We start from the raw sequence: 56,954 nt of genomic DNA on the forward strand, positions 1-56,954 counted from the left end.
CCCATCCGCAGCGAGATTTAGCATTACGAAAATGTAATTATTTTGTAATGTTACAGTCTGATTGTTTCCGCCAAGTCCACAATCCCCTCCGTCATACGCCGGCTTTAGAGCGCTGAATTTCCTGGCAAGCAGCCTGCACCCCCGCAGATACATGATTTATGATGATGTATATCAGTATGTTGCAAGCTTTTTTGCGCCTGGCTTCCGTTTGGTACGGTGCTTGTAATAACAGGAGTCATACACCATGGATCATGCAAACCACATTTGAAGCAATAGGCCTCGAAAAGAAATCATCTGTCAACCAACTACTCTTTACAGAGTAACCCGCCGTCAGGCGGGAACAAACACAGGAGGAAGCACATGAAGACCAAGATTGCAGTACTCGCAGCAGCAGCGCTTCTGATCAGCGCACCGGCAGCATTCGCGTTCCACTCCGGCGGTGTCGCCGAGTGCGAAGGGTGCCACTCGATGCACAACTCGTTCGAAGGTTCCGCCAACGTCACCGGCATGGCCCAGTACCAGTCCGGCCCGTACCTGTTGAAAGCCCAGGATCAGTCCGGTGCCTGCCTGAACTGCCACAACTCCGCTGACACCACCGGTTCCGGCTACCACATCTCCACCGCCAACGTTACCCCCAACGACAGCACCCGCGCCGTTGAAGGCACCCCGGGCGGCGACTTTGCCTGGCTGAAAAAAACCATGGTCTACAGCATCCGCGGCGCAGCTACTACCATGGACGGCGACCGCCACGGCCACAACATCGTTGCTGTTGACTACGGCTACAGCGCTGACAAGACCCTGACCGCAGCCCCTGGCGGCACCTACCCGGCAGCCAACTTGGCCTGCTCCTCCTGCCACGATCCCCACGGCAAATACCGTCGCTTTGCTGACGGCACCAAGGCAACCACCGGCCTGCCGATCTTCGCTTCCGGTTCCTACACCTCCAGCGCCGCCCCGATCTCCGGCGTGTCCGCAGTCGGCGTCTACCGCCTGCTGGCCGGCAAAGGTTACCAGCCTAAATCCCTGTCCGGCTCCTACGCCTTCGTCAACGATTCCCCTGACGCAGTTGCCAAGTCCACCTACAACGGTGTATCCGCCGACCTGACTGCTGCAAACTCGAAAGACCTGGTTGCCTACGGCCAGGGCATGTCCGAGTACTGCGCCAACTGCCACACCGCCATGCTTGAAAACAGCTACACCTCCGGCATGAAAGGCCTTGTCCACCCGGCCGGCAACGCTGCCAAACTGACCGCAGCAATCGCTGGCAACTACAATGCCTATGTATCCTCCGGCATCATGACCGGCACCGTCGGCTACAGCGCTCTGGCACCGTATGAGCAGGGCACCAACGACTACACCGCCCTGAAGGCTTTCGTGGCTGCTCCGACCGCAGCCAGCACCAGCAACAACGTACTCTGCCTCTCCTGCCACCGCGCCCACGCTACCGGTTTCGAGAGCATGGCCCGCTACAACCTGTCCAACGAGTTCATGACTGTTGCCGACGCCGCCGGCGTCGCCCTGTATGACTCCAGCACCACGGAAGGCAAGATCAACGCCGGCCTGAGCGTCCAGCAGCAGACCGATGCCTACAACGGCCGTCCTGCCACCGTGTTTGGTCCTTACGCTCGTAACTACTGCAACAAGTGCCACGCTAAAGACTAATCGGCTGAATCTAGCATTTACTGCAACTGCATGAAGCAACCTGGCCGGGGAGAAATCCCCGGCCTTTTTTTATCCGCATCGGCAAAACATGCTTCACCTGCTTTGCCAGTATCGTATCTGTACGCATCTTGCTCCCTACTGGAGGCGACTGGTCCCCCGGACCCCGGGACAACTGACGACCCGACTGTCGCCTCTGCGCAGAGGATAAACGCAAAAGGCCGGGGAGAGTCCCCGGCCTTTTGTCCGTTCTATTTTACTGGCGGGTTCATTCAGGGCGTACTTCAAGAACATATCCGGAGCCGCGCACCGTGTGAATCAGCTTGACCTCGTACGGGTCGTCGACCTTTGCCCGCAGGCGGCGCATATGCACATCAACAACGTTGGATTCCGTCTCGAAGCGTATGTTCCAGATCCGCTCGGCAATCCGGACCCGTGACATAACCTCCCCGGAACGGTGCATCAACAAGGAGAGCAAGGCAAACTCCTTTGGAGTGAGATCCAGGCGCTTCCCTCCGCGCGTGGCCCGGTGGGCGTGTACGTTGAGTTCCAGGTCGGCCACCTGAAGGACATCCTGTTTCAGGGTCGGCCCGCGCCTCAGAACAGTTTTGATCCTCGCGAGCAGTTCTGAAAAGCCAAATGGCTTTGCCACGTAATCATCTGCACCCAGTTCCAGCCCCCGGACACGGTCCTGCATCCCGTCCAGGGCCGTGAGCATTATAACGGGAGTCTCTGTCCCACGTCGCCGCAGTTCCGCGATGACCGACCAGCCGTCGCGCTTCGGCAGCATCAGGTCCAACAGGACCATGTCATACTCAGTGGACAGGGCCATTTGCAGGCCCTCCTCGCCATCTCCGGCGACATCTGCGACATAGCCACACTCGGTGAGTCCCTGTTTGATGAACGCCGCTACTTTGGGTTCGTCTTCGATAATCAGCACATGCATACGTCATCCTTCCTTTCTGAATTGGTCCTGAAGCCCGGCGGCGGGCATACAGGGGAACCGAAGCGTGATGCAGGTCCCCCTCCCGGGCTGGTTTGCAGCGGTGACGCTCCCCCCGTGCAGGTCCATGATCGCCTTGACAATCGTAAGCCCGAGTCCGGAACCGAACGGATAGTTCGACCGCGCAAGGTCTCCTCGGTAGAGGTGGTCAAAGATCCTTCCCTGATCTTCTTCAGCAATTCCGTATCCTGTATCACGGACTGCCACTTCAACCGCTTCCCCATCAACTTGGCTGACCCTCAGGTCGATTGCAACGCCAATCGGAGAATAGGTGAGGGAATTGGCCAGCAGGTTGCTCACGGCCCGATTGAACAGGTGCGGGTCGCCCACAAGGGTTGCCGCGCCATGACACGACAGGGTGGCGCACCGTTCTTCGGCAAGCGCCTCGTAATATTCGAAAAGGTTCCCAATCTCCTCGGCCGGGTCGAACCGGGTCTGCTCAACCGGAATGGCGCCGCATTCAGCGCGCTCCAGAAACAGCACATTATCGATAATCCGTGACACACGCAAGCATTCTTCCCGGCCGGATTCCAGTACGCGCTGGTATTCCTCGGGGGACCTGTCCCTGAAAAGGGCGACTTCGGCCTCCCCGATGACAGTCGTGATCGGGGTTCGCAATTCGTGAGCCAAGCTTGAAGTATACTCGGTCAAGCGCTTGAAGGAGACCTCCAGTCTATCGAGCATGGCATTGAGGACGGCGGCAAACCGTCTCAGTTCCACCGGCCAGTTGTCGGAATCGATTCGATTGTCAAGCGTCGGGGCTGTAACCCGTGTGGAAAAATCAGCAATTACATCCAGAGGGCGCAACTGCTGGCGGAGAACCAGGTATCCGAGCAGAAGGGAAACAAGTATGCTGACCAGGAGCAGCAGGAATATTACTTCGTGATTTTCTGTGTCAATCTCAACTTCCGTGGTCACATCAAGTGCAATCTGGATAGACACCTGCTTGTCGTTGGGTGGGGAGGGGTGCACTTCCGATGCCAGCAGGAAGTAGCGGCCGTTGGGGGCTTGCACGATCTCCTCGTCGCCATACCCGCCTTTCAGAGTCGCCGGCGAAAACAAATGTGAAGGGATGTTATCCTGCATACCGGCGGATTCAAGTATGGTGAGGCCCGAACTGTCTAGGATGCGCGTCAGTATCTCCGGATTGGGACCATAGGCGGTTTCCCATTCCAGGTTCTTCTGCAGGACGTCCCGGTAGTCGGGCCTGCTGTCGATAATAAAGCGCAGCGTCGCCAACCTGTTTTCGATGCGCTTCTCTTGGTGCAGGGAAAAACTCGCGTCGATCCTGTGTTCCACAAACATAGCGCCTGCGCACAACAAGATAAAGAGCAGGCTGCCCGAGATAAGCATCAGCCTGGTCTTTATGGAGCAACTGTCATACCTGTCGGATAGTTTCATCTGTAGGAGCAGACCTCTGTGTGTGCTATCGAGCCGGGTTCGCTGCAGATAATACTATTTGCAGGCATCCTGAAGATAGTATTTTCTCTGCACGACGTATACCTATTTATCCGTGCCATTTCTTATCCCATCCGCAGCGAGATTTAGCATTACGAAAATGTAATTATTTTGTAATGTTACAGTCTGATTGTTTCCGCCAAGTCCACAATCCCCTCCGTCATACGCCGGCTTTAGAGCGCTGAATTTCCTGGCAAGCAGCCTGCACCCCCGCAGATACATGATTTATGATGATGTATATCAGTATGTTGCAAGCTTTTTTGCGCCTGGCTTCCGTTTGGTACGGTGCTTGTAATAACAGGAGTCATACACCATGGATCATGCAAACCACATTTGAAGCAATAGGCCTCGAAAAGAAATCATCTGTCAACCAACTACTCTTTACAGAGTAACCCGCCGTCAGGCGGGAACAAACACAGGAGGAAGCACATGAAGACCAAGATTGCAGTACTCGCAGCAGCAGCGCTTCTGATCAGCGCACCGGCAGCATTCGCGTTCCACTCCGGCGGTGTCGCCGAGTGCGAAGGGTGCCACTCGATGCACAACTCGTTCGAAGGTTCCGCCAACGTCACCGGCATGGCCCAGTACCAGTCCGGCCCGTACCTGTTGAAAGCCCAGGATCAGTCCGGTGCCTGCCTGAACTGCCACAACTCCGCTGACACCACCGGTTCCGGCTACCACATCTCCACCGCCAACGTTACCCCCAACGACAGCACCCGCGCCGTTGAAGGCACCCCGGGCGGCGACTTTGCCTGGCTGAAAAAAACCATGGTCTACAGCATCCGCGGCGCAGCTACTACCATGGACGGCGACCGCCACGGCCACAACATCGTTGCTGTTGACTACGGCTACAGCGCTGACAAGACCCTGACCGCAGCCCCTGGCGGCACCTACCCGGCAGCCAACTTGGCCTGCTCCTCCTGCCACGATCCCCACGGCAAATACCGTCGCTTTGCTGACGGCACCAAGGCAACCACCGGCCTGCCGATCTTCGCTTCCGGTTCCTACACCTCCAGCGCCGCCCCGATCTCCGGCGTGTCCGCAGTCGGCGTCTACCGCCTGCTGGCCGGCAAAGGTTACCAGCCTAAATCCCTGTCCGGCTCCTACGCCTTCGTCAACGATTCCCCTGACGCAGTTGCCAAGTCCACCTACAACGGTGTATCCGCCGACCTGACTGCTGCAAACTCGAAAGACCTGGTTGCCTACGGCCAGGGCATGTCCGAGTACTGCGCCAACTGCCACACCGCCATGCTTGAAAACAGCTACACCTCCGGCATGAAAGGCCTTGTCCACCCGGCCGGCAACGCTGCCAAACTGACCGCAGCAATCGCTGGCAACTACAATGCCTATGTATCCTCCGGCATCATGACCGGCACCGTCGGCTACAGCGCTCTGGCACCGTATGAGCAGGGCACCAACGACTACACCGCCCTGAAGGCTTTCGTGGCTGCTCCGACCGCAGCCAGCACCAGCAACAACGTACTCTGCCTCTCCTGCCACCGCGCCCACGCTACCGGTTTCGAGAGCATGGCCCGCTACAACCTGTCCAACGAGTTCATGACTGTTGCCGACGCCGCCGGCGTCGCCCTGTATGACTCCAGCACCACGGAAGGCAAGATCAACGCCGGCCTGAGCGTCCAGCAGCAGACCGATGCCTACAACGGCCGTCCTGCCACCGTGTTTGGTCCTTACGCTCGTAACTACTGCAACAAGTGCCACGCTAAAGACTAATCGGCTGAATCTAGCATTTACTGCAACTGCATGAAGCAACCTGGCCGGGGAGAAATCCCCGGCCTTTTTTTATCCGCATCGGCAAAACATGCTTCACCTGCTTTGCCAGTATCGTATCTGTACGCATCTTGCTCCCTACTGGAGGCGACTGGTCCCCCGGACCCCGGGACAACTGACGACCCGACTGTCGCTCTTACGCAGATGATGAACGCAGAAGGCCGGGAATTGCCCCCGGCTTTTCTTCGTTCGGTTATTTCACTGGCGTCATTCAGCGCTATGACGCAAAGCAGCGTCACCATATCCCGAAACCTGCCCGGTCAGCGTTCTGACAAATATGACATTTTCGTAATCATACCGTAATGTTGTGTTCATTTTTTTGCTGGCATCACGTTTTGGCACGCTGCGTGTAATGTCAATCACAAACAGCGTACGCAACGCACTTTAGAAGCAATCGGCCCTAAATCGAAGCCATCTGTCAACCAACTACTCTTCACAGAGTACCCAGCCGCAAGGCGGGAAACAACACAGGAGGAAGCACATGAAAACCAAGATTGCAGTACTCGCAACAGCAGCGCTTCTGATCAGCGCACCGGCAGCATTCGCGTTCCACTCCGGCGGCGTCGCCGAGTGCGAAGGGTGCCACTCGATGCACAACTCGTTCGAAGGTTCCGCCAACGCCACCGGTTTGCCCCAGTACGAGTCCGGCCCCTACCTGCTGAAAGCCAACGATCAGTCCGGCTCCTGCCTGAACTGCCACGAAGCTGGTCCGGGCAGCTACCACATCTCTACCCCGAGCAACGCAATCGGACCGAATGACAGCACTGTTCCGGTGCAGTTAACCCCGGGCGGCGACTTTGCCTGGCTGAAAAAAACCATGCCGTACGCCATCCGCGGTGCAGCTGCCACCTTCGACGGCGATCGCCACGGCCACAACATCGTTGCTTCCGACTTTGGCTACACCGCTGACAAGACCCTGACTACCGCTCCTGGCGGCACCTACCCGGCGGCCAACCTGGCTTGCTCCTCCTGCCACGATCCGCACGGCACTTATCGTCGTTTTGCTGACGGTACCCAGAAGCGCACCGGCCTGCCGATCTTCGCTTCCGGTTCCTACACCTCCAGCGCCGCCCCGATCTCCGGCGTGTCTGCAGTCGGCGTCTACCGCATCCTGGGTGGCGTAGGCTATCAGCCCAAATCCCTGACTGGTTCCTATGCCTTCGCCAAGCCGGCTCCTGACGCAGTTGCCCAGTCAACTTACAATAAAGCAGCCACCAGCGTCAGTGCCGCCGGAGCAGCTCAGCCTGACCTCGTCGCTTACGGCCAGGGCATGTCCGAGTACTGCGCCAACTGCCACACCGCCATGCTTGAGAACAGCTACACCTCCGGCATGAAAGGCCTTGTCCACCCGGCCGGCAACAGCGCCAAACTGACCGCAGCCATCGCCGCCAATTACGCTGCCTACGTAACCTCCGGCGTTATGACCGGCACTGGCGCCAACTACAGCGCCGTGGCTCCGTTTGAGATCGGCACCAACGACTACACCATCCTGAAGGCATTCCCGACTACTCCGACTGCAGCTACTGCTGGCACCAGCAACGTCAACTGCCTCTCCTGCCACCGCGCCCACGCTTCCGGTTTCGAGAGCATGGCCCGCTACAACCTGTCCAACGAGTTCATGACTGTTGCCGACGCCGCCGGCGCAGCACTGTATGACTCCAGCACCACGGAAAACAAGATCAACTTCGGCCTGAGCGTTGCTCAGCAGACGGCAGCTTACAACGGCCGTCCTGCCACCGCATTCGGTCCTTACGCTCGTAACTACTGCAATAAGTGCCACGCCAAAGACTAATCGCCTGAACCTGGCATTTACTGCAACAGCATGAAGCATCTTGGCCGGGGAGAAATCCCCGGCCTTTTTTTCAAGGCAGTTTAAAGGTGGCAGTGTAGATCCGCATTTTCGGAAGGATGTTCTGGAGCGAATACCATGTCCCTCACGTTGCCCCGACACGAAAAGAAACGGTCTTTTCTGACTGCCAGCGGAACGGAACGCGAATGAATCACGAACGCACCTGCTTCCTGTCCCACGGGACATCAGGTGCCGCTGCCGAATGCAGAATATCTCCCTGTCCGGCGCCCATGGTCTGCCTGCAGGACGTTCGGGTTAGCGTCTTTCCGTCATGCGATCTGTGCGGGCTATTCCTCGCCGCCAAACCGACTAAGGTTCCGGTGGGATATACCAGTCGGGTCGCCCGCCTGGAACCGTCCAAGATCGGACTGCAATTCATGGGCATGACCTTCAGACAGGCTGCCCATTTCGCACAAAAAGCCTTCAAATTTCTTAGGTAGTATGCTAGAAGTAACAGCCTCCATCATCATGGGAGCTTCACGATGTGCCGTTCTGTCATTTTAGTCTGTGTTGTATTCATTATCCTCACTATCCCCTGCTTTAGTGCCTCCCAAAAAACTGCTGAACTTCTAGTCGTTTCCTTCCCAACTGATGAAGGGGGTGTTGAGGCCATTGCCAAAGAGATCAATTCAGCTAAGTCCCAGATCCTAGTCCAGGCATATTCTTTCATATCCAAACCGATAGCACATGCACTCATAGAAGCACGCAAACGCGGTGTCAGGATAGAAGCCGTACTGGACTCAAGCCAGCGCAGTGCTCCATTCGTATCAGATGACTTCGTATCCCGTGCCGACATACCTACATATACTGATTCAGAACACACCATTGCTATCAGTAAGGCATTCATCATAGACCGGAATACCCTGATTACAGGTTCCATAGATTTCACCGATGAAACTGGGAAGAAGAACGCAGACGGTCTCGTAATCGTTAAAGGCAACAAGCCCTTGGTGTATAGATTTTTAAGGGACTTCGAGGAACATAAGAGGCATTCCGGGAAGGGTGCTGCCTTTTATAATTAATTTTCTCTTGGAGACGTTCATTTCTGCACATGCGACGTCAAAAAAAACCTCCTTTCCCAATCGAAAACCGCTTTTTTCTCACTCGGAGTTCCAAGGTGGAGCCTGATTAGGTTAAAGTATGCTTTTCTTCGTATTCTTCTTGTAAAATTGCACCAGTTTGGGATAAACTACCACGGAATTTTCTCAAGCGATTTCTCGGGAAAGAGCTGCCATATGTCGAACCCTCAAATCACGCTGAACAGGGTATGCACTATCCTCGCTCCAGGAATCCGAGCCGCTTTGGCGGTCCTAGCGGCCCTGGTGCTGTGCGCTCCTGTCCAGGCCTTCCACCGGGGCGGCGTGGCAGAGTGCGAGGGGTGTCACTCCATCCACAACTCTCAGGGGGGGCAACCCAACAGCCAGGCCGGCACGACAGGCAGTTACTTGCTTAAGGGAAACGACGCAAGCTCGGTTTGCCTGAACTGCCATCAGGTGACCGGCGACCTTGGGCCCACCTCGTATCATGTCAGCACGGCCGCCATCGATATGCCGGCCGGTTCACCACCCCGCCAGATGACCCCGGGCGGTGATTTCGGTTGGCTCAAAAAGACCTACACCTGGTTCAATGCCCTTGGTTCCTCTACCATCCAGCAAAGCCCCGGCAACCGGCACGGCCACAATATCGTTTCCATTGACTACGGCTATGACATGGATTATGACAAGCCGACGGCTCCCGGCGGCACGTATCCGGCGGCCTCCATGTCCTGCATCAGCTGCCACGACCCGCACGGCAAGTACCGCCGCCTCATGGACGGCAGTATCACCACCTCTGGCGTACCGATCACGGGGTCGGGCTCCTTGGTTCGCAGCGCTGACCCCAATGCGATGAGCGCTGTCGGGGTCTACCGCCTGCTGGGGGGGAGCGGTTACTACCCGAAATCCCTGGGACCGGCAAACGCCTTTGCAAATAACCCTCCCGCAGCGATAGCGGCCGACGTGTACAATCGCGCCGAAAACGTCACTCAGACTAGGGTCGCCTACGGCGCGGGCATGTCGGAGTGGTGCCGCAACTGCCATGCCACCATTCATACGGATGCGGTACCCACCTCCCTCAAACACCCGGCCGGCAGCACGGGCGTCACGAGCGGCACCCTGGGCGCGGTCATTGCGGGATGGTACGACCAGTATGTCAAGGATGGCGACCTGACCGGCACAGAGAGCAATGCCTATCTATCGCTGGTGCCCTTTGAAATCGGCTCGGCCGATTACCGGCTGGTACTCAAACCGATCGCGGGCACGACACCGACCAAAGGACCGTCGCTCAGCGACGGCACCCCGCAGGTGATGTGTCTCTCCTGTCACCGAGCCCACGCCAGCGGCTGGGACGGTTCCATGCGCTGGAACAATCGGTCGCCCTCCATCGTGTACGCTGGCAAATATTCACAGACGGGTGATATCCAGCCCTATGGGCAGGGGAGGTCCGATCTGGAGGCCACGGCGGCGTACGACAACATTCCCGCCTCCTTTTTTGCGTACAACCAGAACCCGTTGTGTTACAAGTGCCACCAGAGCGGGACTTTTCCGTAGGGGCATGGCATGTGTCAATCATTCGCTGGCGGGCGCCTGATTGTCCTCAACAAGCGCATGAATTAGATCAATTGCTGTGTCTGAAACAATGGTAATCCCCTTCGGCATGCCGGGAGAACGACTATGTCCACCAGATTCCTGCTGATTGCCGCAGCACTGCTGCTGTTCTGTTCCGGCTGTGCCCAGACCCGCCTGGCAGCGAAGCCGCTGCTTGCCCCGTCTCAGGGGGAGTTGTTCCTGTACTGCGAACCGTTGTCCCAAGAAGCGGCAAAGCTGCACTTTGCCGTTACCGATGTTGCCGCCATCCGAGACGACGGCCTGACAGTCTCCCTCACGCTGGCGTTCAAAGAGTTTGCCCAGGCTGATCTGCGTCGGCAGCGGCTGTTTGCCCAAGGGATTGTTCCGGCTGGCCGCTATGTCGGCCTGGCATTCACGGTCAAGCACGCCGAACTGTCGGGCGAGACGGGCGCTATGCGACTTTTAGTGCAGGACAGGCCCACCGAGGTAAAAATCGATGCCTCCGTCAGGGATGGCAAGGCCGCTGTCGTCACGCTGAACCTCAATTACCGCGAGTCCGTAAAGGGGGTTGAATTCAGTCCCGCTTTCATGGCAGAGATCCCTCTCAAGCCGCTTCCCGGGCTGTCCGGGTATGTAACCAACCGCGGGGATAACACCATCACGGTGTTTGACCGACGATCGGCCCGGGTCGGGGGGGTGGTCGAAACCGGCCCCGGCCCGTCGGGCATTGCCCTGGACCAAACCCTGATGCGGGCCTATGTGGCTCTGTCGGGGCAGAATGTCCTAGCTGTGTTCGACGTCAAGGAAAATGATTTCACCGACCGCATCAGGCTTAACCCAGGCGATGAACCCAGTTTCGTGGGGCTCTCCGCCGACGGGAAAACGGCCGTGACCGCCAACACCGGCTCCAACAGCGCCAGCATCATCGATATCCAGGCCCTGAGCGAGGTTGCCCGTCTGCCAACGGGCATCGGGCCGGAGTTCCTGATCATGGACCGTTCCGGGCGCAGGGCGTTTGTGTTCAACAGACTCTCCAACAGCATTACGGTTATTGATCTGGCGACGCGGCAGGTGGCCGCGACCATCCCAACCGAATCAGCGCCCGTTTACGGACAATTCAACCGCAAAGGGGACCGGCTGTATGTTGCTCACGGCATGACTCCCAACATCTTGGAAATCTCGCTTGACACCCTGTCGATAACCAGGCGGATCAACGCCGGCAGTGGTGTCAGCGCCCTAAAGGTAAATTCGGCCACGGATCTGCTCTATGTCGCCACCAGATTCGGTGGGATCATCGATGTCTACGACCCCTCTTCACTTATGCCGGTCAATTTCCTGAGAGCGGACGGCGGGGTCAATTACATGACCATTGACGGGGAGGAAAACAACCTGCTGGCGCTGCATCCCCGCAACCGACTGATCCGCTTGATCAATCTGGTCAGCAAGAAGGAGCGCGGCGTGGTCGATACCGGAGCCGATCCATACTGTGCTGTAATCTTCGGCGAGCGTTTATGAGGTGCGGACGACCATGCTGACCAGACATGCGCTGATAGGCCGGGTTCATGCCGCGCTCCTGCTGTCCCTCCTGCTTGCCTTGCCGTGCCCGGCCTCAGCGGAGGGGATCTCTGGCTATCTGGAGTACAATTTCGGAACGTCCAAAATCGATACCAGCGATGTGACCGGCAGCACCCGCCAGAAGTCATCCAACTTCACCCAGCGCTACAACCTGGAGATCGACAAGACCCTGACTTCCACGCTCCGTATGGCGATGGGGGCAAACGCTCAGTTCAACCAGGGTGATTCCAATATAACCGATCCCGCATCCACCGACGGGCCGACAAAAAGCCACTCGACCAGCTCACGCATTTCTCCGCACATCGATCTGGCCTATTCCAGCGGCTTGTTCAGCGGCGGCGCCGGTTTCACCAGGCGTATGGAAGACGCGAAGTCCAACGGGATCGCCACGCCGACCAGCTACTCGGACACGTACTCAGCCAACCTGAACTGGCTGCCGGTAGACTTTCCGACCCTCAGCCTGATCTATACGTCCTTTGACCGGTACGATGAGAACCGCACGTCCTTGAATGCCACCACGACATCGTACACCCTTAGCAGTCGCTATAAACCGCTGATGACTCTGGACCTGAGCTACGCTGGTAACCAGACCTTGACAACGGACCAAATGAAAGAAACCGAGAACAAATCGCTCACCAACAGCCTGCGGGCCGATTATAATGACGCCTTTTTCAGGGACGTGCTCTTTGTCAGCAGCAGCTATAACATTTCGACCCAGAATAACACCTTCACCAACAAGGGCGGCAGCAACAGCCAGCTTATCCTGGCCCCGGTGAGCATCGGTCCCTTTTATTACGCTACCACTAACCTCACCGATTCGAGCACGACCACCCCAGATTTCAGTACTGCCGCTTCGTCGCCAACCCTACCTGGCAACGTCGTGATCAGTTCGCCCGCTATTTCCACCGCCAACCGCGTCAACGTGGGGGCCAAGACCGGCCTAGGCGTCGCGGTGAACGTTGTCAGGCTCCTGGTGAGCCCCTCCTTCACCTCGACGGTCGGCCGCGATCTGACCTCGGACCTCGGCATGAAAGCGGATGACTATGCCAAAATCGGGCTGGCCTTTGCCAGCAACAGGATCGCCGTGTACACCAGTTCGAATGGTTCTGACTGGAGGCAGTGGACGGGGTCCACGAATTTTGCTTTCAAGTCGGTCGATATCGTCAATCCGGCTACCGGTGCGACGACCACCGGTCCGGCCTTTGAACTGCAGTTGCAGAATGCCGCCACTGCTGCCAATTTCATCAAGGTTGAGATCCTGCCGGTCAGCAACATTGTTCTTTCGGATGGCCCCCTGCAGAAGTTGACAGTCACCACGCTGCTGGGCTTCTACCAGGATCAGAACACCATTGTCACGCCGGGATCCAGCCGGTCGTCGTCCCAGCTATCTGGGTCTTACAACCTGAATCTCAGAGCGCGCTTGTGGGATGTCCCGACGTTGACCTACGACGGTTCCTTCGATCTGCAGCACTCCAAGTCTGACACCAGTCAATTTGTTTACCGCTACTCCCTGACCAACGGCCTGAGCTTCTACCACACCATCAGCCCGACCCTGAACACCGGCGCTCGACTGGCCCGCCTGGACAGCGTCAATCCTTCCAGCAACACCAGCGACTCCTCTACCTCCCTGTCCGTGTCCCTTGCCGCAATCCCACTGCCCACCTTGAGCGGCACGATGAACTACAGCGCCCGCCAGGACAAATCGGATACAACTAGCAAGACCACCCAGTCGCTGGGCTTGTCAGGCAACGCCGAGTTGTACCGCAACATAAATCTGGGGCTGAATATCAACGGCAGCCTGACCAGCGACAACACCGGCAAAGACCAGCAGGGGGTGACAACCTCCCTGGGGCTCAACCTATTGCCTCACCAGACTATGAGCATCAATTTCAGCACCTCCGACCAGGAGGGATGGTCTTCGGGCGGCGATACGCGCCCAGACACCGCCAGGACTCATAACCGCTCGTTTGATGCTGCGATAACCTACAACCCGCTCCAGACGATATACCTGTTCGCCACCTTCGGCATCAACGCCCAGACAGCGCAAAAAACCCAGACGACCAACAGCATCGGTGGGGCATGGGCCCCGCTCAGGGATGGCGCCCTGCAGTTGAATACGTCCTACCGAGAAGGGCTCCAGGCAGACGGCACCAAGGACAAAATATTCACTACTTCAGCACATGTGACCATCAGGACCGGGATGTACCTGGATATTTCGTACCTCATCTCATCCTCCGCGGGGCCAGCGCAAAACGACGATGTTGAGAGCTTATCCGGTTCGTTGCGGGCCAGCTTTTAACTGTAGAATTCAGCATAACCGGCAGGGAATACATGGGCGAAGCACGGCTCTTCGGTGCTTAGCCCATGCTGCTGTGACGTCCGAAGGCGGACGCAGATTAATCATGCTTAGCTCCTATAAGGACCATTCCTATATGCTGGGTAAGTTAACCTTCGGAGCATCATTTTCTACGCAGGGGGAGTCACCATGACACAGCAACACGATAAACGGCGGCGAAACCCGGTCGGGTGGCTATTCACTGCCTTGGCCGGGCTTCTCATGATGGTACTCGGCGGATGTGCGACAACGGGGGATACGTTCCGCGACGCAACAATGGATTTTGGCTCGATCAAAACCGTGGCGGTGATGCCGTTCGGCAACCTTACGCGCGACCAGTTGGCTTCAGAGCGGGTGAGAGACGTGTTCACGACCTCGCTCATGGCTACCGGGGCCATCTATTCGCTGCCTGTAGGCGAGGTCGCCCGGGCCATCGGCAGTATCGGGCTGACCAACGTCGCGACACCCTCGTCCGAGGATGTGGTCAAGCTGGCCAAGGCACTCAAGGCCGATGCCGTCATCACCGGGATTGTTCGCGAGTATGGCGATGTACGGTCCGGAAATGCCTCTGCCGACGTTATCTCGCTCAGCCTCCAGATGGCAGAGGGGCAGACCGGGCGGGTGGTCTGGTCGGCAAGCACCGCCAAAGGCGGCATCGGCATCACGGAAAAGCTTTTCGGCGGCGGCGGGAAACCGCTTAATGATGTGACGGAGAAAGCGGTCAATGACCTTATCAACAAAATGTTCGAGTAGGGGCTCGAGTCGCCCCGACCGTCAGGGATTGCCATGTCTGGTTGTCTGAGTGCTATCGTGCACAACACGGCTTGTAAGGTTCTCCGCCCTGCGCTGATGTGCGCCGTGCTGACGTTCGGCTGCTGCTTGGCTGCCGGCTGCTCCTATCCCGCGCCCGTCATTGAGCGTTTCAGTTCCGCGGCGCCCTCCTGGGGGCCACGGATAGCGGTGTACCCGATCGAAAACCTGAGCGGGGCGCCGGCCCCGCTCAGGGAACTGCACGACGAGCTGGCGGTCACGCTGCAGCGTGCCGGGGCGAGGCTTGTGGACCCCAAAACCCTGGATCGTTTTTTTGAGCGCCACTGGGTGCGCTACGTGGGGGGCATTGACGAAGCGACGGCAGCCGCCCTGAGGGATGAAGTTGGAGCCGACGCGGTCCTGATCACCAGCCTGGAACTGTACAACGATCAATCGCCGCCACGCATTGCCCTGATAGCACGTCTGGTCAGCACTGCCGGGCTGCCTGAAATCGCCTGGATGGACAGTTATGCCAAAACGGGCGAGGATACTCCCGGACTCCTGGGGCTGAAGATCATCCAGGACCCGGTCCGACTGAGGGGCATGGCTCTTGAGTACTTGGAGACGTCCCTGCGGGATTACATCATCAATCCCCCGGAGCGCGCGCCAATAGTCTCCGCAAGGGAGGTGCGCGAGAACAAGCCGTTCACGATCTCGGACCTGGCTGCCGCAATGAGGACTGAACCGCGCATGCTGGCCGATGAACAAGCGAGGAAACGGCTGTGGTTCTCCGTCGGTGGTCTTATCCCGCCCCGGTACGGGCCGAAAAGGATGTACAGCTCAGGCGATGTGCTGAGTGATCAGTTGCGATCCCTCGCCATCGTCCCGTTTCCGGACTATAGCACGCGCAAGCATGGAGCAGAGGTGGTTGCGCTGCATCTGGCCAAGCAACTGGTCCTCGACAGGAGGCACAAAATCCTTGAATTTGGTGTTGTTCGTGATAAGATGCTGAACCTTCGCATCATTATGAGCGGTGGCGTTTCGAACGCAAATATCGATGCCATAGCAAACAGTCTGGGCGTGGAGCTGATAGTCAACGGCGAGGTTTTTGATTATCTAGAATCCGGCTCGAGCGGCCAGATTCCCAAGGTAGAATTTTCCATACAGATGTTCGAACGGGACAGCAGAAAGATACTCTGGTACTCCCGCAGCCGTAATGAGGGGGGGGACGGGGTGTTTTTCTTTGATGCTGGGCAGATCAGCACAGCCAGCGTCTTGACCGACCGGATGGCACAGTCGCTGGTGAAACGCATGAATGAGAGTACTGTTGCGAAATGACGGACAGCATTAAAATCAAGGCCTAAGTGAGGAATCATGAAATTCAAGTCCCGTGTATCCCTGTCCCTTCTTTCCCTTCTACTTTACGCTTCACTGGCTATGGCCGCCGATACCCAGCTGGGCAGTGTGGCACCGGGGGCAGCCCCGGCACCGGTCAACTCCGGGGTGAAACCGGCCGCCGAAACCACTTCCGGCAACTCCGCAGCGCCTTCCCCGGCTGTGGCTGAAGCCCCGGCTCCCAAACCCGATACTGTCACTATACGGCTGAATGCACCACTACTGTCACCCAAGTTCTCCTCGACCCCTCTGGCTGTGGTCAACGACGACATTATTACCTTCGAAGACCTCAAATCCGCCATTGGTATGATCCACTCTGGCATGGGCACGGAGCAGGCCGCCCCTAAAAAGAATTTCGCGGATGTGCTCAAGCGCCTGGTCAACGTGCGCCTGATGGTCCAGGAAGCACGGAATATCGGATTGGACAAGGATGAACAGATCAAACCTGCCATGGACGAGTTCAAAAAGCAGCTCCTGCGGGACACGCTCCTGAACGAACAAGTCAAGGATATTGCTGCCGATGAGAAGGATGTTGCAAGGATTGCGCGCGAACGCTCCATGGAATGGCGCCTGAAATCGCTGGTCGTCGGGCAGCTCTCCACAGTCAAGGCCTTTGAAGCGGAGATTAAGGCGGGCAATCCCTTTGACAAGGTCTATGACAGCTTTGTCAGCGATGGACGCGGCAAAAAGGGAGGCAATGTCGAGGAGTTCATAGCGAGGGATGCCATCGACCCGACCATGTTGGTTGCACTGGAGAAGTTGAAAGTCGGTGATACCGGGAAGCCTGTTGCCATAGAAAAAGGGTACGTTATATACCGCGTAGAAGAGATCCGCACCAAGGACGATCCCAAGATGGTCGAACAGGTCCGCCAGGAACTGACCTCGCAGCGGCGGGTGGCGGCGCTGAAGAAGTTCAACGATTCGCTGGTCAAAAAATACGTCAAAATGAAAAAATTGTACAAAACACTGGATTATGAAAACAAGAAGATCCCGTTTGAGAAACTTCTGAAGGACAACCGTGTTATCGCCGAGATCCAGGGGGAAAAGCCGCTTACCGTTGCGGACTTTTCGGATGCGGTGTCTGCCAAGTTTTTCCACGGCGTTAAACGGGCCATCGAGAGCAAGAAGGTGAACAAGGAGAAAGATGCCATCCTGGAGGAGATACTCAGCGGGATCGTGATCGACAAGGAAGCCCGACTGCGGAGAATAGACCAGACTGAGGAGTATCACAACAAGGTCAAGAGCAAAGAGGACACCCTCCTGTTCGGTCAGTTCATGCAGAAGGTTGTGGTGCCTGAGGTGACGATTACACGGGACGAGACAAAGGCCTATTACACCGAGCATGCCAAGGATTTCATCAGTCCAGCTTCCTATCTGCTGGATGCCATCGCCTTTTATAGCCCCGAAAAGGCCGAGGAAGCGGTAAACAAACTGCGGACCGGCACAGATTTCAAATGGTACAAGGCGAATGCAGAAGGCCAGGATTCCATCAGTACGCGGTATGAGGCATTTTTCGAAGGGAACCCCGTTGCCCTGGATGAACTGCCGGCCAAGATGAAGCAGGCACTTTCGGGCAGTGCCAAGGGCGATTACCGGCCATTTGTCGACGGCACCATTGGCTATGTTCTAGCGGTGGTTGATTACCAGGCGCCGGCACCTCTGCCGTACGAGACGGTCGAGGGTGTGATCAGGGAAAAGGTGTCATACATGAAACTCAATGACAATATTGAATCCTGGTCCACAAAACTGAGGAAAGCCTCGGAAGTCACGGTATACGCCGACTTCACCCAACAGGAGAAACCATGAACACGTTGAAGAACTTGCGGGTCGGGACTATGGCACTGGTCATGCTGCTTGTCTGTGGCGGCATGCTCCCTTGGGTCGCGTCCGACAGCTATGCCGCCAAAAAAATGGCCAGCAAGGATTGTCTGGACTGCCACACGAAATTCGAAGCCAAGTACTTTTCCATGAAGAACCTCCATACGATCGTCAAGGAGAAAAAGTGTGAAGGGTGCCATCTCCGCCATGGTCGAGTGCCCAAACTGCTGCTCAAGAAGGATGGCAATCAGATCTGTCTGGACTGCCATGCCCCGGCCAAGGTGGGGCTGAACCGGAAATTCGTCCATGTGCCGCTCAAGTCGGGTAAATGTTCGGGATGCCACAACCCCCATGGCTCGCAGGCACCCGCCATGCTTATGGCAGAGGGAAATGACGTCTGCTACAGCTGTCATAAAAAGCAAGCCTTCGAGAAGAAATTTGTCCATGAGGTGTTGCGCAAGGGGGGGTGCAAGACTTGTCACAGCGCCCACAGCTCGGACGAACGTTATTTGCTGACCAAGGCTGAACCGGCCCTCTGCCTGGGCTGCCACGACAAGTCGTCCAGTGCGTTCACGAAGGCCCACGGTGGCTACCCGGTGGAAGGCAAGGTCTGCACCGGCTGCCATAACCCACATACCTCGAACCAGCCGAAACTGCTCAAGCAGAGTGTTCACAACCCCGTTGCCACACAAGGGTGCGACGGGTGTCATGCCGCGGCAAACTCGGCGGCACCCTTTAGTGTGACCCAGAAGGGATCGGCGCTTTGCCTGCAGTGCCATGAAATGCCCGCGCTCACAGCGGGCGGAACCGTCCAGCACGCCCCCTTCAAGAGCGGTGAATGTCTAAGTTGCCATAATCCCCATACCTCCGAGTATGCCAAACTGATGTCCCAGGACGGCAATAAGCTCTGCTACGGATGTCATAAGGCCAAGGCCGAGACGATGGCCTACAAGCACGCACCGATGGGGGATGCCAAGGGCTGTCTGTCGTGCCACAGGCCGCATGCCGCCGCTTTCAAGGGCCTGGTCAACAAGAAGGGCGCTGATCTGTGCAATGAGTGCCATGCCAATACCAAGGACGCTTTAAAGAGCAAAACGGTTCACGAACCCTTCAAGGGGGGCGATTGCCAGTCGTGCCACAACCCGCACGGCTCCAATTTCACTGCCATGGCGGTGGACCGCGTAGACAAACTCTGCTATTCCTGCCACTCGGATTCGGAAACTAATTTTAAAAAGACCTACACTCACAAGCCGGTTGTTGGCGGCGAATGCCTTTCCTGCCATAAGGGGCACGCCAGCGCTGAGGCAAAGCTTCTTAAGGCCGCCGGCCCGAAACTCTGCAGCACCTGCCATGAGAAGATGATGACGGCCGAAACCGGCGGCACCAACCATGATCCGTTCAAGGGGGGCGAGTGCATGACCTGCCATGACGCCCACGCCAGCAATGCCGCCGGGATGCTGGTAAAACCGCAGGTCCAGGTATGCGCCGGCTGCCACGAGCCCTACAAGGGGCTTAAGGAGGCGGTGTCCACGCATAAGCCATTCACCGAGGGGAACTGTTCCATGTGTCACAACCCTCACAAGGCCAAATTGAAAAACCTGCTGGTAACCCAGGGGCCCGGCCTATGCTACACCTGTCACAAGGATATTGAGGCCAAGATGACCAAGGAGAAGCCGCACAACCCGGCACAGCAGGACTGTCTGAACTGCCACAAGCCGCATTATGCTGGGAACGCCAAACTGTTGGCATCGAAAGTGGGTGCAACGTGCGACCAGTGCCATGATGCCTCTAAAGCACCTTTTGTTAAGGCGCACATCGGTATTGAGGCATCCGTGATGAACTGCATGGACTGTCACGACCCCCATGCGTCCAAGGATCCGAAGTTTTTCAAGAGCTCGGTCCATGCACCCTTTGCGTCGCGCGCTTGCGAAGAGTGTCATATCGTTCCCAAGCCGTGATAAGGAGATAGATACATGAGAGTGTGGAGCGTTACGTTATTGCTGGCAATCATGGTGCTGACCGTTTGGGACCATTGCCTGGCGGCCGGCACCGATCAGCAGTTCAAGCTTAAGCCGGGGGCACGGGGCATCCTTTGCCTGAACTGCCATAACAATTTCAAGGAGAAGATGGCCCGGAAGGTGATTCATACACCGCTCAAAAAGAATGAGTGCAACGGCTGCCACAACCCCCATACGTCCTCCCACGGCAAGATGCTGGCTGCCGATACCAAGAAGGTCTGCTCGCTCTGCCATGCGTCCATGATTCCCGCCAAGGCGCGCAGCGTCCACAAGGTGGTGGCCGATGGCGGCTGCATGAAGTGCCATGACCCACATTCATCGGACAACAAGGACAACCTGCTCATGGCAGGCAAGACCCTCTGCTTCAGCTGCCACAAGACCCTTGGCGAGAGTCTCGCCAAGGTCAAATACCGGCATGCCCCCGTGGAGAGCAACTGCCTTACCTGTCACCAGGCCCACGCTTCAGAGAATGGGCTGTTCCTGCTCAAAAACGATATCACCCCTCTCTGTTTGGGATGCCACAAGAGCGATAAACCGCTGTTCATCAAAAAGCACATGAATTACCCTGTCAGCAAGTCACGCTGCACCGGCTGCCACAATCCTCACGGTTCCGACAGTCCGGGCCTGCTCCACAAGAGCGTCCATTCACCGGTCGCCAAACGCATGTGCAACCAGTGTCACATGGATGCCACCTCACCTAACCCTCTCATGGTTAAATCCGAAGGGATCGGGCTCTGCCGCGGGTGCCACAACGACATGGTCAATAAGACGTTCGACAAGAATCGAGTGCATTGGCCTGTGCTGAGCAAGGGGGGCTGCCTTGCTTGCCATAATCCTCATGCATCTGAGGCCAAAGGGCTGCTGCGCGAGCCGATGGCGCAACTGTGCTACAAGTGCCATGGTGACACCATGAAGCGCCAGCAGAAGAACACCTCCAAACATGAACCGGTTGCTGAAGGTCGCTGCAATGAGTGCCACGATCCGCATTCATCGAATTCCCTCTTCCTGACCAAAAAGGACTACCGCTACGATCTCTGCCTCGACTGCCATGACTGGGGCCGCCATTCAGCCCACCCGATCGGTGAGAAGTCGGTCGATCCGCGGAACAAAAACCTTACATTGGGTTGCGTTTCGTGTCATCGCTCCCACGGGACAGAAAACAAGAAGATGTTCTTTTATCCGACAACTACAGAAGTATGTGTCCAGTGCCATGAGAAGCTCGCGAGGTGATAATGATGATCCGTACTTTGTGCATACTTGCTTTTCTGCTGGTGACCGTCGGCGCATATACCGCCCAGGCTGCCACTACCGTGAAATTCAGACCGCTGGCGGTAACGAGCCAGGATGCCAATAACGCGCCGCTGAAGGCCCCCGAAGGGGTTGCCTGCAGCCAGACCTCGGTGCTGGTGTCCGACACAGGAAATGGCCGACTGGTCCGCTACAGTCTGGTTAACGACGACCTCAAAAATGGGGTCGAGATCAAGCTCCCCCAGTTGACCTATCCGCTTCGGGCAAAATTCACCCCCAAGGGTGAAGCTCTGGTGCTGGATGGCAAGAGCCGCAAGATAGCCCGAGTGGCGGCCGACAACACGTTTGTCGCCTACCTCGACCCCCAGAATGTTCCCGGGCCTGCAGGGACCGTGACGCGAAGCCTGGCGGTCGACGCCAAGGGCAACATTTACCTGGTCGATATTCTAGGCGAACGCGTGCTGATACTCGATCCCGCCGGGCTCTTTATCCGTCAGGTACCGTTTCCTGCACATTACGGCTATATTTCCGACGTTGCTGTCGACCAGCAGGGCACGGTCCTCATTCTGGACAGCATGAAAGACCAAGTTTACCGGGCTGCTGCAAACGAGAACAGCTTCAAGGAAATGGGCAAGGACCTGCAGGACTACCTCTTCTTTGCCGTTTCAATCGATATCGACAGTCAGGGGCGCGTCTTTGTGCTGGATCAGAATGACAACGGTGTAGTCCTGCTGGGACCTGACGGTTCGTTTCTTGGCCGTTATCTAAACTTCGGCTGGAAGCCCGGTCAGGTGTTCTATCCCGCCCAAGAATGCCTAGCCGGAAATGATATTTTAGTTATCGCAGACCGCGACAACAGCCGTATTCAAATGTTCAAGCTGCAATAGAGGCACCATCGGCATCACACATCCTCCTCCTTTGGCGGACCCGGAGGGGGATGGGATGTGTGACGCAGCGGTGAAAGTCGGGCAGGTGATTTTATGGCTAGGAAACAGACTCTCATTCTTGTTTGTCTGTTCTCGGTGGTATCACCCCTTTCCTGGGCAGCGTGGTGTTTCGAGATGCCGACTTCTTCGTTCCCGAAAGGCTTTCACAACGGCGGCATCGCAAGCTGTGATGTGTGCCATGTCAAAAAGGTTCAGCCGATATTTAGCACTACATCCTCAGCGGCGGCAGTGGTGCCGGGTACGGAGTTGCAGCAAGGCTTGCTGAACGGCATGGATCCGAGTTCAATTTGTCTGCGCTGTCATTCCGCCCCGGTTGGGCAGCGGCAGCCTTTTGGGATCTTCATCGCCACCAGCAAGGAGGACCTGGCTGCAGGGCTATCGCCGGTGCAACTGACGCCGGCAGGCGATTTTGGCTGGCTGCTGAAAACATTCAAGTGGTCGTCCAAGGGCAATAACGTCAACGACGAGAGCAGCCCCGGTGACAGCCACGGGCACAATATCGTGGCCCGCGATTACGGTTTCAACCCGGATATGACCAATGCCCTGGCCCCTGGCGGTACCTATCCGGCCGACAGGCTGTCCTGCAGCAGTTGTCATGACCCTCACGGCACCTATCGCCGGTCGGCAAACGGTAGCGTCAGCCTGAACGGCTTGCCGATAAAATCCTCCGGCTCGTACAGCACCAGCCCGAATCCGGACTCCGCTGGCACGGTGGGGACATATCGCATGCTGGCGGGCGCCGGGTACCAGCCTGCTGCGCTGAAGGGTGATTTTGCCTTCACTGCCGATCCTCCGGCAGCGCTTTCTCCTCCCGACTATAATCGGGCGGAAACAAGATTCGACACCCGGGTTGCCTATGGCAGTGGTATGTCGGAATGGTGCCGGAACTGCCATGTCACGACGCATAAGGATGCCCATCCCATGGGCAACACGGGACTGCTGACAACTGAGGTCATACGCATCTATAACGGTTATCGGGGCTCCGGGAGTACCACCGGTTCCAAGGACAGCGCCTTTAATTCACTTGTACCATACGAGATGGGCACCAGAGACTATGACATCCTAAGTGTGATCGCGAACAGTAACGGATCTGATCGAAGCGGCCCCAAAAACGGGTCAACCGTTATGTGTCTTTCCTGCCACCGTGCGCACGCTTCCGGTTGGGACCATATGACCCGTTGGAATGTGCGTAGCGGCATGATAGTTGATCAAGGTGCCTTTGTCGGCAGCGACAGCAAGTCAGCCATGTCAGTGGCTGCTGCCCAGGGGCGGCTCGCTGCCGAAACAGCTAGAGCCTATTATGACCGGACTTCGGATGCTTTTGTTTCCAAACAACGGTCCATGTGCAGCAAATGCCACGCAAAGGACTGACTCCTCCCGGTCCTGATACCTATGCGACGAGTTCGCCAATGAAAGGATATACAATGAAATTTCTATCAAGTTTAATACGTAGCCTCACAAGGCAGAATGTACTGCAGGCCACGATAGTGATCATGCTGGTAGCACTAGCACTCGGCTGCAGTAAAAAACCGGACGTGGTCGGTACATGGGAAAACGTCAACGTCCAGGAACTCGTAGAGTTCAAGCCAGATAATTCCGGTGTTATTCAGGGGAAGAATCAGCCGGCCCTTGCGTTTGTTTGGAGAGAGACGACACCGCATTCCTATAGTCTTGAAGTGGATTTCCAGGGGGATAAAAAGGGTCTGAAGGCTGTCGTTCAGGAAGAGACCTTAGTGCTGAAGAGTGAATCTGGAAAAGAAACCTATAGAAAGCGAAATTAAAAGTAGGTTATGATTGCAGCATACATCTATTGATCATTTCAAGTATATGGCTGGGTGGAAAAGCCGAATTTCAGGGTTCTGTAACTAACGCATGACGGGGTTAGTGTTAATATTACCTATTTTATAGTGCTTATTTATAGTGCTTGTTCGTTATTGATGCTATTTAGTAATTACTCTGAGCCAAGGTGAACGTATTGGAAAGTGGGAGCTCAGAGATTTCAACAGAGGAGGGAGCACAACATGAACGCCAACCGCATTCATCTCCCCACTAGGCTTGCCCTTGGACTGATTGGCGCAGCATCGCTGATGATCATTGCCTCCTGTGGCGATTCGTCCACACCCGCACAGACTGCCGAATCCAACCAGCAGACAGTCGTGGCCAAGGGCGCTGAGGTAAACACGCTTCCCAGTAAAGGCAAGGTGACGGCAGCTGTTGCCCCTGCAAAGGCTGTATTCGGCATGATCTGGATCAACACGGCCGAGAATCGCGAATACATCTTCGACGGGGCTGACTGGGTGCCTCATGACCAATCCGTTGATGAGTTCTATGCGGCAAAGGCGCTAGAAACCAAAAACGCCGCCAAGACTGTGATGATGACTCAGGATGAAGTCTGCCTTGACGGCGACCCCGCCTGTACTCCGACCGGCGCCCATGGCGGTCATGGCAGCTACGACTGCCAGGTTTGCCACAACGTCGGCGGGCAGGTTTCCTTCGCACGAACTGCTCCGAACAACCTCGCCTACGGCTCTGGATTAGGTATCCCTGCCTTCAGCGCAGCAACCAAGACCTGTTCGAACATCGCCTGCCACGCCATCCCTGTCGGCACTTTCAGCTTTTACACCATGGACGGTAGCGGTGACCTCTACCTCGAAACTGTGAGCTACGGCAGCGCTGCCCAGTCCACTCCTGCCTGGAATTCCACCGGTCCGGCTGGCTGCAGCGCCTGCCATGGCGATCCGCCTCGCAACGGTTCTACCGGCTCCAACGTGTGGCACAGCGGTTATCATGGTGGCCAAGGCCCGACCGGTGCCAGAAACCAGTGCCAGTTCTGCCATCCCGATGCCAGCAGTCCGAATAACGGTGTCGGCGATACGATTACCAATTCGTCACTGCACGCGAACGGTGTCGTCAACGTGCAGGCAAAATTCACGTCTGCCTGCTTTGGCTGCCATTGATTGTTTTCCAGCGAACAGGCGAGAGGGTGTTTTTTTTGAACACGCCACCGGCTGGGGGTAAACACACCGGGGGACGGGGATGCAGAGCCATTGGTCCCGCGTTCAGCAAACCTAACGGCCGGGTTACCTGATACTACCACAAGGAAGGGAACAAGCTATGAACACCAACCGTTATTATCTTCCAGTCCGGCTTGGCTTTGTAGTGATCTGTGTGTTTTTGTTCATGGTCATTGCTTCATGCGGGAGCCAACCTGCGACCTCGCAGACTGCCCAATACAACCGGCAGACAGTCGTTGCGAAGGGGGCAGATATTAATGCGCTCCCTCGCACAGGCAAAGTGACATCAGCCGTTGCCCCCGCGAAAGCGGTGTTCGGCATGATCTGGGTCAATACGATCGAGAATCGCGAATACATCTTCGACGGGGCTGACTGGGCTCCCCACGATCAGTCCGTTGATGCGTTCTATGCTGAAAAGGCAGCCAAAACGAAAAGCACCCAGAAAACAGCACTGATTGCGACCAATTCCTGCGTAGACGGTGACCCTTACTGCACCCCTACCGGTGCCCATGGCGGTCATGCAACAGCCGGTTACAACTGCAAGGTCTGCCATAGCGTAGCCGGGCGCCTTGCCTTCGCGAAGAACGGCCCCGCCTATGGCGCCGGATTGCCCGCACCGACCTTTGACGCGACTTTAAAGAGTTGTTCCAATGTTGCCTGCCACGCCGTCCCTCCCGGCACCTTCAGTTATTACAGCTACGATTGGGGTCTCGAACAAGTGGTCCTGACTACTGTGAACTATTACGGCAGTGCTGGCAGGGCAACCCCCTCCTGGTATGCCACCGGAGCGGCCGGTTGCACCGCCTGCCACGACGATCCTCCGCGTAATGGCTCATCCGGATCCAATGTGTGGCACAGCGGCTATCATGGTGGTCAAGGCCCGACCGGGGCGTTGAACCAGTGTCAGTTGTGCCATCCTGATGCCAGCAGCCCGAACAACGGCGTCGGCGACACTATTACCAATACGACCTTGCATGCAAACGGGACTGTCAACGTGTACGCTCCTTTCACATCAGCCTGTTTCGGTTGCCACTGATAGAATCAAAACTACGCGCGTTCCACCCGGATGCCAGGAAACGCTAACTGGGGTATGCCTTTGCGCTTTCGCTTGCCCTGCACTTTGCGGTAACAGTGGCCTTCTTTGTCCCCAGTGGTACCCAAATAGCCAGGGACACTACAACTAATTTCAGCATGCAGGATGTCGCCCTTGTACCATCGATCTGTACGCCGCCAAAAACGGCGGGTAAACCGATGCTGTCAGCGCAACCTCTGGTCATGACAGCACCTTTGCCTGCGGCATAGGAGAAAGTGCCTGCTCCAACCCAGGAGCCGGCATCCGGACAGACGCCCGCAGCCGCGGGCGGTTCCAACGGCGATCTGATGCCCACCTCTTTGGGGTTGGGAATGGCCTACGGCTGTTTCAACGGTCTGGCCGACGGCAAGGCGCTGCGGGATGGTATGTAGGAGGTGTCATTTCCCCAATTTTAATTCCGAGGTATTGATACTTGAAACCATTACGATACCCATACAGATTCGTTGGCGCACTTGCAGCGTTTGTTTTGCTTAGTGCCATTCCCGCCAATGCCCTGGGGGTTCTGGATTATGTCTATTCAGTCCGTGAAGGAGGGACCGTCGTCTTCAGCCATGATAAGCACTTTAAGGCACTTTTCCCCAATAAAACAATAAACGGCGATGATTGTATCACTTGTCACTCGACCATCTATAAATCTCACGGCAAGCGCCCGGTCACCATGTCTGAAATGTACAGCGGCCGGTCATGTGGGGCCTGCCACGGTAAACGCGCTTTTTCGCTTTCAAAGTGTGGGAGGTGCCACACCGTGAAGGACGTGAGCTTTCGTGTCCAACCGACCGGTGATGTCATTTTTCCTCATGCCGCACACATTTCAAAGATCCAGTGCGATGTTTGTCATCCGCGTCTTTTCAAACCTAGCAGGAATCGTTCTGTTGGCATGGCCCAAATGGAAAAGGGCAAGTCATGCGGTGCCTGTCACAAAGGGAAAATAGCCTTTGCCTTGGAGGACTGTTCCCGATGTCATTTGGCAGGTAATGTACTTATGAAGGCAAGAAAACCATGGGAAGTCAATTTCAGGCATGCTGCCCATTTGCCCGCATACAAATGTGTCGATTGCCATCCCCGGGTATTCAAGCTTGGGTATGAAAAATCCCGGCCTCGCATGACCATGCAGGATATGGATAAGGGAAAATCGTGTGGTGCCTGCCATGATGACCAGGTAGCATTCTCAACACGGTTTAACTGTCAGCGCTGCCACGATAACATGTAGTTTTCTAAAGGCAACACCCCACCTGTTGGTGGGGACTTCCAACGTTCGACAACTTCTGGGAGTATGATTGGGGCTTGCAGATTGGGTTTTGATTCTGAAATAATCGAATGTGGACAGGATCCTTCCAGGGGGCTGCAATCGTAATACGCCCGGCTTTGCAGGGGGACCCCGAAAAGTTTGACTGCTCCAGGGTAAAGTGGCGCCTCCCTCCGTTCGTGAATATCTCCATACCGCCGAAGCGTGCGGTATCCAAAGTGATCGGGTGCATCAAGGGCAAGAACGCAATTGCTATTGCAAGCAACTTTGGTGGTCGCACTAGTACTTCAAGTGTAAAACCTTTCTGGGCTGGCGGTTGCTTCGTCTCTACCATCGGTCGAGACGAACAGGTCATAGTCGATTATATTCGGCGCCAAGAGAGAGGATCTAAGGATAGACCAGTTTCAATTACGAACTTAGTCGCTTTTAAGCGGTCTCAGATTTAAACGACCGTTTTGAGCGCTTCACCAATCAAGTTCCCCGGCTTTGCCGGGGGGGACAAGATTAATGGCTCGTTGTTGCTAATTAGAACCGTTATGTTTTTGTGCGGTTTCTGGTTGACACCGAGGCGTTGACAACGAGGCAATTAAACATTTAAGGAGAGTATGAATGAACAAATTTACGAAAGTCCTGATCTTTGCAATTGCGCTTGCACTTCCAGCGGTTGGGCAATGTGCGGATGCGGGTTCAAAAAATGAAAAGTCATCAGCCGGAAAAGTCTACAAGGTGAGTGAACTTTTCACAGGAAAGGCCGCCCTTGACAAGCAAAAGGTGACTGTAAAGGGAAAAGTGGTCAAGGTGTCGGGCGGGATCATGGACAGGAACTGGATACATCTGCAGGATGGTAGTGGTTCCTCAAACAGACAAGATAACGATTTGACGGTGACCACTACCCAGGCACTCCCGACAGTAGGTAAAATTGTGACAATAACTGGCACATTGGCCAAAGACAAGGATTTCGGGAGCGGGTATTTTTATAAAGTCATTGTGGAAAACGCGACCATCAGGCCTTAATATGCTTGCGTCATCCCGTGGTATGCAAAGCCTGGGAGCAGAACTTTCACTGCAAAGATATGACGATACTTCTTGTCCAAAATTCAAAGCTCTCGAAAAAGCAGTGAAATGGATCAGTCCCAAAAGGCAGATCCGACTTATGAGAGTGATTTTTGCATGTCTCGAATGCTGGGGTATTCATTGAAATGATGTTGAATGTCGAGGCACATCACTACTTCTGAATAAAAAAAATAGGTGCATATACAACAGAGGGCCACTGCAGTGCAGTGGCCCTCTGTTGTATATGCCTTCCCCGTGACCGATTATTTATTGGGTTGCTTATTCGGAATTTTAGTAGTGCCAAGTTGTGGGGATTTTGTGTCTTTATAGTTATTCAGATCGTGCGCGATGCTGTGACAGGTTCCGCATTTCGGGAACTTGGCCAGCATAGATGCCGGGTGTGGTGTACCGTGACAGCTTTGGCACTGAGGCACCATCTTGTGTTTTGCCTTATGACAAGTCACGCAAGCCAGGTTCTTGTGCTTGAAGGCACTGGCCGTAAGTTGCTCGAAAGCTTTCTTGTGACAGGCGGCGCAGTCCCTGGAAGGTGTTTGGGCGTCGTATACAATGTTTTTCGGCATGTGTGCCTGGTGGCACTTTTTGCAGTCGGCATTGGTCTGTTCCGCGAAGTGTGCTTTGTGACATTGGGTGCACTCAGGAATCATGCCGTGGGTGTTGTGGCACGTACTGCAAAAGAGCGCCGTATGCTTGCTTTTGTTGTCACGTAACTTGACGATCTGACCTGTATGGCAGGTAAGGCAGGGATCTGTGATATTTCTGCCCATTTTGATGTTCAGAGGTGTATGGGGATTGAAGTGGCAACTGTTGCAAGCGGCCAGTTTGTAATGAGGCTTTCCTTCGTGGCATTGACTGCAGAGCGGGATGATCTTGCGTGTTTTAGGAGGATGCCCATTGTGGCAGTCCTGGCAGCCGATCTCTGTCTTGTGTTTGGTGCCTGCCGCAGCTATGTCAGCAGGTGCTTTGCTGTGACATTTTATGCAGTCATCATTCAATAATTTGGGGATTGGAATATCTGTTGTGGTCGCCTGTGTCTTGGCCTGGGTCATATTTTGCGGCTTTGGGAGGGAGGGCGCCTTTGGGGCCGCAGCGTAGGTTAGGCTTTTAGCAGTGATAAGGGCGAGTCCAGCCCATAAAACAATCCATACTTTCTTTGACATGCAGTATTTACCCATTTGTGTTGCCTCCTTGGATTGTTACATTTGAAAAAACTTAAAACTTATAGAAAGCCGTCGAGACGAATAGGCCCTTGTTAACTATATTCGGCGCTAAGAGTCAGAGAATCAATGGATAGACCCACTGCTGTCCCATAGTTTTTAAAGTAGCGCCAGCTGTGGGTTTTGCGTAGTTGGCGTGGTCGAAATATTCTGCGCTCGAACAAATTCATCTGTAATAATCGAAACATTCGCTGTGCGGACAGCCCGAGCTTCGATTTGAACTTCAGCCACGCGAGCAGCAGGTAAGCGTACATGGTGATCCAGAGCTGAGTCTGGGCAGCGTACTAGGAGGCCTCCAAGAACGTCTTCACCTTCTGGCTACTTTGATCCACTTGAAGAACAGCTCGATCTGCCTCTGATCCTTATAAAGCTCTGCCACAACCTTGCAAGTGATGAGCGTTGGTGATGAAGGATACTTGTTCCCGTTTTCGGCGATGAACTGGACGAGTCGCAGTTTGTCTTAACTTCCTTGAGCGCAATCTCTTGGTCAACCACCACGCCTTTAGCTTTCAGGCAGCGGCGCTTCTTGAAGCACTCAACCAAGGCCATCGCGCGACGATGAAGATGCCGTTGCTGGTGAGCGTCTGGTACCAAGTGTAGTCGGTGTAGTCGCGAGGTGATGAGGGTCATTACTGTCTCATAGGTCCCGTGTCAGGTCAACGTCGATCTCTTCCGCCGAAGGCATTCCCCTGCAGGTCGATCTAATGGGCATGTGCGCCAACCTATCGGGAATCGCATTGGCCACGATCTTGTCCTGTATGGCGTTACCACGTCTTGATCGGCAACCTGGCTAGTGATGGTGGTGGCAGCCCTGTCGTAGCGCTACTCAATGATTTCAGCAGGTCCTTCTGGTCGTCTCGGGCAGTAATGTGATGAGCAGTTGACCCTTTGATCCGCATTGCCCTCTCGCAAGCTACATCCCGACCGTTCCCGGTCGAAGCGCTTGTACCCCATACGGAGTGTAAATTGAGCTCGGTGAAGGTCGAAGGTCCTGCGGGAGAGAACCTCCTCGAGGGCCTATGCAGCCTCCTTGCCGATTTGTGTGCCCTACGAGATGAACCGCTCGGTGTCCACTCGGCCACGCGAGTAGTCCGCGACACTTCTGATGGCACCAGAGCAACATGCCATGGTGCCGGTCCTACCCCTTTCCTCCCTTCTTCATATGTCCCTTGCTAGTCCCCGTCAGCCTTGACAGGAAAATAATTGAACAGGTGTTCAGATGGTATACAACTGCAGTTGAAAAATCAAATCAGTTTTTTGTGTGACACCTCGTTAAAAAGGTAATTATTCCGGGCTGTTTTGGATAAAATCTAGGTTGATAATATTCGGCACCGTTCGTGAAATGTCAATGGCATAACGCGTAAGGGGGCCAACAATGAAAAAAACACCTATAATAGAAATCTCCATGTTTTTAGCGATAGCTGCTTGTATAACCGGTCCGGCTTTCGGCGCGTCGGCAGAGTTATTTCACTCGGGTACAGTGGGGCAGTGCGAAGGGTGTCACGCATTTGGTGAAGAGGGAACGACTCAGAAAAAGCTCCCTGACAACAGCGGTGGTATAAAATTGCGGGGGAGTGATGCCAGTTCTACCTGTCTTATTTGCCATCAGGCGCCGGCTTCCATGCTTAGGGCTAATGGACACTATGTTGCGACAGCGCAGGCCGACCTCTCTGCGGGTGGGGCTCCCGTGCAACTGTCCCCCGGGGGAGACTTCGGGTGGCTTAAGAAGAACTACCGGTGGAGGAATGAGGCGGGAGAGATGGAGACGAGTTCCGGCGATAGTCATGGGCACAATATAGTGGCCATCGATTTCGGGTACAGCCGGGACGGCAGGCACGCTGTATCCCCAGGTGGTCAGTACCCGAGCGCCAGCCTTTCCTGTACAAGTTGCCATGACCCTCATGGCAACTACCGCAGGAACCAGGACGGCAGCATAAGCTCCAGCGGTGTGAAAATCGTTTCGTCCGGTTCGTACAAGAACAGCCCTGCCCCTGATGCCACCAAGGCCGTGGGGACCTACCGGATGCTTGCGGGCAAGGGGTACCTGCCTAAGTCGGCTCTGGGAGGGGAACCTTTTAGGACCGATCCGCCGGTCGCCGTGTCGCCCGAGAATTACAACCGTTCGGAAGCAGGCAGCGACACCCGTGTGGCCTACGGCAGCGGCATGTCCGAGTGGTGCCAGAACTGTCACTCTGGGATCCACTCAAGTGGCGGTTCACAGCACGTGGCCGGCAACAACGCGAAGTTCAGCGACCAGATTGTCGCCAACTATAACAGTTACGTTAAGTCAGGTGACCTCAACGGTAGCCAAGCGACCTCGTACACCTCTTTGGTTCCCTACGAAATGGGAACTGATGACTACAGCGTCCTGAAGATGACCGCCAACAGTGACGGCTCAGTCACGAGCGGCCCTGGTGGCATGGGAGATAGGCCCAACGTCTCCTGCCTCTCCTGTCACCGTGGTCATGCCTCCGGGTGGGACAGTATGACCAGGTGGAACACAGAGGCAACCATGATGGTGGGAAATGGCAGCTACGCAGGCATAGACAGCAGGGCCTCTTCTGTAACAGCGCAGGGGAGGACCGAGGCTGAGGCAAGACAAGCCTACTACGGCCGCCCCGCCTCGCGGTTCGCCATCTTTCAGCGCAGCCTGTGCAACAAGTGCCATGCCAAGGATTAGTGTGCGAGTTGCAGCTGCGAGTAGGCCAGCATTGAAATAATTGTATTCCATGGCGACGACGTTTTGGGGTTAGTGAAAGGTACGTATGGGTGCGATACTGCGTGTGTTTGTACGGACCCTTGCGTGGTTGTAGGTCTTGGCATTCGCGTACGCTATTTGAGGCGATCTCTTGGTGGAGCCAAGGTGGCAAGGGGGTGCAAAGGGGGGGCAAGGGAAACACGGGGAGGAACCGCACGTGCCGGACACCAAGCCGGAAAAGCGTGTACGTCAGGCAGTAAAGGATGGGGTGCAGGACCCGTTCACAGCCCTTCACCCGGGAGCACCCGGCGGCATGGACTACCTGGACTACGTAGCAGCCAACCACGCGGATTACAAGCCTCTGTTCGGCACTAGCAGGATCCTGCTGGTGAACGGCAAAGTCGGCTGCTGACCTGTCACGCCCCTCTGAACCCGGAAAGAAATCATCTAGTGATGAGTGACCACGGCAGCTCGCTCTGCCTTACCTGCCACATCCAAATAGTTGGTGCGGGTGCAGGAGGTAGGTGGAACCGCTTTTTCACAGGTACTTTTCCAGCAGTTCCTCGATGATCTCGCCGATGGTGGTCCTGCGGTAGGCCGAGGCAATCTTCAGTTTCAGGTGCAGATCTTGCCTGATATTGGCGGTGAGGCGCACGTCCCCTTCAGGCACCATTCCCGAGACAACCTTGCCTCCCGCCTTGGGGGCGACCTTCCCCTTTTCGGGGGCGGGGCGAGCTGTGGCGGAACGGGGCGACGCCTTGGGCTGCGTGCTGTTTTTGGGTTTGCGCGACTCCCTGGCCGGCGCGGGGGAGGGCGGCACGTTTCCGCTCATCCCGTCCAACTCGAAGAGCCCCATCTGGTTTTCCGTATCAGTCATTCCTATCTTCCCCTAGCATAATGCGGCGCACTATAGCAAGCGTCAGCCGCCTCAGGCAACCGTTTTCTATGCCACCGCGTCACTTACGCTATTGTTCCGCATCTTGACGGTGATCAAGGCAACGGAGTAGAATCGGCACCGCGTCAGGTACGACCCCACGGGCTCGGCCCGGTGGTCACCAGGAGGCCCAGACAAGGAAGGCGAGGAGGAGCGGTGGTTGAAATCGACCTGTGCTAGAAAAGTCGGTAGTGCGACTACGGACCGCTCCCGAAGACTTTTGCTCCTGCGCAGGGCAAATAACGAGCTGTAGGGGATCACGCCGTTCGTGGCATACCCTAGCTGGGGGAACTTCTGGCGTCGGGAAAGCGTCGGAGTTGTTGACACTTGTGGACTCGTGTTTAAAATGATCTAATTCAAAACCACAACACATCGCGGAGCGAACGATGAACCCAGATCTGGCTAGATTGACCCCGGGGCAGAAGTTGATGAAGCAGGCGATTCATGAGATCGACGATTATTTCGGCGAAGGTGTGGCGTTCAAGAATATCGACTTTCTAGGTGAGTACATGCAGACCCTCGCGATCCTGGAACTGAAGGAAACGTTGCGGAACAAGCTTTAGTCCGCGTTTCCCCTGCGGCGGGTCAGTCGACCTTGTTGGGCAGAGAGAACCAGAAACAGGCGCCTGTGTTGAGTCCCCCTTCGGCCCAGACCCTGCCACCATGCCTGAGCACGATGCGCTGCACGATTGCGAGCCCCACTCCGGTCCCCTCGAACTCCTCGTTGGCGTGCAGGCGCTGGAACAGCCCGAACAGCTTGTTGGCGTAGGCCTCGTCAAAGCCGACACCGTTATCCCTGACGTAGACCTCCTGCTCGTTTTCCCGTTCCACCGAGCCGATGGCTATCGTGGCCGTAGCACGAGACCGGGTGAACTTGATGGCGTTGCCGATCAGGTTGATCAGCACCTGGCGCAGCATGGCGGCGTCGCCCAAAACTACCGGCAGCGGCGCGATATCCCACTGCACCTCCCTTTCTTGCAGGTCCCCTTGCAGATCGGCTACGATCTCCCGCACTAATAGCCCCAGGTCCACCCAACCTTTCATCATCTCGCTGCGTCCCATCCTGGAGAACGCCAACAGGTCGTCGATGAGCAGTCCCATCTTCTTGGCAGCGCTACCGATGACATCGAGATAGTGGCGGCTCTTTTCATCCAGTCCCGTCCCCGCCTTAGCGTTCAACAGGTCGACGAAGCCGATGATATGCCTAAGTGGCGCCCGCAGATCGTGGGAGACCGAGTAGCTGAACGACTCGAGCTCGCGGTTGGTGGCGGCCAACTGCTCCAGTTGGTTCCTTAGGGCGAGGTTCAGTTCGAGGATCTTCGCTTCTCCCTGTTTTTGCAGCGTGATGTCCCGGATGACGGCGAACACCCAGGTCGATTCCTGCGCCTCTATGGGGTTCAGCATGATGTCCACCGGTATCTCTGAGCCGTTTTTGTGGCGCCCGTACAGCTCCAGCCCGATCCCCATTTTCCTGGCCCTGGGATCACCGAAGTAGTTGCGCAGGTGCTGGCGGTGACGTTTGTGGAAGCGCTTGGGGATGAGGGTCTCGATGCGCTGGCCCACCAGTTCCTCGCGCATGTAACCGAAGATCACCTCGGCCTGCTGGTTCACCTTGCGGATTACACCCCCTCCGTCCACTACCACGATGGCGTCGGGTGCCGTTTCGAAGAGGCGCTCCAGCATGGTGCGGCTTTTCGCCATCGCCTCCTCGGACGCGCGCCGCTCGGTGTTGTCATGCAGGATCAGCACGTACCCGGCACGCCCCCCATCCGGATCCCGGAACTCGTTCAGGGTGATGGCGGCCCAGAGGCGGCTGCCGTCCTTGCGCAGGCGCCACCCCTGCAGCTCCAGGCTTCCCATGCTGTCCGTGATCGAGAGTTCCCGCTGCGGAGTGCCGGAGCGGATCTCCTCCTTGGGGTGCAGCAGGGAGAAGTGCCTGCCCAGGATCTCGTGGGCGAGGTAGCGGGTGATGCGCTCGGCGCCGTTGTTCCATGACACGATTTCGCCCTTGACGTTGAGCAGGATCAGGGCGTAGTCCTTCACCTGCTCCGCCATCAGGCGGAAGTACTGGTCTCCGGCCCGCTGCGAGGGGGCTTGGACGTCACTGGTGGCCTTGTCTTCATCCCGTTTGTTGACCATTGCCTGTCCCTGTACTGTCCCTGTACTGTCGCTGTACTGTCGCTGTACTGTCGCTGTACTGTCGCTGTACTGTCGCTGTTGCGCCCGGCTTGAGAGTGCCTGTTACCGAACTGTGGTCTCGAAGCTCTGCATCCAGTTGGTGTCCCCAAGGCCGCGAGATCCGCCATCGTAGCCGAAGTACTTGTAGGTGATGCGGAGCCGGTCTCCCGCAGCCAGTTGCACCGGGATCTTGATTCTGAAGTCCGCACTTTCGTCCTGTTCCAGTTCGGTCGGTATGATGAAGGTCATCCCCCGCGCCCGGACCCTGCCCTGATCGTCCAACTGCACCGCCCAGATTTCCAGGTCACGCATCTGGAAATAGCGCACGTTCTTCACCACACCCTGGACCACGGTGCTTCCGTTAGCCGGTATCACTTCATATCCCATGAGGACGTCGAACTGCTTGTAGTGCTGAGGCAGAGCTGCCATGCGTTGCTGGTGCACATCGGGATCGGTGGCGCAGGCGCCCAAAAGGAGAAACAGTATTAAAAAGATGGGTCTTAGTTGTCTCATGTGACACCTCCTAACCAGCTGCTATTTTACGCCACTGCAGAGTAATGCACAACGCGGCGGAGTTTGCCCAACATGAGGTGCGGAAGGTTTTACGTAAACTGATTTTGGCAGAGGTGCGGCATGGCCGCGTTGGCGAGGGGGGGCGTGGCAGGGAAAAACGGCTCGGTGAAGGGCGCTGCCGCAGCCGGGGCGACAGCGCCTGTTGCAGGTTATCTGTCGTGGCGGCCACGGCCTTCGCGGCGTGCTTCACGCAGTGCCTTGAACTTGGCCGCTTGCTCCGGTGTCAGCAGGGCAATAAATTGTCTGTTCTGCGCGGCCCTTTGCACGGCGACGTCCGCCTGCAGTGCCGCCACTCGTGCCGCCTGGGTCCTGATGGCGGACTCGTCGGCGCTGCCGGAGCGAACAAGGGCCTGCAGTTCGTGCCGCTCGTGCCTGAGGGAAGCGAACAGCGGGGCGTTCTTGGCCCGGCCTGATTCGAAGATCGCCCGTGCCTCATGCTTTTGCTGGTCGGAGAGCCCCAACTCCTTGGCCATCTTCATGAACATGCCACGGTGCCCGCCCGGTTTTTGCTGCTCTGCGCACTCTTTGCCGTCTTCACCAGGCATCGGGCCGTAGCCGGCGAACGCGTTGTGGCCAGCCATAACGGCTGACGCGGTGATGCAGGTGAACAGTGCCAATTGCTTTAGCTGTGTTTTCATGTCACTTCTCCTTGTCGATCAGGCTTAATGGTGGCTCTCTCAGGTGTCCTATGGAGATACGGTACCTCCTGAATATGAAGATAATGTGAAGGAAATGAGGAAATTGTCACGGTACCCTTTAGAAAGTCTGGTGGATGCTCTTACGGCAAGGGATATGACAGTGAGGCCGCGAATTTTACCATCGCCGTTCTTGCCAACCTCGCGGGCATTGCTAGAATACACTAACAAAGATTGAACTACCCTGAACGGTAACGGAGGAGGGCGCTATGAAGATTCCGGTTGTGTTTGCTGATGAAAGACGCGGGCTGGTAAAGGCAGAAGAACTCCAGGAACTGATAGAGCAGGCGGCGATCGTCTCCTTCTTGCGCAGCGACGGTGAGTGCGTGCAGGTCGGCGTCGACTGCGTGAGAGGGATGGGGGGGAGAACCTACCGCGGCCCCGAGCGCAGGGGGAACGTCCTGTTCTGCTGAGCCTACCCCGCAGGGCAAGAGACAAGGCCGGCCTTCTTCGTTGAGCCGGCCTTTGCTTTTGGTTTCCCGAAATTTTGATACCCACCTGTTATACAAATCCGACGATATTTACAGTTTTGCAAAACATGAACACACCTTTTGCATTTATGCGAAAGGCATGCGGCGGCGCGGCAGCAATGATCAACGTGCTGATATCACGCCGCATCAGCGAGTTCCACCGGTTTTATCAGCGGTCGGGCCTTTTGCTGTAATGCGAAAAGGGCGCGTTGTCCTTCGCGCAGAGTGTGTCGAGTGTATCGCTGTAATATGCTGAAATTGCGCAACTTTGAAAAATATACAAAATCGTAAAACATTGGTATGCGAGTTGCTAAGGTCTGTGGCAAGAGCGGTCAATCCCAACATGGAGGTATAAAGGCATGACACAGACAACATCTAACAAGGGCTGGCAGGTAGTTTTCGCCGGAACCGGAATCAACCTGGCGCTCGGGGTGCTGTATGCCTGGAGTATCTTCAAGGGTGCCATCAAGGCGTCCATCGAGTCTCACGCCGCGGGCGCCTTCCAGTGGGACAAGGCTTCCATCAACGACCCGTACGCGCTCTGCTGTCTCGCCTTTGCCTTCTCCATGATCCTCGCCGGCAAGTGCCAGGACAAGATCGGCCCGGCGCGCACCGCGCTGATCGGCGGCATCCTGGTCGGTGCGGGCTTCTGCCTCATGGGCTACTCCAACAGCTACGCCGCCTGGGTCACCGGCTTCGGCGTCCTGGCCGGCTCCGGCTTCGGCTTCGGTTACTCCGCCGCCACCCCGCCGGCACTGAAATGGTTCTCCTCCAAAAAGACCGGCCTTATCGCAGGCATCGTGGTCGCCGGTTTCGGTCTCGCGCCGGTCTACATCGCGCCGCTGTCCAGCTACCTGCTGGGCGTCTACGGCATCCAGCAGTCCATGTACATCCTCGCCGCTGGCTTCGCGGTCATCGTCTGCGGCCTCTCCTTCGCCCTGGTGAACCCGCCCAAAGGGTACGTTCCGGCTGAGCCGGCGCTGAAGGGTGACGAGAAGGCGGCCCCGGCCAAGAAGTCCGGCTATGACGCCAACGTGAGCGAAATGCTCAAGTCCCCGAAATTCTACATGCTGTGGGCAACCTTCTTCATCGGCGCCGGCGCGGGCCTCATGGTGATCGGCTCCGTCGCGGGTCTGGCCAAGCAGAGCATGGGCGCCATGGCCTTCGTCGCCGTGGCCATCATGGCTATCGGCAACGCCTCCGGCCGCGTGGTCGCCGGTGTGCTCTCCGACAAGATCGGCCGCCGCGCCACCCTGACCCTCATGCTCGGCTTCCAGGCCATCCTGATGTTCGCCGCCGTTCCGGTGGTCGGTTCCGGTTCTGCCGCCATGCTGGTTCTGCTTGCCTCGCTGATCGGCTTCAACTACGGCTCCAACCTGACCCTGTTCCCCTCCTTCGCCAAGGATTACTGGGGCTTCAAGAACTACGGCCTCAACTACGGCGTGCTCTTCTCCGCTTGGGGTGTTGGTGGCTTGGTCATGGGGCGTGTTTCCGAGATGATGAACGCCCAGCCGGGCGGCCTGAACAAATCCTTCATCCTGGCAGGTTCCTGCCTGGCCTTGGGCACCGTGATCACCTTCTTCCTCCGTGAGAAGAAAGCGGTCGAGGTCGAGGCAACCGAGCTTGTTGGAGAGAAAGCCACGGTCAAGGTTTCCGCCTAGGTCTTGTTGCACCGACGTTAAAAAAAATGAAGGGGCCATGCGATTCTGCATGGCCCTTTTTTTCGCGATGATGTTATTATGTCGCACCCGCAACAAACACTGCCCACTCTGGAGATGATCGTGTCCGAAGAAGAGTCAGCCTTCGATACCAGTTACGTCACCATCATGCTGGTCGTCTTCCTGGTGGTGACAGGTCTTGCCATCGACATCGGCTACATGTACGTCAGCGAAGAGGATCTGCAACATTCCGCCGAGATGGCTGCCCTTACAGGGGCGCAGAGCATCAAGCAGCGCTACCTGTTGCAGGCGCAGACCGACCCCGCGCGGTTGCCCGACATCTCCAGAGATGTGGTCCAGCCCCAGGCGCGCGCGACGGCGGTGGACTTGGTCACCGGCAAGCACGATGCCGCCGCCCTGGTGGGACTTTTGAACAACAACGGCAACGCGCTGACCGGTGACAACGATATCACGGTCGGCTTTTGGAACATGAGCAGCCGCAGCTACACTCCCGGCGCCACCCCGGTGAACGCGATACAGGTCAGGACCAGGCGCACCGCCGAAAGCAGCTCGGTGGGGCTGGGCACCCTGGGCACCTTCATCGCCAAGATCAGCGGCACCGGAGACTTCGGCTCCACGCCGGTGGCTACCGCCGCCTTGGTACCGGGGACCCGTTCCAACATGGCCATCTGCGCCGAGGCATGCCAGCCCTCCTGCACCTTTCCCCAGATCTGCAATATCCCCGAACGTCGCATGAGCCACGCCGCCTGGGACACGAAGTCCCCGGGGACGCTCTCCGGCCGCTACCTCTACACCTCGCTCTTGCACCCGGTGACCATCACCAACTCGATGTCCGACCTAGTCTGCCAGGAGATGCCAGTCCAGGAGGTCTGCGGCCTCCCCATCTTCGCCGCGGCCAGCAGCAGCGACACCGTTCTACGTGATATCAAGGCGATGATGTACGATCCCCAGGTGGACCGCTCCAACAAGGAATACGACAAAAACGGCAAGCTGATCGGTTGGTGGGTCATCGTTCCTGCCACTGACTGTTCCGGGTTCCTCCCCGGCGAAAGCTACCAGCAGCATGTGGTGACCAAGTACTCCCTTGTGCGCATTAGCCGGATCTGCACCAGCGGCGCTGCCGGCTGCGGCAAGCCCTCGAGCCAGTCTGACCTCCCTGCCGCCTCCTGCACCCCGGGAGCCGACGGCTTGTACATCGACCGGATCTCCTGCGTAGGATGTGACAGCCAGGCCAGAAAGCTCCTGCCGGGATTGCGCCCGGTGCTGGTGGACTAGCGATGTCCGCGCCGAGGGTACCGGGGGACCAACTATGCCAGGTAACGCCTTCAGAAGAACTGCAGCAGGCAATCGCGGAGTTCAACGGGCAGGAGTGGTTCGCATGTCACGAGACGCTCGAGGAACTCTGGGTTGGCGCCCAAGGGGAGTTGCGGGATTTCTATCAGGGACTTTTGCAGGTCGCCGTGGCGTTGTACCACTGGCGTAACGGCAACTTCAAGGGAGCAGAGGGGCTGCTGCAGCGGGGCCCCGACCTCCTGAGACGGGTCCCCGATACCTGCCTGGGCGTGGATGTCGCCCGCGTGGTGGCGGAGGCAGGGCTGCTGCGCGAGGCGCTCCTCACGCTGGGGGAAGAGCAGATGGCCGAACTAGACCAGTCCCTGATCCCGAAGCTGCACCGGGCGGAGCCTTGAACCGGTAAGCACTCGCACTGAACTGAAAAAGCCGCCCCCTGATGGGAGCGGCTTTTTGTTTGCGTGCGGCTGCGGCTACTTGAGCAGGGTGACCTTGCCGTCGTCCAGGTCGTACTTTGCAGCAACGATCTTGATCTTCCCTTCCTTGAGTTCCTTGGCCAGGATCTTGGACTTCTTGGGAAGCTCGGCGGCAACGGCCTTGGCGTTGTCCCGGTAAACTCCCGAAACTGGTCCATCCCCGGTTGCCTGGGGGCATTGCAAATCATGAACATAAGGGGCGGCTCATTCTACACGAAAAGAAGTATTATTCCACTCCAATTTCGCCAGCGGGACCAAGAGAGCAGGGATGGCGAGGTTGACAACGGACGGCGCTTCAGGCAGATTGGGCAGGCGTAAAGATACGGTAAAAGCGGGGTAAGCATGTTCGTGTTGAAATTGTTGGCAATCGGGGTGCTGGTCACGGCGGGGATTGCCATGATCGCCTTTCTGGAAGAGAAGTTGGTAAGCGGGCCGCGGCGGCGCCAGATTGCCGAGAGGGCGCGCCAGAAGCTGGCCGGCGGCGGCCAAGGAGACGGGGAAAAGGAGTAGCCCCCGTCACATCCCCTTGCCGAAGTAGATTCCTGCGGCGATGGCGCAGAGCACCACCAGAGAGAACAGGGCGAAGTGCCAGTCGCGTTCCTTGACGAAGATGACCGCGGCGGCTATGACGCGCAGGACCGGGGTGCCTAGCAGCACCAGCAGACCCACGGTGATCAGCCTGGGGGCAAATGCGGTCTGGCCGAGTACCATCAGGGCGATTCCCACGGCGAGCAGCGCCGCAGCCACCAGCGAACCCAACCGTAACAGCCTCGCCAGCACCAGCTCGATCGGGTGCTCCGCCTTTTCCTCCGGCTCGATCGCTACCACCACTTCACCCCCTTGTAGATCATCTCGATAGCCGTGTAGGCTAGGATCGGCATGAAGAACAGCCTGATCTTGCTGGCCGGCATGCGCATCATCAGGCGTGCTCCCAGGATCGCGCCGAGCAGCACCCCGAGCACCACGGGCCCCGCCACCAGCGGCTTCACGTCGCCGCGCGCGAAGTACACTACCGCCCCCGAGGCAGCGGTCACCCCGATCATGAAATTGGAGGTGGCGCTGGAAGCCTTGAAGGGCATCCCCATCACCTGGTCCATGGCCGGCACCTTGAAGATCCCGGCCCCGATCCCCAAAAGCCCCGCGGCCGCCCCCGAGAAGTACATGATGATCAGCCCCGGCAGCGTCCGGGTCACCTGGTACTCCACCCGGCGCCCCAGCGCCTTGTCGTAGTAGGAGCCCCCCAGCCTGAGTTTGCTGGAGATGGCATCCGGAACCACATCGGGTCTGGTGTGCTCTTTCCTGGTGCGGAACATGTTGTAGGCAGAATATGCCAGCAGCAGTCCGAACAGGATGAACAGGACGCGCTGGTTCACCAGGGCGGCCACCAGGGCACCGGTCAGGGCGCCCAGCGAGGTTCCCATCTCGAGCCAGATCGCCACTCGTGTGTTGGTGAGACGATCTCTCAGGAAAGCGACCGCGGCACCGGTCGAGGTGGCGATGATGCAGACGGTCGAGGCTGCGACCGCGGTGCGCATCGGCATGCCGAAGCCGAGGGTGAGTGCGGGGACGATGATGATGCCGCCGCCAAGGCCGAGGATCGCCCCGACCACGCCGGCCGCGATCCCGATCGCGAAAATAGTTATGAAGGTGATGACCACGTACATCCTCCGCTCCGGCGCCTGCCGGCTCTCGTTGCAACCGGGACAATCTACCTTTTCTTGATTCGCTTTACAAATAAATAAAGGGTCATAAAACCGGTATCCGGGCCGGTTCGCGTTGTGGTCGGCGCGGTTGTGGCGCGGGGGCTCGAAGCTGCAGCGGGAGCCCCTGTTGTTGCACAAGTATTAGGCGGCTCTGCCTGTAATGGGTCAGGCGTACTGGGGGCGTTGTTCGGTCATTTTTATGTAACTAATCGTAACGATTACAGCTTCTGCTGGAAACGATAATGTGGCACAGCTTCTGCTAAAAGATGGCCAGGTACCGAAGCACAACGAAGTGCACGGGACTGCAAGCACGACAGGCAAAGGCGCCTCTCCACCATGGGTGAGAGGCGCCTTTTTTTATGCAATCCAGTGAAAGGGGGAGGTTCAGACGTAACGGTTGGCAGTTTTGGAGAGATCTACGCAGCACCAATACAGAAAATACAATTACAAAGGAGTAAGGACATGAAAAGAACCATCAAAAGCCTCATCTTGGCAACGGCGCTGACCATCGCAACCAGCGGGATCGCACTGGCGACCCCCTCCACCCAGATCTGGATTCCCTCTACCGACATCCAGGGCTTCAAGAGCCTGCACCTCGGTATCGACAACTACACCCGCACCTCCAACAACTCAAGCGTGGGCAACATCTACGACCTCGGCGTCACCGCCGGCGTACTCCCTTTCGAGAAGCTCCAGGCTGAGGTGGGGGTGGATTACCTGACCAGCGGCTCCAACGGATATGACAGCAGGCCGGTCTACTTCAACGCCAAGGTCGGCACCCCGGAAGGGTCCTTCTTCGAACTCTCTCCGGCGCTCGCCGTCGGCGGCTACGGTTTCGGCACCAACGGTGACAAGAACAGCGCTTTCCGCACCGATCAGAACATCGTGTACGGCCTCGCCGCCAAGACCCTGCCGGTGATCGGCCGTCTCTCCGCCGGTTACTACTTCGGTAACGACAAGGTGATCGGACCCAAGGATGACGGCGTCCTCCTCTCCTGGGACCGCACCATGAGCGAGATTTCCGACAAGCTCTGGCTCGCTGCTGACTACCAGGGGGGCAAGAACACCGTCGGCGCCTTCAGCTTCGGCGCCTCCTGGGCCTTCACCAAGAACGTCTCGGTGATCCTGGGCTACGACATCTACAACGACCAGCAGCTTGCCGGCAAGAACACCTTCACCACCCAGGTGGACATCAACTTCCCGTAAGGTACTGCGAACATTGTGCTTAACGGGACGGGGGAGCTGCCTCAACGGTGGCTCCCCCGTTCTTTTTGTTCCGCCTGCGTCATCCCGGCAGGATGGTTTTTTTGACCACTTCAAACTTTTTCGAAGAAAAAGGTTGACGGTGTCGGAAAAGGTGTGGTACAAATTGGGACTCAATGACGCGGGGTGGAGCAGTCTGGTAGCTCGTCGGGCTCATAACCCGAAGGTCACAGGTTCAAATCCTGTCCCCGCAACCAAAAGAAAATCAGGGACTTGCACAGCGTTGCAAGTCCCTTTTTCGTGCCTGTACCCTTTTTTGTACCCCAATCTCGGGGAAAGGGGTTTCTGGCCTGCACAATAGGACTTGCGGAGGATTTTTTATGGCAAGTCTGAAGAAGCGGGGCAGGGCCTTTTACGCCCAGTACTATGAGAACGGCAAACAGAAGAGGGTGAACCTGCATACGGAGTCCCTTCAAGTCGCGAAGGAGAAGCTGCGCCAGATCGAGTCGGCTCAGTTCCGCGAGGAGGAGATTCCCCTCACCACCAAAACCCCCATCGGCGAAATTCTCGAAAAGTACATCAAGTACAGGAGTGGTCACAGCAGGGACAAGAACATCCCCAAGGTGAACACCTACCTGCGCGGGGCCTTCGGTCCGATATGCGAAGCACTGCAGGTTCGCAACCAGGCCGTTGCGCAAAAGGCAGTGAAGCGTCCCAGTGTGGACGTTGCTCCCATCATCTCGATCTCCAACGTAGAACAACTCAGTGCGGAGGTTCTGTCCACTTTTCTTTCCGACCTGATAACCAAGAAGGCCGTCTCTCCGAAAACAGTCAACCACTATCGTCAAACCATAATCACCTTGGCTAACTGGGCTCAGCGCGAGGGTGGCGTACGATTTCCGGGCGGGAAAAACCCGGTAGCCGACGTCAGGTGCTACAAGGTACCAAAACGCGGAATTACCTTCATGAAACTGAAGGAGATACGCGCTCAGCTTCATGTGCTCGCCAATGATATCCAGCTTCAGACGATGGTGGCGGTATACATTTACGCGGGCCTTCGTCGGGAAGAGGCCCTCTGGTTGACTCCTGATGACTTTGAGTGGGACATGGGCAACCACGGGGTCATCATGGTGCGAGGGAAGTCGATCGAAGGGAAAGAGTGGATGCCCAAAACGGGCGCGGACCGCGTGGTGCCCATAAGTAAAACTCTCAGAGAGTACCTGGACTCCTTCCTTAAGATACGGAAGCCGGGGGTCTGGTTCTTTTCTGCTCCCAAGGGGGGGCAATGGGATCCGGACAATTTTTCTGAACTCCTTCGCAAAAATAATTCCCAGCATGATCTGTCCTGGTCCTGCCTCGATTTCCGCCACACTTTCGGCAGTCAGTTGGCGATGAAGGGTGAAAGCTTGTTTAAGATATCTACAATAATGGGGAACTCCCCCGACATATGCCGGAAGCATTACGCTGCCATTATGCCTGAGTCCCTGCTGGAAACCGTCGAGTTTCCGGTGGATCGGGATTCAGTTGCGCCTGTATCTGCGAAGAGCGATGAAAGCGCTGAGGCTCCATTGCGAAGAGGTCCTTTGAAGCTGGTGGTCAATAACAGGTAGTGTGCAACAGACAGATAGGCGTCGTGACAGGCGAGGCGAGTCGGTCTCGTCTGCCACTTGCTCCATGGTGATGCATATGCCATTGATTCAGGCTTGAACCGTTCTCGACGCCTCGTAATCCAGGATCTCCTTGAGAAGGAAACGTACCATGCCATTTTTCCCGGTTCCGAGGCAGACGCGTGACAGATTTTCACGTCTTACGATCCTGTCGACGCTGGTTCGGGCACAGTGCCAGCGCAATGCCAGTTGCTCGGGAGTGATAAATACTGATTCCTTTGCCTGGGTTTCTTTGGTTGCGGTGTTGTTTTTCATAACAGTCTCCGTTTGATGTGCCACTTGCAATGTTGACATAGCAAGTACACTGTGAGTTGTTTACTGTTATTGTGCAGACCAGCAACCAGTTAAAAATTTTGATATTGAAAAAAACCCAAAAATGGTATCAAAAAATTGCTAATAAAATTGTTTGATCTGTGTCTAATCCATTTACACATTTGACCGAAAGATACCAAATTTGGTATCTGCAATGCAAAAAATATTTTAGTAGTAAAAATGTCTTGCAAAATCCGAAATAGTTGGGCTATTGTCTTTGTAAGAGGAAACGCCTCAGCTTTTTGCGGTGGATTGCAGCGTGGCTCGAGATAGTTCAAGCCTGTCCCTCTTGAGTCACTCATCCTATAGAAATTGCTGAAGAGCAATGCTTGGGTGGGCTTACTGACGTCGATGTTTCGAGAGGTTTAAACTCTCTTCAGTTTTTTATTTCCGTTACGGATTTACAGCTCCCGGTATCAACTCCCAAACCGGGGCCAGGTGAAAGATGCACTCCGCCAAGCATCTTTTTGGGAACACGTGGCGATGATTTAGTTTCTTTGTGTTGCGGTTAACGCTACTGCTGTTATGTGACGTAACCCCGCACCTTCCTTAAATGAAGGGACGACCATGATCTATGTTACCGGCGACTTGCACGGCGGCGAAACCTCTTGGCATGTGTCGTCTGCGAATTTCAAACCTGCGAAAAAAGGCGATATTGTGCTGTGCTGTGGCGATTTGGGTGGGGTCTGGTACCACGACTACCACCTGAATCAGGACCATAGGCGCCAGGAGGATTACTTTCTTGAATCACGACTTCGGCAGCGGGTGACTTGGTTGGCCGTGGACGGGAATCATGAAAACTTCGCGCGGCTGTTCGGCGGAGAGTTTCCCCTGGTGGATCTGTACGGTGGCCACGCCTACCAAGTCCGTAAGAATGTTTTCTATCTCAAACGCGGTGAGGTCTTCACAATCGAAGGTGAGACATTTCTCGCTTTTGGTGGAGCAACCAGCAATGACCGGTTTGGCGCCAAGATACCCTCGCTTGGTTGGGAAGGTGGCTATGACTACCTACCACCCCGAAAGGAGGGGATAAATTGGTGGCCGGAAGAACTGCCAACACAAGAAGATTATGACAACGCCTGCCGCAACTTGGACAGGGTAGGTTGGGTTGTCGATCACGTCGTAACCCACACATGTCCGGCCAGTCTGCGCCCGCAATTTAAATCGGGACATGGTTCTGACCCGACCGAGGACATATTGCAAAAGTTGTACGAGCGACTGACCTTTGGAAGTTGGCATTTCGGCCACCTGCATATCGACAAGCAGGTGGGCAAACTCACGTGCCACTATAATACGGTAAAGCGGTTGGCGAAAAACACAGCCCCTGAAATACAGTCATCCTCCTGAAGGGATGGAGCTACTGGGATTGCAGTGGCTCTCGTACAAGAATGCCCTCAGGTAGAAAGTGAGCCTGAGGGCTCCCTCCTTCAAGAATCTGCTTTGGTGTGCATTGAGAAGGTGCTGTCAGGCCGGATTCAATTGCCACCTTCATGTCTCCACTGTGACATCAAAATGCATCTTTGATGCTCTCCCCTAATGCAAGCGACAGCTTGCCGGACCGCAGTTTTTCGCGGGCCGTCTATCCTGCCCCCCCCAACCAGTGTTGCTGCTGCATAAGGAGGCGGCCGTCTCTTTCATCAAGCGTAGCGTGAGAAAGAGACGGCCGGCAATTCCACAATGCTGCCAGCATGTTAGCGCCGAATCTCTGAGAGATTCGGCGCACTTCGAAATTCTCAATTTCGATCTTCCCGTCACCCTGCACTAGTACAATTCCGCGCGTTGCGCGTTTCCATATGACTCATCCCCAGCCTGTCCCGATTGCGATCGGGGCGGCAAATGTCACGCAGGAATGCCCCTGATGGGGATCCTCGCCTTACGAGACGAGGCTAAAACTTGCGGCGGCGCGGACCAGTATGGCCCGCGTTCGGTGGTTTTCAAACTGAAGACCATAGACACCTACACTCAACAGCATCTGCTGGGGCTAGGCGGTGTGCTGCTGCATGTGCCCCTGATTGCTAAATCAGGGGCGCATGCAGCAGCACATCACTTACGGGAGGTCGATTATGGGAACGCACATTGAGAAACTGCAGCAGGAAGCGCGGAACGTGGTAGGGAAGAATTGGTCGGGGGCGTCGCTGACGCGGGAAAAACTCCTGGGGAACCTGAATCGCATTGCTGAGTTCGCTGCCCAAAGGGGCTACCAGCATATGAATCAGATCGGCAGCAAGCTCGTGAATGACTTTTTTGAAAAGCTCAATTCCGAAGGGCTGTCTCCATCAACTATCAGCGGGTATGCTACGGCAATGAGGACGCTCGCCGGTGCTATCGGGAAGGCCAATATCGTGGCTCGAGACAACGCACCATTGGGAGGTTCCAGAGCCGGCACTCGCCTCCAGCCGAAAGTGCCGAACGTGGAAAAGATGTTGGAGGTACGCCAAGCCCTCTACGAAAAGGCGGAGTGGTTGGGAGTCGCGCATGACCTTCGTGTTTCCTTTGGCACCCGGGTGAAAGAAAGTCTTCTCACCAAAACCACCTTTACTGATACCCTTGGCCGGACTTTACTCAAGATCGAAGGTACAAAAGGCGGTCGGCCTCGAAGCCTTACAGTTGATACACCTGAAAAAGTTGCAGCTGTGGCTGCTTTGAAAGAATATTTGACCGCGACGGGCGCAAAATCCTTGATCCCCGCCGGCATGACCCTTAAACAGGCATATGATTTCCAGCGTAATGCTCTTCATCGCGCGGGTGCCACGAAAGAGAATGGTGCGAATGCGCACCTTGCCAGGCATGGGTACGCGCAGGCTTTGAAAGAGGCTGGCGTCGAACGCGAGGCCATTGCAATGGATCTCGGGCATGGCAGAACCGATGTCATCTCGCACTATTGCCGGTAGGCAATCAAACAAGTATTGGAGCCATCACAACGTGAACGGGGCTCGTCTGTCACTGCAAAGCAGTGGCGGGCGAGCCCCGTTTTTTTGTGGATGAAGGGCGGTGGGGGCTATTCAGATGTGGAACCGGCACGCAGCAGGCGGATCATATCCATGATGCGGTTTTGGTCATGCGCGGAAAGTGCGCTGAACTCCGCGATAAGTTCCTGAATCTTTTCCTGTTGAACCAAGTCTTCGATTTCGGACCTCGATTTGCGCCCCACGAGGTAGTCAACTGAGCAATCGAGCGCATTGGCAAGGCGCATGAGCGCCTCCCTATTTGGGGTTCGGGTGCCGGAAAAGTACATGCTGAGGACAGCCGGGGAGAGTTCCGCGGCTCTGGCAAGGGCAGCTTGGCTAAATCCTTTGGACACCATGTTGTCGCGCAAGCGGTCGATGAACATCTGCTGGTCGGTGATCTTTTCCATGCACCATTTTTAGCATAGCGCCAGATGGGTATCAAGAAGATGTTCACATACGCGAACTTTTGTTATTGTGTTAACGTGCGCGAAGTGATATAATAGCATTTGTGAACAATTAAGGAGGGCGAAACAAACGCTTTCAGAACCTCGAGGAATGGGAGAGAACCATGAACATGACTAGGAAAAAGGATGTGCGGCAATGGATAGGGCAGAACATGGAGATGACCTTGGACCAGCTTGATCCGGAGGTGGCCGATGTCCTGCACAATCTGGCAACTAACCAGACACGTGATTTTCTCGAAGTCGCGGAGCAGGGTTTGCGGCTGAGCAGGAAAAAGGCAAATCTTCCCCCGCCGAGTTCCCGGCGGGAGGTGGTCGCGTTCCTTATGGAATTCCGGATCAAAATCCAGATGGTACACGATCGCGTCAAAGGGGTGCCTGAGGTGCCGCTGTTCGACTTTGGCGGGTATCAGCTCTTGAACAGCAGGGCATTTGCAGAAGCAAAGATGCTTTACGGAGCAATGGGGGGGCTGGCATGACGGTTCTGGCTGTTGCTCGCAACAAGCATCGCTCTGAAAAAAACGGTGTCGACGGTAAAGGCAGGCAGGTTGTCGCGCCCGCATATGCTGCCGAACTCTCTATCGACAGCGGTGACCCTGCTTGGTTCGAGAAAGCACGCACGATTGTAACTTCGAGTGGTTACATAGAGCGGCTTCTTCGCGTTGGGAAAACGGTAGTCCGGCGAATGGAGCACATCATCGTGTGGGAAATGGTAAACGGGAAAAAGGTTCCGAAGGGATGGGTTGTCCACCATGTAAACGAGCGGAAGGACGACAACGATCCTTCGAACCTTGTAGCACTGCCACCAAGACTGCACAGGGAACTCCACGTGAGGCTTCGCGAGCTGTCAAACGAGTGTAATGGGCTTCTTCACGCAGTGCGCAGGCTGGAACTGACTCAGGAACATGTGGTGCGCGCAACACGCCTGGATGAGCTTAGAAAATACTGGTTCGGAGAATGAAACAAGGAGGATGACTATGAAAATGCAGCAAAAGCAGATTGTCCCGGTCGATATCAGGAAGATCAGGCAGACCTTGGACCTTACCATGAAGCAAATGGGCCAACAGATCGCCATTTACTCCCAGGGAATCCCATATTCCCCTGTCCCCGAGACGCGGGTCAGCGAGTGGGAGTTCCGGCACCGTCACATCCCCAGCTATGTCTTCACAGCAACTGCGAAGCTGTTGTTGGATCATTGGTCGGAGGATCGGCATATGGCGTTGCCCGCAAGGCAGCTGGATGTGGACGTTTTCTACGGCACCGCTTTGAACCAGGCCTTCGGCCATATGTTCAAGCTGGAAAAGGAATTGTCAAAAGGACGTAGAACTGATCACAAACTGCTCAACTCCCTTCGGGATGCGCGTCTCATGCAGCAGCGCTATCTGGAGCGGCTGTTGGGCGTCCGGATGTTTTATGTTTTTGCACACGATATTGGAGTGGAAGCATAACTACGCGGGAAAGGAGAAAGGTATATGACCGAAAAGAAGGAAAGCGAAATGCTCATCATTGGTGGGTTCTGGAAAACCCCTTCAGTGCCAGAGCAGCCTGAGGTCGTCATAGAGCGTTGGCGGGTTATCGAGGTGCTTGAAGGACCATGTGCAGGTGAGCGGCACATTGTCGGTTATAACCGGTATGACTATGAGGGCCGGGTGAGCACCGCCATTGCCTCCTATGATCCGGAGACAAGGAAATGTGTAACGAGATCTGGACGCGTGTACGTGCTCACGGGCAGGTCGGGCTATGATCCGGATGGTGACTATGTGTGGGGAGCTTGGTGCAGGGTAAATGGTGTTGATGCGCAAGTAGAGGTCTCGGAAATGTACGAGGAGTCGGCACCTGATGATAGGCAGGTATGAAAGATACACTGGATTAGCACGCCTGCATCGGTGAGCAGGGGGCGGATGTTCTACTCCAGTATTCCGGTCAATGAATCAAGGGCTTACAGCGCCAGCCGCAAGCCCTTGATTTGTTCACGACGCAAATGTCACCCCTCGATGTCACCTCTACTGCTCTTTTCCCTTTAATGAGCCGGAAACATAGCCTGCTAGTATGCATCCAGAATTGCAAGAGCAGCTTCGGATACACTGTATGGTTCACCAAAACCGGCAACGATTGCAACTGTGGTGGTGGACACCTGCCGCAGAAGCCAGATAACGAAAATTTACCCTTCCCGATTTTTGTTTGCGAGAAACCGATATAACGGAACTGGCATAAAAATCTTTCCGATTCTTCTGGCTAGATATGCTGCTAGGAGGAAAGGAATGATAAGGATATGTTCGTCTGTCATCTCCATGATGATGATAACGCCGGTAAGCGGAGCTTGGATTGCTCCCGAGAAAAACGCCACCATCCCTAACAGCGCGCAAACCTTGAAGTTGGAAAAATGAAAGAGTTTGGCGACGGTGAAGCCTAGGCCTGCGCCAATTGATAAAGACGGCGAGAAAATCCCCCCTGCCATGCCAGAAAGGTAGGAGAGCACGGTGGTAAAAAACTTCTCTATTCCGAAAAAAACCGGCCATTGATCGATGGATGGACTTTCAAGAAATTTTCTTGTGATCTCGTATCCTGAACCAGCTGTCGAGCCATCGCTTAAAAGCCCGATAGCTGCACAAAGAATCCCGCAGTACAGTGCCTTTTTCCATGCTTGATCGGGCAGATTCACCGTGGACGGAAATGCAAGAACACGTGCGAATGCCCCCCCTGCTACCCCTCCAACAACTCCTAATAATAGTGTTTCTGGAAACAAAGCCAGGCTTGGACTGGAAACAGCAGGATGTCCGAAATAAAGATAGTTCCCAGAGATGGCAAGTGCCGCGATACCAGAAAGTATAACCGCCAGCATGATCATCTCGCGAAACCTGCCGAGAATACCTTCAGTCACTTCCTCTATGGCGAACGCGATACCTGCAAGAGGAGCATTGAAGGCAGCCGCGACTCCCGCAGCGGCACCGGCTGTAAGGAACGTCTGGAAATCAACTTCTGGCACAATCCGTCGGGTGATACGCCCTATCCACGCAAAAATGGATGCGGCTATCTGCACCGTTGGCCCCTCACGACCGATCGAGGCGCCAGAAAGAGTCCCGATCAAACTTGAGACCACTTTGACGCCAGCAGTCTTCAGGGAGACAAGTGAACTTACCCAGGGGGGATCGCTAACTTTTTTGTCGTGGACCTGGTCGATTGCCTCCAATACCTGCGGAATCCCACTCCCCTTTGCATCCGGGCCAAAAAACTGGACAACTAATGTGGCGCCGACAAAGAGAAGGGGGGTCGCCACTGTGACCATATAAGGGTGACCGGCGAAGATATGGAAATACCATCCCTGCACATAGGAAATAACGTGCGCAAAAAGAGCAGCAGCACCACCAACGAGAGCTGCCGCAGTCCACACTGCTAACTGAAGATATGTTTTACGTTTCAAACTCATTTTGAAGGGATTCCGCCTGCCACCATTCTTGTTACTTTTCTGACACAACGAACTCATCGTGACGGTTCGCGGCCCATGCTGTCGTGTTGTGACCCGGATCAACTGGCCTCTCTTTGCCGTAGCTGATCACAGAAAGACGGTCGGTAGGAATCCCCAGTTCAGTTAGGTAGTTTCTGGCGGCCTTGGCACGTTTTTCTCCTAAGGCAAGGTTATATTCATCTGAGCCACGCTCGTCACAGTGGCCTGCTATCTGGATCTTGATGTCAGGGGCCTTTTTCAAAATGTCTGCATTTTTTACTAGGGTTTCTCGAGCGTCCTTGGACAACGAGGAGGAGTCAAAGTCAAAGTATATTTCCTGGAGGGACACCTTCAATTCACCAGCCTGTGAAATTGGTTCTAGTTGAGCAGGTAGAGGGGTGGGCAAGGATTCATCATTTATCTGGGTCGGCTGAATTTTTAGCGGTGCGGCGACCTGCGTCAGCGTCGCCTCAGCTTTTACAGGCGGCTCTGCTACTGCTTCTAACGGCACTATAGGGGGCTCGGCTTTTACCATTTCGTGTTTGGCGCAGCCGCTGACCCCGATGGCGACGAAACCCAAGACTACCAATGCCAGAACTTTTCTTTTCATTACCGCCTCATGTGAATTACCGCATTGATAATGCGACAAAGTGTTTTGACGCTAAGCTAAAATTACAACATGATTTGCAAAACGAATTATTTGCTATGCAAATCTTTTTGTCAAGCATTCCTGGTGCCGCGATGCCTCCAAGGAGCAAGGTTGATGAGGTTATCATCAATCTTCGCGGAACGTTCCACGCAGGAATGCAGCCGATTTGGCGTATTGTGATTGGGTAGCCTGTAGAGTGCCTTTTGCGATGGTGTTGTTGCTGCATGTGATCAGGCGAGAAACGGCATGGCTCACAGGATGTGTGACCACTGCCTGCAAACAAAAAGAGGCTGGAGAGGTTACCCTCTCCAGCCTGCCTTGCCAGTTGTCGACGCCCCCTAGTGGTCGATGGCTTTGGCCATGCCGAGACCAGTGTTCTGGCGAACGTACACTTCATCAAACATTTCCTCAGAGCGCCTACTTGGGAAGGCAAGGCAGCCGATAATTGCAGCCATGAAGCCAAGAGGGATCGAGATGATCCCAGGGTTTTTAAGACTAAACAGTGGCCTCTCAAGGCCCACCATTGAGGTACCATCCTGTTTGGCATCTTCCATTGCCTTGGCAAGTGCCTTGGCATCGTTTTCGGAGAGCGTGGCACCTGGAGGCAGCGCCGCCTGCTTCTGCTGTATTGCCGCGACAACCTTTTTTGCGCCAGCAGCGACTACCTTCGGATAGGTCATGTTGGGGGACACCATTACCAACGCGATGGAAGCTACCGTACCAACAATTAGGCCTGAAATGACACCGGCAGTATTAAACTTGCGCCAGAACAGCGAGAGGACGACGACAGGCAAGTTGCCGGAAGCCGCCACGGCAAAGGCAAGCGCCACCAAGTGAGCGACATTCTGCTTTTCAGCGGCGATGCCGATCAGTATGCCACAGGCCCCGACTACGAAGGAGGTGACACGGGCCGCAAATACCTGCTCATGCTGATCCGCATGACCATCCTTGATCACGTTGACGTATATATCGTGGGCGATTGCCGCAGAAGCGGCAAGTACCAAACCGGAGACAACAGCGAGGATGGTCGCGAAGGCGACGGCGCAGAGGAAAGCAAGGAAAAGGTCACCGATAATAGGGGAGATATCCGCCCCCATCTGCTGGGCCAGCATCAGTGTCGCCATGTTGCCGCCCTTGTCGACGGCAGTTATCCCTTGCGGAGTGAGATGGATGGCTGAGCCGAAACCGAGAAGAGTGGTAAGGATGTAAAAGCCGCCGATGATGAACATGGCTATGATTACGGATTTTCTAGCCGCTTGGGCGGTCGGTACGGTGAAGAAGCGCATCAGGATGTGCGGCATTCCGGCGGTGCCGAGTACGAGTGCCATGCCCAGCGAGATCTGATCAAGTGGGTTCTTGAGATAGAGGCCCGGCTCGAGAAAGCGCTGACCTGCATCCATGCCGTTCATGATAATCCCATCCTTTAGAACCATCTTCGAGACATGGTCCTGGATATTCGGATTGCTGACGATGGTGTCGAAGAAGCCAATCGGATTAAAGCCAGCCTTAGCCATGACAAGCACGGAGAGGAGGAAGGCGCCGGTCATCAGAAGCCCGGCCTTGATGATCTGTACCCAGGTGGTGGCGGTCATACCGCCGAAGACGACGTAGCCGACCATAAGAATGCCGACGCCTATGATGGAGATTTTGTAGGGTATGCCCACCAGGAGGGCCATTAATTTGCCTGCACCGACCATCTGGGCAGTCAAATAGAAGGTTGAAACAGAAACGGTTGAGATGGCCGCAAATGCCCGCACTGGCTTGGGTGAAGTTCTGAAGGAAAGAATGTCACCGAGTGTGTATTTCCCCGCATTGCGACATGGCTCTGCGACTATCAAAAGGACTGTGATATAGGCGACTAGCCAGCCTACCGAATACATAAAACCATCATAGCCGTACAGCGATATGAGGCCGGAGATACCGAGGAACGAGGCCGCTGACATGTAGTCGCCGGCGATGGCCCAGCCATTTTGGGTGCCTGTGATTCCCCCGCCGGCAGCGTAGAAGTCTGCCGCGCTCTTTGTCTTGCTGGCGGCCTTGACCACGACGGCCATGGTGATGGCGATTATTACTGCAAACATGGATATGGTGATGGCCTTGTTCGCCTTAAGCTCCTTGTGCTTGACCGGAGCCACAGCCGCGGCAGCGGGCGCTTGGGTGGTGGTTGCCGCAGTTGCGGTAGCGCCGGAGCCAGCGGGTGCAGTTAAGGCGGAGTTCGAACCCGATGCTGCAGTTACCTTGGACGGTTCCTCCGCAAACGCAACGGCAGCGAGGGAGAGGGCCAGAGATGCTGCGATAATGATCTTCTTCAAAGTCATGGCAAGCCTCCTGTGGTTATTTGTGTAACTCGTCAATGAGTTCCCGCGTGAGCCGGTCGAAATCCTTGTTCGCAACGTGCGAGTAGTACAGGGCGATCCCCCAGGAGACGAAGAACTGGGAGAGTGCAAAGACATACCCTACGTTCACGGGGCCGAGTACTTTTACCCTGAATATTCCCGGGGTGTAAGCTGCGCCGATAGGCAGCATGAAATAGTAGGCGCAGGAAAAAATCCACCATCCGAAAAGGAAGGCCGATTTTTTGTGGTGTAACTCCACGAACTTCGGGTTCCTGGCGATTGCCGACCAGTCATACTTTTTTTCTGCCATGGTGGTTCCTCCTTTTGAAAAGGTTGCGCAGCTTGGGTGGATAAAGATTCTGCTTCCAGGAGTGTGATATCGATGCTTTTATTTCATGCGGGAAGATACCCGAACCTGGCGGAAAGGAGGCTTGCTCCCTCCTGAAGGGATGGGATTATCTCGTGCTCGACCCGTTCCGCCAGCATTCTGAAGGAGGGGGCAAGCAAGGTGATGGCGCCAATCACCTTCCCTGCGTAGTCACGGACAGCTACCGCAACACTGATAACGCCATCCCCCAATCCGCCGTCGTCGACGGCGACTCCAGTGACTCTGATTTCTTGCAGTTCGCTCGCCAGTTTTTCCAGGTCAGGCTGACTTCCCCGTCCATCGTCCCGTCTGCAGATCCGCTCCAGTAAATCCCATGATTCAACCGCCTTCATGACCTTTCCCGCGGCGTTGGTGAAAAACGGGAATTTCCTTCCGATAAATGGTTGCGCCTTGATCAGCCTGTCGCAGTCGACCATGTTGAGGAACAGCACCTCGTTGTCCTTAATGACAGTCATATAGACCGCTTCATCATGTTTGCGGGCGAGGTTCTCCATGATCGGATGGGCATAGGTTACAAGGTTCGAGCCGTCGGTAGGCTCTCGAAGGATCTCTCTAGTATGCCTGGCGAGGTTCGAGCTATCGGCAAGTTTGCGACCGAGGGCGATGGTCCTTGCGCCAAGCTGGTACTCTCCGGTTATCGAGTCGCGTTCTACCAAGCCCTTTTCGATCAGGGTGGCCAACAGGCGGAAGGTCTTGTTTCTGCTGAATCCAATGCCATCGGCCAGCGATTGAAGCGGAATTTTTTCGGAACTTTCTGCC

The 56,954-nt window shown here is 56.0% G+C and carries 54 protein-coding genes, 1 tRNA gene and 1 pseudogene (1 of these 56 running past the window's edge); 38 read left to right on the top strand and 18 right to left on the bottom strand.

Annotated features, from left to right (window positions below; genetic code table 11):
- The first annotated feature begins 360 nt into the window (after positions 1 to 360).
- Positions 361 to 1,662, top strand: a complete 1,302-nt coding sequence (locus tag K7R21_RS00005) for a cytochrome C (protein ID WP_224981130.1) — start codon at positions 361 to 363, stop codon at positions 1,660 to 1,662.
- Positions 1,663 to 1,927: 265 nt separating this feature from the next.
- Here K7R21_RS00005 and K7R21_RS00010 read toward each other — a convergent pair whose 3' ends face one another.
- Complete coding sequence (locus tag K7R21_RS00010) at positions 1,928 to 2,605, bottom strand: heavy metal response regulator transcription factor (RefSeq protein WP_224981132.1); 678 nt, start codon at positions 2,603 to 2,605, stop codon at positions 1,928 to 1,930.
- 3 nt (positions 2,606 to 2,608) lie between these two features.
- A complete protein-coding gene (locus K7R21_RS00015; RefSeq protein ID WP_224981134.1) occupies positions 2,609 to 4,063 on the bottom strand; it encodes a heavy metal sensor histidine kinase in 1,455 nt (484 codons plus the stop codon).
- 486 nt (positions 4,064 to 4,549) lie between these two features.
- On the opposite strand from K7R21_RS00015, the gene K7R21_RS00020 reads away from it, so the two are divergent.
- The 19 genes from K7R21_RS00020 to K7R21_RS00110 all read left to right on the top strand — a co-directional run bounded on the left by K7R21_RS00020 (position 4,550) and on the right by K7R21_RS00110 (position 28,816).
- Positions 4,550 to 5,851, top strand: a complete 1,302-nt coding sequence (locus K7R21_RS00020) for a cytochrome C (RefSeq protein WP_224981130.1) — start codon at positions 4,550 to 4,552, stop codon at positions 5,849 to 5,851.
- Positions 5,852 to 6,389: 538 nt separating this feature from the next.
- A complete protein-coding gene (locus tag K7R21_RS00025; RefSeq protein ID WP_224981136.1) occupies positions 6,390 to 7,700 on the top strand; it encodes a cytochrome C in 1,311 nt (436 codons plus the stop codon).
- A gap of 539 nt (positions 7,701 to 8,239) precedes the next feature.
- Complete coding sequence (locus tag K7R21_RS00030) at positions 8,240 to 8,779, top strand: phospholipase D-like domain-containing protein (RefSeq protein ID WP_224981137.1); 540 nt, start codon at positions 8,240 to 8,242, stop codon at positions 8,777 to 8,779.
- Between the two features lie 279 nt (positions 8,780 to 9,058).
- A complete protein-coding gene (locus K7R21_RS00035) occupies positions 9,059 to 10,345 on the top strand; it encodes a cytochrome C (RefSeq protein WP_318248301.1) in 1,287 nt (428 codons plus the stop codon).
- Between the two features lie 123 nt (positions 10,346 to 10,468).
- Positions 10,469 to 11,878 carry a YncE family protein gene (locus K7R21_RS00040; protein WP_224981138.1) on the top strand — a complete coding sequence of 470 codons (1,410 nt, stop codon included), beginning with the start codon at positions 10,469 to 10,471 and terminating at the stop codon, positions 11,876 to 11,878.
- Between the two features lie 13 nt (positions 11,879 to 11,891).
- Positions 11,892 to 14,237, top strand: coding sequence for a hypothetical protein (locus tag K7R21_RS00045; protein ID WP_224981139.1), 2,346 nt, complete (start codon positions 11,892 to 11,894; stop codon positions 14,235 to 14,237).
- A gap of 186 nt (positions 14,238 to 14,423) precedes the next feature.
- Positions 14,424 to 15,026 (top strand): GNA1162 family protein, encoded by a 603-nt coding sequence (locus K7R21_RS00050; protein WP_224981140.1) that lies wholly within the window; start codon positions 14,424 to 14,426, stop codon positions 15,024 to 15,026.
- Positions 15,027 to 15,059: 33 nt separating this feature from the next.
- Positions 15,060 to 16,361, top strand: coding sequence for a hypothetical protein (locus K7R21_RS00055; protein WP_224981141.1), 1,302 nt, complete (start codon positions 15,060 to 15,062; stop codon positions 16,359 to 16,361).
- Positions 16,362 to 16,397: 36 nt separating this feature from the next.
- On the top strand, positions 16,398 to 18,224 hold the full coding sequence (locus K7R21_RS00060; protein WP_224981142.1) for a peptidylprolyl isomerase: 1,827 nt from the start codon (positions 16,398 to 16,400) through the stop codon (positions 18,222 to 18,224).
- The gene (locus K7R21_RS00065) at positions 18,221 to 20,194 is read left to right on the top strand and encodes a cytochrome c3 family protein (protein WP_224981143.1); all 1,974 of its coding nucleotides are present in this window, start codon (positions 18,221 to 18,223) and stop codon (positions 20,192 to 20,194) included. The genes K7R21_RS00060 and K7R21_RS00065 overlap by 4 nt, the downstream gene beginning before the upstream one ends.
- A 15-nt stretch (positions 20,195 to 20,209) precedes the next feature.
- Entirely contained in the window at positions 20,210 to 21,484 is a 1,275-nt protein-coding gene (locus tag K7R21_RS00070; protein WP_224981145.1) for a cytochrome c3 family protein, read from the top strand.
- Between the two features lie 2 nt (positions 21,485 to 21,486).
- Positions 21,487 to 22,389 (top strand): NHL repeat-containing protein, encoded by a 903-nt coding sequence (locus K7R21_RS00075; RefSeq protein WP_224981146.1) that lies wholly within the window; start codon positions 21,487 to 21,489, stop codon positions 22,387 to 22,389.
- A 93-nt stretch (positions 22,390 to 22,482) separates the two neighbouring features.
- The gene (locus tag K7R21_RS00080; protein WP_224981148.1) at positions 22,483 to 23,820 is read left to right on the top strand and encodes a cytochrome C; all 1,338 of its coding nucleotides are present in this window, start codon (positions 22,483 to 22,485) and stop codon (positions 23,818 to 23,820) included.
- Between the two features lie 53 nt (positions 23,821 to 23,873).
- Entirely contained in the window at positions 23,874 to 24,230 is a 357-nt protein-coding gene (locus tag K7R21_RS00085; RefSeq protein WP_224981150.1) for a hypothetical protein, read from the top strand.
- A 240-nt stretch (positions 24,231 to 24,470) separates the two neighbouring features.
- Positions 24,471 to 25,406 (top strand): CxxxxCH/CxxCH domain c-type cytochrome, encoded by a 936-nt coding sequence (locus tag K7R21_RS00090; RefSeq protein WP_224981152.1) that lies wholly within the window; start codon positions 24,471 to 24,473, stop codon positions 25,404 to 25,406.
- 157 nt (positions 25,407 to 25,563) lie between these two features.
- On the top strand, positions 25,564 to 26,499 hold the full coding sequence (locus K7R21_RS00095) for a cytochrome C (RefSeq protein WP_224981154.1): 936 nt from the start codon (positions 25,564 to 25,566) through the stop codon (positions 26,497 to 26,499).
- A 469-nt stretch (positions 26,500 to 26,968) separates the two neighbouring features.
- Positions 26,969 to 27,766, top strand: coding sequence for a c(7)-type cytochrome triheme domain-containing protein (locus K7R21_RS00100; RefSeq protein ID WP_224981156.1), 798 nt, complete (start codon positions 26,969 to 26,971; stop codon positions 27,764 to 27,766).
- A gap of 107 nt (positions 27,767 to 27,873) precedes the next feature.
- Positions 27,874 to 28,248: a transposase gene (locus K7R21_RS00105; RefSeq protein ID WP_404813613.1), complete on the top strand. Its 375-nt coding sequence runs from the start codon at positions 27,874 to 27,876 to the stop codon at positions 28,246 to 28,248.
- Positions 28,249 to 28,411: 163 nt separating this feature from the next.
- Positions 28,412 to 28,816, top strand: coding sequence for a hypothetical protein (locus tag K7R21_RS00110; protein WP_224981159.1), 405 nt, complete (start codon positions 28,412 to 28,414; stop codon positions 28,814 to 28,816).
- Between the two features lie 302 nt (positions 28,817 to 29,118).
- Here K7R21_RS00110 and K7R21_RS00115 read toward each other — a convergent pair whose 3' ends face one another.
- Together K7R21_RS00115 and K7R21_RS00120 are read right to left on the bottom strand one after the other, a co-directional pair.
- Positions 29,119 to 29,922, bottom strand: coding sequence for a cytochrome c3 family protein (locus K7R21_RS00115; protein ID WP_224983386.1), 804 nt, complete (start codon positions 29,920 to 29,922; stop codon positions 29,119 to 29,121).
- Between the two features lie 267 nt (positions 29,923 to 30,189).
- Positions 30,190 to 30,704 (bottom strand): annotated as a pseudogene (locus K7R21_RS00120) (IS4 family transposase); the annotation flags it as partial.
- Between the two features lie 1,007 nt (positions 30,705 to 31,711).
- On the opposite strand from K7R21_RS00120, the gene K7R21_RS00125 reads away from it, so the two are divergent.
- Positions 31,712 to 32,770 (top strand): cytochrome C, encoded by a 1,059-nt coding sequence (locus K7R21_RS00125; protein ID WP_318248302.1) that lies wholly within the window; start codon positions 31,712 to 31,714, stop codon positions 32,768 to 32,770.
- 235 nt (positions 32,771 to 33,005) lie between these two features.
- On the top strand, positions 33,006 to 33,200 hold the full coding sequence (locus K7R21_RS00130) for a hypothetical protein (protein WP_224981163.1): 195 nt from the start codon (positions 33,006 to 33,008) through the stop codon (positions 33,198 to 33,200).
- 126 nt (positions 33,201 to 33,326) lie between these two features.
- Here K7R21_RS00130 and K7R21_RS00140 read toward each other — a convergent pair whose 3' ends face one another.
- A complete protein-coding gene (locus K7R21_RS00140) occupies positions 33,327 to 33,665 on the bottom strand; it encodes a hypothetical protein (protein ID WP_224981165.1) in 339 nt (112 codons plus the stop codon).
- 443 nt (positions 33,666 to 34,108) lie between these two features.
- On the opposite strand from K7R21_RS00140, the gene K7R21_RS00145 reads away from it, so the two are divergent.
- Positions 34,109 to 34,285 carry a hypothetical protein gene (locus K7R21_RS00145; protein WP_183348221.1) on the top strand — a complete coding sequence of 59 codons (177 nt, stop codon included), beginning with the start codon at positions 34,109 to 34,111 and terminating at the stop codon, positions 34,283 to 34,285.
- Positions 34,286 to 34,307: 22 nt separating this feature from the next.
- On the opposite strand, the gene K7R21_RS00150 is transcribed toward K7R21_RS00145, so the two are convergent.
- From K7R21_RS00150 to K7R21_RS00160, 3 genes are all read right to left on the bottom strand, one after another.
- Complete coding sequence (locus tag K7R21_RS00150) at positions 34,308 to 35,861, bottom strand: sensor histidine kinase (protein ID WP_224981167.1); 1,554 nt, start codon at positions 35,859 to 35,861, stop codon at positions 34,308 to 34,310.
- Positions 35,862 to 35,963: 102 nt separating this feature from the next.
- Positions 35,964 to 36,413, bottom strand: coding sequence for an FxLYD domain-containing protein (locus K7R21_RS00155; RefSeq protein ID WP_224981168.1), 450 nt, complete (start codon positions 36,411 to 36,413; stop codon positions 35,964 to 35,966).
- A 209-nt stretch (positions 36,414 to 36,622) separates the two neighbouring features.
- On the bottom strand, positions 36,623 to 37,111 hold the full coding sequence (locus tag K7R21_RS00160) for a Spy/CpxP family protein refolding chaperone (protein ID WP_224981169.1): 489 nt from the start codon (positions 37,109 to 37,111) through the stop codon (positions 36,623 to 36,625).
- A gap of 266 nt (positions 37,112 to 37,377) precedes the next feature.
- Here K7R21_RS00160 and K7R21_RS00165 point away from each other — a divergent pair, with 266 nt between their 5' ends.
- From K7R21_RS00165 to K7R21_RS00180, 4 genes are all read left to right on the top strand, one after another.
- Positions 37,378 to 37,581 (top strand): GSU3473 family protein, encoded by a 204-nt coding sequence (locus tag K7R21_RS00165; RefSeq protein ID WP_224981170.1) that lies wholly within the window; start codon positions 37,378 to 37,380, stop codon positions 37,579 to 37,581.
- Between the two features lie 416 nt (positions 37,582 to 37,997).
- Positions 37,998 to 39,299, top strand: coding sequence for an L-lactate MFS transporter (locus tag K7R21_RS00170; protein ID WP_224981171.1), 1,302 nt, complete (start codon positions 37,998 to 38,000; stop codon positions 39,297 to 39,299).
- Between the two features lie 114 nt (positions 39,300 to 39,413).
- On the top strand, positions 39,414 to 40,592 hold the full coding sequence (locus K7R21_RS00175; protein WP_224983388.1) for a pilus assembly protein TadG-related protein: 1,179 nt from the start codon (positions 39,414 to 39,416) through the stop codon (positions 40,590 to 40,592).
- Positions 40,593 to 40,594: 2 nt separating this feature from the next.
- Positions 40,595 to 41,005, top strand: coding sequence for a DUF309 domain-containing protein (locus tag K7R21_RS00180; protein WP_224981172.1), 411 nt, complete (start codon positions 40,595 to 40,597; stop codon positions 41,003 to 41,005).
- Positions 41,006 to 41,080: 75 nt separating this feature from the next.
- On the opposite strand, the gene K7R21_RS00185 is transcribed toward K7R21_RS00180, so the two are convergent.
- Positions 41,081 to 41,266, bottom strand: a complete 186-nt coding sequence (locus K7R21_RS00185; RefSeq protein WP_224981173.1) for a carbonic anhydrase — start codon at positions 41,264 to 41,266, stop codon at positions 41,081 to 41,083.
- 159 nt (positions 41,267 to 41,425) lie between these two features.
- Between K7R21_RS00185 and K7R21_RS00190 the strand changes: the two genes are divergently transcribed.
- Entirely contained in the window at positions 41,426 to 41,593 is a 168-nt protein-coding gene (locus K7R21_RS00190; protein WP_224981174.1) for a hypothetical protein, read from the top strand.
- A gap of 6 nt (positions 41,594 to 41,599) precedes the next feature.
- On the opposite strand, the gene K7R21_RS00195 is transcribed toward K7R21_RS00190, so the two are convergent.
- Positions 41,600 to 41,911 (bottom strand): DUF1634 domain-containing protein, encoded by a 312-nt coding sequence (locus tag K7R21_RS00195; RefSeq protein ID WP_224981175.1) that lies wholly within the window; start codon positions 41,909 to 41,911, stop codon positions 41,600 to 41,602.
- Positions 41,905 to 42,747, bottom strand: a complete 843-nt coding sequence (locus tag K7R21_RS00200) for a sulfite exporter TauE/SafE family protein (RefSeq protein ID WP_224981176.1) — start codon at positions 42,745 to 42,747, stop codon at positions 41,905 to 41,907. Before K7R21_RS00200 ends, K7R21_RS00195 begins: the two co-directional genes overlap by 7 nt.
- A 501-nt stretch (positions 42,748 to 43,248) precedes the next feature.
- Between K7R21_RS00200 and K7R21_RS00205 the strand changes: the two genes are divergently transcribed.
- From K7R21_RS00205 to K7R21_RS00215, 3 genes are all read left to right on the top strand, one after another.
- Positions 43,249 to 43,992: a hypothetical protein gene (locus K7R21_RS00205; protein WP_224981177.1), complete on the top strand. Its 744-nt coding sequence runs from the start codon at positions 43,249 to 43,251 to the stop codon at positions 43,990 to 43,992.
- Positions 43,993 to 44,169: 177 nt separating this feature from the next.
- A tRNA-Met gene (locus K7R21_RS00210) sits at positions 44,170 to 44,246 on the top strand.
- Between the two features lie 123 nt (positions 44,247 to 44,369).
- The gene (locus tag K7R21_RS00215) at positions 44,370 to 45,599 is read left to right on the top strand and encodes a tyrosine-type recombinase/integrase (protein WP_185244738.1); all 1,230 of its coding nucleotides are present in this window, start codon (positions 44,370 to 44,372) and stop codon (positions 45,597 to 45,599) included.
- An 87-nt stretch (positions 45,600 to 45,686) separates the two neighbouring features.
- On the opposite strand, the gene K7R21_RS00220 is transcribed toward K7R21_RS00215, so the two are convergent.
- Positions 45,687 to 45,911, bottom strand: coding sequence for a hypothetical protein (locus K7R21_RS00220; protein ID WP_185244739.1), 225 nt, complete (start codon positions 45,909 to 45,911; stop codon positions 45,687 to 45,689).
- Positions 45,912 to 46,535: 624 nt separating this feature from the next.
- On the opposite strand from K7R21_RS00220, the gene K7R21_RS00225 reads away from it, so the two are divergent.
- Entirely contained in the window at positions 46,536 to 47,315 is a 780-nt protein-coding gene (locus K7R21_RS00225) for a metallophosphoesterase (protein WP_224981178.1), read from the top strand.
- Between the two features lie 716 nt (positions 47,316 to 48,031).
- Complete coding sequence (locus K7R21_RS00230; protein ID WP_224981179.1) at positions 48,032 to 48,859, top strand: integrase domain-containing protein; 828 nt, start codon at positions 48,032 to 48,034, stop codon at positions 48,857 to 48,859.
- 107 nt (positions 48,860 to 48,966) lie between these two features.
- Here the strand turns inward: K7R21_RS00230 and K7R21_RS00235 are convergent, their stop codons facing one another.
- A complete protein-coding gene (locus K7R21_RS00235; RefSeq protein ID WP_224981180.1) occupies positions 48,967 to 49,323 on the bottom strand; it encodes a helix-turn-helix domain-containing protein in 357 nt (118 codons plus the stop codon).
- A gap of 161 nt (positions 49,324 to 49,484) precedes the next feature.
- Between K7R21_RS00235 and K7R21_RS00240 the strand changes: the two genes are divergently transcribed.
- The 4 genes from K7R21_RS00240 to K7R21_RS00255 are packed head-to-tail and all read left to right on the top strand — an operon-like array spanning position 49,485 to position 51,233.
- Positions 49,485 to 49,856: a hypothetical protein gene (locus K7R21_RS00240; protein ID WP_224981181.1), complete on the top strand. Its 372-nt coding sequence runs from the start codon at positions 49,485 to 49,487 to the stop codon at positions 49,854 to 49,856.
- Positions 49,853 to 50,338, top strand: coding sequence for an HNH endonuclease signature motif containing protein (locus K7R21_RS00245; RefSeq protein WP_224981182.1), 486 nt, complete (start codon positions 49,853 to 49,855; stop codon positions 50,336 to 50,338). The genes K7R21_RS00240 and K7R21_RS00245 overlap by 4 nt, the downstream gene beginning before the upstream one ends.
- 16 nt (positions 50,339 to 50,354) lie before the next feature.
- Positions 50,355 to 50,825, top strand: a complete 471-nt coding sequence (locus K7R21_RS00250; RefSeq protein WP_185244745.1) for a helix-turn-helix domain-containing protein — start codon at positions 50,355 to 50,357, stop codon at positions 50,823 to 50,825.
- 24 nt (positions 50,826 to 50,849) lie between these two features.
- Complete coding sequence (locus K7R21_RS00255) at positions 50,850 to 51,233, top strand: hypothetical protein (RefSeq protein WP_185244746.1); 384 nt, start codon at positions 50,850 to 50,852, stop codon at positions 51,231 to 51,233.
- Positions 51,234 to 51,538: 305 nt separating this feature from the next.
- On the opposite strand, the gene K7R21_RS00260 is transcribed toward K7R21_RS00255, so the two are convergent.
- Both K7R21_RS00260 and pal read right to left on the bottom strand, forming a co-directional pair.
- On the bottom strand, positions 51,539 to 52,804 hold the full coding sequence (locus K7R21_RS00260) for a chloride channel protein (RefSeq protein ID WP_224981183.1): 1,266 nt from the start codon (positions 52,802 to 52,804) through the stop codon (positions 51,539 to 51,541).
- Positions 52,805 to 52,835: 31 nt separating this feature from the next.
- Positions 52,836 to 53,432: a peptidoglycan-associated lipoprotein Pal gene (gene pal, locus K7R21_RS00265; RefSeq protein ID WP_224981185.1), complete on the bottom strand. Its 597-nt coding sequence runs from the start codon at positions 53,430 to 53,432 to the stop codon at positions 52,836 to 52,838.
- Here pal and K7R21_RS00270 point away from each other — a divergent pair.
- A complete protein-coding gene (locus K7R21_RS00270; protein ID WP_185244749.1) occupies positions 53,411 to 53,659 on the top strand; it encodes a hypothetical protein in 249 nt (82 codons plus the stop codon). The two genes, pal and K7R21_RS00270, sit on opposite strands and share 22 nt — an antisense overlap.
- A gap of 150 nt (positions 53,660 to 53,809) precedes the next feature.
- On the opposite strand, the gene K7R21_RS00275 is transcribed toward K7R21_RS00270, so the two are convergent.
- The 3 genes from K7R21_RS00275 to K7R21_RS00285 all read right to left on the bottom strand — a co-directional run.
- Entirely contained in the window at positions 53,810 to 55,789 is a 1,980-nt protein-coding gene (locus tag K7R21_RS00275) for a solute symporter family protein (RefSeq protein ID WP_404813614.1), read from the bottom strand.
- 16 nt (positions 55,790 to 55,805) lie between these two features.
- The gene (locus K7R21_RS00280; protein WP_185244750.1) at positions 55,806 to 56,117 is read right to left on the bottom strand and encodes a DUF485 domain-containing protein; all 312 of its coding nucleotides are present in this window, start codon (positions 56,115 to 56,117) and stop codon (positions 55,806 to 55,808) included.
- 83 nt (positions 56,118 to 56,200) lie between these two features.
- Positions 56,201 to 56,954, bottom strand: the 3' portion of a protein-coding gene (locus K7R21_RS00285; RefSeq protein WP_185244751.1) for an IclR family transcriptional regulator. It continues 68 nt past the right edge of the window; only the last 754 of its 822 coding nucleotides appear in the window; the start codon falls outside the window, past its right edge — the gene reads right to left on this strand; its stop codon occupies positions 56,201 to 56,203.

The organism is Geomonas agri, from assembly GCF_020179605.1.
In the GTDB taxonomy this organism is placed as follows: Bacteria; Desulfobacterota; Desulfuromonadia; order Geobacterales; family Geobacteraceae; genus Geomonas; species Geomonas agri.

What these genes read in the sequence shown, in the direction of transcription:
- K7R21_RS00005 (WP_224981130.1), top strand. Translation starts at nt 361, where the DNA reads ATGAAGACCAAGATTGCAGTACTCGCAGCAGCAGCGCTTCTGATCAGC.
- K7R21_RS00010 (WP_224981132.1), bottom strand. Translation starts at nt 2,605, where the DNA reads ATGCATGTGCTGATTATCGAAGACGAACCCAAAGTAGCGGCGTTCATC.
- K7R21_RS00015 (WP_224981134.1), bottom strand. Translation starts at nt 4,063, where the DNA reads ATGAAACTATCCGACAGGTATGACAGTTGCTCCATAAAGACCAGGCTG.
- K7R21_RS00020 (WP_224981130.1), top strand. Translation starts at nt 4,550, where the DNA reads ATGAAGACCAAGATTGCAGTACTCGCAGCAGCAGCGCTTCTGATCAGC.
- K7R21_RS00025 (WP_224981136.1), top strand. Translation starts at nt 6,390, where the DNA reads ATGAAAACCAAGATTGCAGTACTCGCAACAGCAGCGCTTCTGATCAGC.
- K7R21_RS00030 (WP_224981137.1), top strand. Translation starts at nt 8,240, where the DNA reads ATGTGCCGTTCTGTCATTTTAGTCTGTGTTGTATTCATTATCCTCACT.
- K7R21_RS00040 (WP_224981138.1), top strand. Translation starts at nt 10,469, where the DNA reads ATGTCCACCAGATTCCTGCTGATTGCCGCAGCACTGCTGCTGTTCTGT.
- K7R21_RS00045 (WP_224981139.1), top strand. Translation starts at nt 11,892, where the DNA reads ATGCTGACCAGACATGCGCTGATAGGCCGGGTTCATGCCGCGCTCCTG.
- K7R21_RS00050 (WP_224981140.1), top strand. Translation starts at nt 14,424, where the DNA reads ATGACACAGCAACACGATAAACGGCGGCGAAACCCGGTCGGGTGGCTA.
- K7R21_RS00055 (WP_224981141.1), top strand. Translation starts at nt 15,060, where the DNA reads ATGTCTGGTTGTCTGAGTGCTATCGTGCACAACACGGCTTGTAAGGTT.
- K7R21_RS00060 (WP_224981142.1), top strand. Translation starts at nt 16,398, where the DNA reads ATGAAATTCAAGTCCCGTGTATCCCTGTCCCTTCTTTCCCTTCTACTT.
- K7R21_RS00065 (WP_224981143.1), top strand. Translation starts at nt 18,221, where the DNA reads ATGAACACGTTGAAGAACTTGCGGGTCGGGACTATGGCACTGGTCATG.
- K7R21_RS00070 (WP_224981145.1), top strand. Translation starts at nt 20,210, where the DNA reads ATGAGAGTGTGGAGCGTTACGTTATTGCTGGCAATCATGGTGCTGACC.
- K7R21_RS00075 (WP_224981146.1), top strand. Translation starts at nt 21,487, where the DNA reads ATGATGATCCGTACTTTGTGCATACTTGCTTTTCTGCTGGTGACCGTC.
- K7R21_RS00080 (WP_224981148.1), top strand. Translation starts at nt 22,483, where the DNA reads ATGGCTAGGAAACAGACTCTCATTCTTGTTTGTCTGTTCTCGGTGGTA.
- K7R21_RS00085 (WP_224981150.1), top strand. Translation starts at nt 23,874, where the DNA reads ATGAAATTTCTATCAAGTTTAATACGTAGCCTCACAAGGCAGAATGTA.
- K7R21_RS00090 (WP_224981152.1), top strand. Translation starts at nt 24,471, where the DNA reads ATGAACGCCAACCGCATTCATCTCCCCACTAGGCTTGCCCTTGGACTG.
- K7R21_RS00095 (WP_224981154.1), top strand. Translation starts at nt 25,564, where the DNA reads ATGAACACCAACCGTTATTATCTTCCAGTCCGGCTTGGCTTTGTAGTG.
- K7R21_RS00105 (WP_404813613.1), top strand. Translation starts at nt 27,874, where the DNA reads ATGTGGACAGGATCCTTCCAGGGGGCTGCAATCGTAATACGCCCGGCT.
- K7R21_RS00110 (WP_224981159.1), top strand. Translation starts at nt 28,412, where the DNA reads ATGAACAAATTTACGAAAGTCCTGATCTTTGCAATTGCGCTTGCACTT.
- K7R21_RS00115 (WP_224983386.1), bottom strand. Translation starts at nt 29,922, where the DNA reads ATGACCCAGGCCAAGACACAGGCGACCACAACAGATATTCCAATCCCC.
- K7R21_RS00125 (WP_318248302.1), top strand. Translation starts at nt 31,712, where the DNA reads ATGCTTAGGGCTAATGGACACTATGTTGCGACAGCGCAGGCCGACCTC.
- K7R21_RS00140 (WP_224981165.1), bottom strand. Translation starts at nt 33,665, where the DNA reads ATGACTGATACGGAAAACCAGATGGGGCTCTTCGAGTTGGACGGGATG.
- K7R21_RS00145 (WP_183348221.1), top strand. Translation starts at nt 34,109, where the DNA reads ATGAACCCAGATCTGGCTAGATTGACCCCGGGGCAGAAGTTGATGAAG.
- K7R21_RS00150 (WP_224981167.1), bottom strand. Translation starts at nt 35,861, where the DNA reads ATGGTCAACAAACGGGATGAAGACAAGGCCACCAGTGACGTCCAAGCC.
- K7R21_RS00155 (WP_224981168.1), bottom strand. Translation starts at nt 36,413, where the DNA reads ATGAGACAACTAAGACCCATCTTTTTAATACTGTTTCTCCTTTTGGGC.
- K7R21_RS00160 (WP_224981169.1), bottom strand. Translation starts at nt 37,111, where the DNA reads ATGAAAACACAGCTAAAGCAATTGGCACTGTTCACCTGCATCACCGCG.
- K7R21_RS00165 (WP_224981170.1), top strand. Translation starts at nt 37,378, where the DNA reads ATGAAGATTCCGGTTGTGTTTGCTGATGAAAGACGCGGGCTGGTAAAG.
- K7R21_RS00170 (WP_224981171.1), top strand. Translation starts at nt 37,998, where the DNA reads ATGACACAGACAACATCTAACAAGGGCTGGCAGGTAGTTTTCGCCGGA.
- K7R21_RS00175 (WP_224983388.1), top strand. Translation starts at nt 39,414, where the DNA reads ATGATCGTGTCCGAAGAAGAGTCAGCCTTCGATACCAGTTACGTCACC.
- K7R21_RS00180 (WP_224981172.1), top strand. Translation starts at nt 40,595, where the DNA reads ATGTCCGCGCCGAGGGTACCGGGGGACCAACTATGCCAGGTAACGCCT.
- K7R21_RS00190 (WP_224981174.1), top strand. Translation starts at nt 41,426, where the DNA reads ATGTTCGTGTTGAAATTGTTGGCAATCGGGGTGCTGGTCACGGCGGGG.
- K7R21_RS00200 (WP_224981176.1), bottom strand. Translation starts at nt 42,747, where the DNA reads ATGTACGTGGTCATCACCTTCATAACTATTTTCGCGATCGGGATCGCG.
- K7R21_RS00205 (WP_224981177.1), top strand. Translation starts at nt 43,249, where the DNA reads ATGAAAAGAACCATCAAAAGCCTCATCTTGGCAACGGCGCTGACCATC.
- K7R21_RS00215 (WP_185244738.1), top strand. Translation starts at nt 44,370, where the DNA reads ATGGCAAGTCTGAAGAAGCGGGGCAGGGCCTTTTACGCCCAGTACTAT.
- K7R21_RS00220 (WP_185244739.1), bottom strand. Translation starts at nt 45,911, where the DNA reads ATGAAAAACAACACCGCAACCAAAGAAACCCAGGCAAAGGAATCAGTA.
- K7R21_RS00225 (WP_224981178.1), top strand. Translation starts at nt 46,536, where the DNA reads ATGATCTATGTTACCGGCGACTTGCACGGCGGCGAAACCTCTTGGCAT.
- K7R21_RS00230 (WP_224981179.1), top strand. Translation starts at nt 48,032, where the DNA reads ATGGGAACGCACATTGAGAAACTGCAGCAGGAAGCGCGGAACGTGGTA.
- K7R21_RS00235 (WP_224981180.1), bottom strand. Translation starts at nt 49,323, where the DNA reads ATGGAAAAGATCACCGACCAGCAGATGTTCATCGACCGCTTGCGCGAC.
- K7R21_RS00240 (WP_224981181.1), top strand. Translation starts at nt 49,485, where the DNA reads ATGAACATGACTAGGAAAAAGGATGTGCGGCAATGGATAGGGCAGAAC.
- K7R21_RS00245 (WP_224981182.1), top strand. Translation starts at nt 49,853, where the DNA reads ATGACGGTTCTGGCTGTTGCTCGCAACAAGCATCGCTCTGAAAAAAAC.
- K7R21_RS00250 (WP_185244745.1), top strand. Translation starts at nt 50,355, where the DNA reads ATGAAAATGCAGCAAAAGCAGATTGTCCCGGTCGATATCAGGAAGATC.
- K7R21_RS00255 (WP_185244746.1), top strand. Translation starts at nt 50,850, where the DNA reads ATGACCGAAAAGAAGGAAAGCGAAATGCTCATCATTGGTGGGTTCTGG.
- K7R21_RS00260 (WP_224981183.1), bottom strand. Translation starts at nt 52,804, where the DNA reads ATGAGTTTGAAACGTAAAACATATCTTCAGTTAGCAGTGTGGACTGCG.
- K7R21_RS00270 (WP_185244749.1), top strand. Translation starts at nt 53,411, where the DNA reads ATGCCAGAACTTTTCTTTTCATTACCGCCTCATGTGAATTACCGCATT.
- pal (WP_224981185.1), bottom strand. Translation starts at nt 53,432, where the DNA reads ATGAAAAGAAAAGTTCTGGCATTGGTAGTCTTGGGTTTCGTCGCCATC.
- K7R21_RS00275 (WP_404813614.1), bottom strand. Translation starts at nt 55,789, where the DNA reads ATGACTTTGAAGAAGATCATTATCGCAGCATCTCTGGCCCTCTCCCTC.
- K7R21_RS00280 (WP_185244750.1), bottom strand. Translation starts at nt 56,117, where the DNA reads ATGGCAGAAAAAAAGTATGACTGGTCGGCAATCGCCAGGAACCCGAAG.